The sequence below is a fragment of the Rahnella sp. ATs2 genome (assembly GCF_051851855.1).
GTDB lineage: Bacteria > Pseudomonadota > Gammaproteobacteria > Enterobacterales > Enterobacteriaceae > Rahnella > Rahnella variigena.
The window spans coordinates 1-57,671 of the sequence record NZ_JBLYPL010000003.1; the positions used below are offsets into that span (position 1 = coordinate 1).

Here is a 57,671-nt window from a genome sequence, read left to right on the forward strand (position 1 = left end):
CACTCAGTGCGCATAATCATGATTATGTTAAATTTAATGCATCAATCAATGAGTTCTTCATTTATACCCCATCCCCCACGTCGCATGTTGACTCTTACAGTATTGATTCTGTCATATTGGCTGGCACAATGATCAATTCACAACTACCCTGAAAAATTCGTACCCGGATTGTATAAATCCAGAATAAATAACTGATAACCAAAGGCCTCCCTATGAGCGAAGTAAAAATTGTTGCCACATTAACCCCTTTGCCCGAATTCATCGAAACTGTAAGAGATGCCGCATTGGCAATGGTTTCTCCAACTCATCAAGAAGCAGGATGCCTGCAATATGATCTGCATGAAAGTCATGCTGTTCCTGATGTGCGTAACCTCGAAAATAAAGGTAAAGTTTCATTCGTCTTTATTGAACGCTGGAAGTCTGAAGAAGATTTGAAAAAACACGTGGCAATGCCTTACCACGATGATTTTCTCGATATTCTGAACGGTAAACTGGAGAGCCTGAACGTTCAGCGTCTGACTGAGCTGTAATAAGTCTCGCATCCTTCACATCCCCTGTACAAAAATCCGACGCATTGCCTGAACCAGGCATAAAAAAGGCAGCGCCGGAAATCCCGATGCTGCCCTGATAGTCTTTATCGCATCACATCAAAACGCATAATTCGCGCTGACCGAGACACTGCGCGGTTCGCCGTAAACGGCGTAATCACTGAGCCATGAGTAATAGGTGCGGTCAAACAGGTTGTTGATGTTGGCCTGAACCGACAACTGTTTAGTCACCTGATAACGGGTGAACAGATCGACAATCGCCGTGCTGCCCTGTGATACGCGGTGGGTCTCACCGTCTGGCCCGGTTGCATCCTGGAAGGTGCGGTTTTGCCAGTTTACGCCGCCGCCGACCGTCAGATCCGGCAACATCGGCAACTGGTAACGGCTGAACAGTTTCAGCTGTGTCTGTGGCATGTTACTGTTCAGGCGGCTGCCGGTATCGTCTTTCGCGACATAACGCGTCGCACCGAAGGTCATTTGCAGATTGTCGGTGACAGCGCCACTCAGCTCAAACTCCGCCCCTTTGCTCACTGTGCCATTTGCTGCGACGTACGCCTGCTCGCTGGAACCGTTGACGTAATTGCTGCCATCGGCCTGCGCGACATTATCCTGCTCAATGCGGAACACCGCCAGCGAGGCGTTAAGACGACCGTCCATCCATGCCGATTTCAAGCCAGTTTCGTAGTTTTTACCTGTAGTCGGTGACAGATAATGGCCGTTGATATCGCGGTCTGTCTGCGGCTGGAAGATTGAGGTATAGCTGGCGTAGGCCGACCAGGTGTCGTTGATGTCATACACCAGCCCGCCGTATGGCGTTATGTTGTTCTTCTGCATATTGCCGCTGCTGCCATTGCTGGTCCATTCGGTGTAACGCGCACCGGCGATCAGCGAAAGCGGATCAGCCAGCGAGAAGCGTGTGGCGAAATAGCCCGCTTTCTGACGAACTACATCGTCGGCATTCAGGTACCAGTCGCCCCACTCCGGCTCGCTGACGCTGCCATCCCAGCTGTTGCCAAAGCTGCCAATGGCGTCGCTGTCAATGGATCCATCCGCACTGTAAGTCTGGTTATGCTGGCGGCTGTAGCTGAGACCGGCAACCATCTGATGCTGACGACCAAACAGTTCAAACGGCCCGGTGGCATAGGTATCTACCGAATCCACTTTGCGCGTGCCACGGTCTTTACTGCCAAAACCGCTCAGCCCTTCGCCAGTGGTGTGATCCGGGAAATCCATCAGATACAGCAGTTTATCATTGAAGGTTTGCTCGCCATGCGTGCCGTTAACCCGCCATGTCCAGCCGTTATCAAAATCGTGTTTCACGTTGGCGAACACTTTACGCGACTGAATGGCGTAATTTGTCCAGTCAGCGGAGGTATTAGTGCTGCGGTCGTAATGTGTACGCGAACCGTCCGAATACCAGGTCGGCAGGCCGCCCCAGGTCGGATTGCCGGTGTTGGTTTCCTGATAATCGTACCCCAGAGATACCGTGGTGTTGTCAGTGATATCGGCATCGATCACGCCGTAGAGGAATTTTTTACGCTTGTGATAACGATCCAGCCAGCTGTCCTGATCCTGATAGCCCGCCACGACCCGTCCGCGCACTGAACCTTCCTGATTCAGCGGGCCGGAAGCATCCAGCACATAACGCTGCTTGTTCCAGCTTCCATAACTGGCGCTGATATCGCCGGTAAATTCTTTGCTGTCGGCGTGTTTACGCACCATGTTCACCGACGCTGCCGGATTACCTGCACCGGTCATCAGGCCGGTTGCACCACGCACCACTTCGATACGGTCATAAATCGCCGTGTCTTCAGCTGCATCGCCAAAGTTCCAGGTGTCGCTGACGGAGGAAGGAATATCGTCATAGGTGTAGTTGTTGATGTAAAAGCCACGGGAGAAATAGGATACGCGTTCGCTGTCGATCACTTCCGTGGAGATGCCCGTGGTGTTGTCGAGCACATCGCCGACCGATTGCAGGTTCTGATCCTGCATACGCTGACGGGTGATCACGCTGACCGACTGCGGAATATCGCGCGGGGTCAGGTTCATCTTGGTGCCTGCGGTCGTCGTTTTCACCGCATAATCCTGCGCGTCACTGCCGGCGACGGTCGGTGAGCCTTCGATCACCATATCCTGCGAGTCGCCAGACGTTGCGGCATTTGCCGTGCTGCTGGTTTCAGCCGCCCAGACGGGATTGATCGCCACAACAATAGCCAGCGCCAGTGATGAAACGGTAAAGACTTTTCTTATATCCGGTGCGCAAAACTCCGCGACTTTTCCCCTGCCAGTAAAGGACATAACACATTCTCGTAGAATTTTTTGATGACGCGACGCTGTTTCTATTTTTTATTTTTACAAGAACAGATCGCAATGAGAACGGGAATAGTAATTATTAGCATTGGTATTGTCGCGAGAAGGTTCATTTTTATTGCGTAACAAATTATTAATTTGAGTTTAGGGAGAATGGGAAGTTTTGATGAAGGAATGCAGGCTTCCTGCCCGCATTCCTGAGCAGGATGTTACTGCGCCTTACTTACCCGCCAGACGACGTTGCCCGCATCGTCGGCGATCAGTACGCCGCCCTGTTTATCCATCGCCAGCCCGACAGGAAGACCACGAACCTGTTTCTGATCGTCAGTCAGGAAACCCGTCACCACAGGTTGCGGCAACCCAACCGGCTTACCGTTTTCGAATTTCACCCACATCACCTGATATCCGTTCAGCGGTTTACGGTTCCAGCTACCGTGCTCGCTGACGAACGCGCCGTCACGATATTGCGGCATGTTTTCGCCGGTATAGAACAGCAGTCCGAGGGGCGCGACGTGTGAGCTGATGGCATAATCAGGCTTGATGGCTTTCTCGACCAGATCCGGACGCGGCGGTTTGACCCGTTCATCAACGTGCTGGCCGTAATAGCTGTATGGCCAGCCATAGAAACCGTGTTCCTGTACCGACGTCATGTAATCCGGTACCAGATCAGAGCCAATTTCATCGCGCTCATTCACCACCGCCCAGAGTTTTCCACTCTGCGGTTCCCATTGCAGGCCGGTCGGATTGCGTAATCCGCTGGCAAAAATGCGGCTGGCTCCGGTTGCAGCATCCACTTCCAGTATCGCTGCACGACGGTCTTCTGCCCCGATGCCATTCTCGGTGATATTACTGTTGGAACCGACGCCGACGTACAGTTTGCTGCCATCCGGACTGGCCAGCAGGGATTTCGTCCAGTGATGGTTAATCGGACCGCCCGGCAATTGCGTCACCACTTCACCAGGCGCGGTAATTTCTGTTTCACCTGTCTGATAGGGATATTTTATCAGGCTGTCGGCACTCGCTATCCACAGCGTATTTCCGGTCAGCTGAATGCCGAAAGGTGAGTTTACCTGCGCAATAAACGTATGTTTCTCCCATTTGCCGCCGGTATTACGCAACAACGTAATTCGGTTGCCACCCTCGCCGCCTTTACCTGACGACTTCTGCACCATGCCCATGATCAGCTCTTTCGGGCGGAAGATGAGTTTTTTGGCCGGACCATTCGATTCCGCTACCAGCACATCGTTATTAGGCAGCACATAAACCTGACGGGGATGTTTCAAACCTTCAGCGATTTTCTCGATTTTCAGTCCGTCGGCAACTTTCGGCATTTCGCCGCTTTTCCAGGGAATACCTTCCGGCACTTTCATTGGCGGCATCAGGAAGTTCTGCGCTTTTGGCAGTTCAGGATCTGCCCCGGTTTGTTTTTTCGGATCAATTTGCGAGCTGTTATCACAGCTGCTGAGCATCCCGGCAAGCACACAGGCGGACAATAAACGTTGATAATTTTTCATCGTGTCGCCCCTCCTGCAACCGGAAGGCGTAATGCCAGCTGGACATTGGCCAGAAGCAGAAGCACCACCACCAGCGTCGAAAGAATGACGCCCGCCGGCACAACCGCATAAGCATCACGGCTGTGAATAAAGGCATTGAAGATCGCCAGCACGATTGCCAGCAGGTTCAGCCAAAAGTGCAGTTTACGCGCGCTGTCAGCGATAGATTCAGGACCTGTCCAGACCTGGACCAGATTGATAAGACGAGGAATAACAGCGATGAAAAGCCCCAGTACAATCAACCAGTTCGCCGCATCGGTCCACATGGTGATAAAGGTTTTCATATAGAGAATGTCGAAAATCCAGGCGGCGACAAAAAAACCAAGAGGAATGGGGTTTAACAGTTCGTACAACGCCGTGGCAATGCCACGGCGCGTCGAATTCGAATGCGTTTGCATGTCCTTCTCCTTTGACTAATCCAAAGCTGTCAGCGCCAGAAATGGCGCGACAGCCGACAGGGTTACCTGTAATAGATTAGTAAAGTTGAAGAATGCTGCCGGAATGAATGCCGCTAAGCGGAAGGTTTCATCACGAGAAATTTTCCAGAACAGACAGAAACGTATGCCGGTCGCCGTGGCCTTCGGTTAAGCGCACGCGCCCTTCGATGTCGGCAAGATGGTGGTCCATCAGCTGCTGCGCTTTGGTCAGGTCTTTCTCTTTGATGGCCGCCACAATCATTCGGTGATGATCCGCACCGCAATCGTCCTTATGCTCTTCTTCATACAAAGACATCACCAGCGAGAGCCGCGCGACAATCTTCGCCAGCATTTCGGTCAGCACAGGATTCCCGGCGATTTCCGCCAGCACGATGTGGAATTTGCCGGAAAGCACGGTTTTCGATTTTTCATCGCCATGATGATGAATGTGCTCTTCCTCGTCTGCCAGCTTTTCCAGCGCTTCGAGCTGTTCGCTCGTCGCCCTTTCCACCACCAGCTCCAGCAGAAGGGCTTCGATTTTACGCCGTGCTTCAAACAGGTTTCTGGCCTGCTCAATACCGGGTTCTGCGACAAACGTGCCACGATTTCTTTTGCGTTCGAGCAGATGATCGCTCTCCAGCACGCCCAGCGCCCCACGGACCACCGTGCGGCTGACACCAAAATGTTCGGCAATCGCCTCTTCGAGAATTTTGGTGCCCGGTTTTAACGCTCCTTCACCAATCGCCGCCGCCAGCGTGGCACGGATCCGCTCGGAAACATCGTCGTTATTATCGGCCGTAATGGCCGCGACCGGCGCTGTCCTGGCGCTTTGCGCGCGCGTTTTCTTCATTGTTGTCTCCAGATTTACGCTCAGTCATACCTTATGCCGGACAAAGGCGCTCCGGTCATTGCGGGTTTAAGTATCTCGTTAAGAATGTTTCTGCGCAAATGCTGAATAAGCTTGTGGCAATATTTGCACAGAACCCCTTAATCCCCCCGGTTTCAGGCTAATATTATGCCTTTCTGTTCGCAGATAGCGCGGATATGGCGTGCAGAATCCTGAATAAACCGCGTCGCTGCATCAAAGCCGTAAGACTGATTTTCATAGGTCGGATAACCGTACTGCGCACTTTCAAATCCTTCCCAGTCCGGGATTTCACCTGAAGCAACGCACTTTTCGCCCTCATTAAGCATGGCAAAATAGAGTTCAAGCTCCGTCGTATTCAGATCCGGATGACCGGCACGCCAGACCGGATCATCAATCTGAATACACTGGCGCGGATTAGGCTGGCGGCGTTTGTCGTCGGTTGACTGATTAATTTCCAGCGACAAATTCAGGTCGGGATTGGCCTTAGCGAGTATCGGTAAAATCGCCGCAAAATCCACCACACCCTGACCGCAGGCACGGGGCTGGAAATCCAGACCGCCGGGCGCACGACCGACCCAGGCATCTTTAATGTGCGTCTGCCGTATATAAGGCGCCAGCCGCTGCGCCGCCATCACCGGATGCTCGCCGCGCTGCAACATATTGGCAGTATCCAGCACCGCGCCGACACAGTCTTCGCCCACTCTTTCAATCAGGCGCAGGATTTCAAAAGAGGTGATTTCGTCATGCGTCTCAATATTCATATGTACGCCATGCGCCCGCGCCACCGGCGCCAGCTTTTGCAGCACGTTGCCCATAGCCTGCAACTGTTCGTCCCAGGTAACATCGGTTCGAAAACGATCGACGGCCAGACGTCCGCGATACTCGCCTTTAAAATTACCGGGTGACACCCACATCTCGCGGCAACCTATCTCTGCGCTGGCTTCGATCATTCGTGTGAAACCGGCAATAATGTCGCCATCGCCAATCGCCCGTAATTCCGGGGCTTCTGCGCTGCAATAAGGATTGATTTTGCCCAGACCACTTTCCAGATAAAGACCTAATTCGTCCGCTTTAGCCCGGATTTCCCGCAGCATTCCCGCGTCCAGCGTCGGGCTCATATCCAGTACGGTACTGAAAAATATCCCTTCCAGACCCAGTTCCCTGACATGGTCGAGGCTGCCCAGCGGTCCGCGTTTCTTAACTTCAGGGAGTTTCTGTCCGTCGATGCCTAATTTCATAAATGACTCCGCAGCCTGTGACTGCCAAAAAGAGGAATTAAAGATTCATCGTAAACAGTGCAAATCACATGCCATGACAGAGAAATACGCTGAGAACACCATAAATAAATCTAGTTATCAGTCCGTTATAAATAAAGCGCTATATTCGAAAACATTTTCGAAAGTTATTGCGTATAAAAATAACAACATTCGCACCAAAATGGTTAATACAATGCACCATCATGGCGTAACAGCAGGGTGTTTAAACATACGAATATCATGCTTTATTTTCATAAACATCTGTATGCGCAAGTCTAAATTGCTATTTAACGTCTGTTTTTCAACGGGTTGAATTTTAACCTGCCGGGCATATTCGATTCTGGCACGCCGTTTGCTATTTCTTTTTCAAGCACACGACTCAGATCCGGGAAGCCATATGCCAGACATGCAAAACACCACTGAAAGCAAACGCCTGAACGTTCACGGCCTGACTCACAGTTACGGTGGAAAGAACGCCATCAGTGATGTGTCATTTTCAATAGAAGCAGGCGAGATTGTGGCGTTGCTGGGGCCGAGCGGCTGTGGCAAATCCACCGTACTGCGTGCTATCGCCGGTCTGATCCAGCCGAAGAACGGGAAGATCGTGCTCGGTGATCAGGATCTGGCCGATGTGTCAGCCAGAGGCCGTGGGATCGGCATGGTGTTCCAGAACTATGCGTTATTCCCGCACCTGACTGTTGCCGAGAACATCGCCTATCCGCTGGCCTGTCAGCGGATTTCCCGTGCAGCCCGTAAGCAGCGTGTGGAAGAAATGCTGTCACTGGTCAGGCTGAATGATTTCGGCAACCGGCTGCCGCGCGAACTATCCGGCGGACAGCAACAGCGTGTCGCCGTCGCCCGTGCTATCGCCGGTCGTCCTTCACTTCTGCTGCTCGATGAGCCTTTTGGCGCGCTGGATCGTGCATTGCGTTTCGATCTTCAGGTTGAGCTGTTGCATCTGCAAAAAACACTCGGCATCACCACGTTGATCGTCACTCACGATCAGGAAGAAGCGCAAAGTCTGGCAAACCGTCTGGTGCTGATGAACAAAGGCAACGTCGAACAAATTGATACGCCGATGACCGTGTATGACCGTCCGAAGACGCTGTTCGTGAACACTTTCATCGGGCAGGCCAATTTGCTGCACGGTACGGTGCTGCGTTTTGAACTCGACACCACCGTGATCGGCCTGGCAGATAACCGGCAGCTTCGCCTGCCACGCCGTCTGAATTTCACTCTGGGTTCTCGGGTCACCATCACCTTCCGTCCGGAAGAAGTGCGTTTATCCGCACTGCCGGGCGAAAACACCCAACCCGCACGGATGACCGTCTCGGTGCCGCTCGGACCGTCGCTGGTTCACGACCTGATTCTGGAAGACGGAACCAGCCTGCGCGCATCCGAAGTCAGAGGTCCTTCGACGTTCATCCCTGAACCAGGGTCACAACTTTTCGCAGAAATCGATACCGCAAGGTGTCATGCCTTTCCGGCTGAACCGGAATTCATCAGTGAATAAACAGAGGTGAGCTTTATGAAAGACTTTGAAATCAGTCGTCGCCGGTTCGGTTATCTCATGGCAGGCGTTGCGGCCTCCACAATGCTGCCTTTTCCGTTACGCGCTGCGAGTGCAGCTACCGGCGGCAGTGCGGTTGCGGCCACCTTCCCCGGCAACTGGGAAGATGCCTATCGCAACGTTCTTACACCGGTGCTGAAAAAACAAGGCTTTGACCTGACCATCGCACCTGCCATGGCGCAGGATCAGCTGGCTAAAATCATGGCCAGCCCAGGGAATCCGCCTTATGACACCTTGCTGATGTCGCCGGGGCAAATGACGATTGCGGTTGAGAACGATCTTATCCAGAAAATTGACCCGTCCAGACTGAAAAACTGGAGCCTGCTCGACCCGTCATTCCAGGGCGAATACGGCCCGACCGTGACCGTGGAAGTGAACGGTATCGCCTATAACCCGGATCTGGTGCCGCGACCAAAAGGGTATCGCGATTTGTTTGAAAATCCGGCTTACAAAGGGCTGGTGTCGTGGACCGGTTTTGCCTCGAATACCGCCGTGATGGCGTATACCGAAATCGCCAAAATTTACGGCAAAGGGCCTGCGGATATGGCCGCCGTGTTTAAGCTTTTCAAGGAACATCCTGAGCAACTCAAAGGCGTGGTGGACAGCACCAACCATCAGATGACGCTGTTCCAGCAGGGCGAAATCGCGGTGTTCATGTGCAGCACCAGCAACGTGGCGCGCCTGAAAAGCCTCGGGCTGAATGCAGAATTCGTGCATCCGGAAACTGGCTCTCCGGCCGCGCCGGTCAATATTCATCTGACCAAAGGCAGCAAAAATCTCGACGCCGCCTACGCCTATATGGATGCCGCCATTTCCCAGTCTGCACAGCAGCAACTGGAACAGCCGCCGACCGAGATGTTCCCGACCAACAAAAACGTGGCACTGACCCCGGCAATTTCCGCCTATGTCACCCGCGAACAGCTTAAAACCCTGGTCTATCCGGGCTGGGCAGAAATTAACAAAAACCGTGATGACTGGATCCGCCAGTTCGACACACTGGTTGCAGGCTGAGGTGGAATGATGAAGCAGAGCGGCTTCCCTTACGTCGTACCGATGTTATTGCTTTCCGTGGCATTTTTTGCGACGCCACTCGCCGTGCTGGTCGGTTTCAGCTTTACCGGCAACGGCGGAATGACGCTGGATCATTACGCCCGTTTCTTCGGGGATGCGTTTAATTTCCGCGTACTGGTCAACACTGCGCGGCTCGGTATCGAAACGGTTATCGGCACCACTCTGCTGGGCATTCCGATTGCCCTGCTTTACTGGCATGGCGGACGCAATCTGCGGCAGATCCTGATATTCCTGACCCTCATTCCGATGCTGACCAGCAACGTGGTGCGCACGTTTGCCTGGATTGTGATCCTCGGGCGTCAGGGGCCGATCAGCGAGGCGCTGATGGCGATGGGCATTACCGGGATGCCGGTCAGCCTGATGTTTACCGAACTCGGGCTGGTGATGGCGATGTGTCAGATTGATCTGCCGCTGATCATTTTACCGCTGATTGCCATTCTCTCCCGCACGCCGTATCAGCTTACCGAAGCGGCGCAGGTTTCAGGCGCCGGGCCGTGGCGCATTCTGGTGACCGTGCTGCTGCCGCTGATGTTGCCAGGTCTGCTGGCGGGATGGATCCTGGTTTTTGCCAGCACCAGCAGCTCTTTCGTCACTCAGGCGGTGATCGGCGGCGCGCGAAATGTATACGTCCCGCAGCTGATTTACCGTGAAGTCGGTACGCTGTTCGACTGGCCGCTGGCCTCGGCCATCGCCGTGGTTCTGTTGCTCTCCACGGGCTGCCTGCTGGTGGCGCTCACCATGATTTCACGCCACAGGAGACTGGTCGGTCATGCTTAAAAAACGAGAAAATCCGCTTCCGGCGCTGCTCTACAAACTGTTCGTGTATGGCTTCGGCACGCTGTGCGTCATTTATCTGGTGGCACCGATTGTCATCGCCCTGATGATGTCGTTTACCTCCGGTCAGACGCTGAAATACCCGCCGCAGGGCTTTTCATTGCGCTGGTACGAAGCGTTGCTGGATCCGGTGCGTTCTGCCACAGAGCAGACCGCAGCGTGGAACTCGCTGAAAATCGCCGGTCTGGCCGTGCTTGGTGCCTTGCTGTTCGCGGTTCCCGCCACTATCGGCATGACCCGTATGAAGCGCCGCAGCGTCAGCACTATCGAGCCGCTGCTGCTCGCGCCACTGGTATTGCCGAGTCTGGTTTACGGACTGGCGGCGCTGATTGTGGCTAACTTCATCGGCTTTCAGCCGTCGCTGTGGCTCACGGTGATCGGGCATGTAGTGGTATTTGGCCCGCTGATGTACCGCGCGGCGTCGGTAGTTGCGCAGGGGATCAACCCTTCGCTGGCAGAAGCCTCTACCACCATGGGTGCCAGCTGGTTTATGACGCTGCGCCGCGTCACGTTACCGCTGTTGCTGCCGGGGATCCTGGCCGGCGCGTTCCTGGTGTTTATCCAGTCGCTCGACAACGTGTCGGTTTCACTGTTCCTTGCAGACGCCAAAACCACGGTACTGCCTCTGCGCATGTTCGCGCTGATTGAAGAATCGCTGGATGTCCGCGTGGCGGCTATTTCCGGGATCCTGATTGCGGTGACGTTGCTCGGTCTGCTGGTTGCCCGGCGGGTTCTCGCCCCGCGTCCCATACCTGAAAACTCATAACTCACTGACTCTTTTTTTGACGTAAGGAAGACCCTATGAACACTCATGCGACGATGGCCAACGGCTCCCGCATCGGACAGTTGCTGGCGGATTTCCAGCCAGATTTCGATTTCACCGCCCCGCTTCCTCTGCCGGTGGAAGAGTTCGAAGAACGTCTGCGTAAAATCCGCCGTCAGGCGGTCGAAGCCGGACACGACGCTATCGTGGTTCACGCTGGCAGCGTCGGCTGGTTCCATGCGTCGAATGCGTATCTGCGTTATATCTGCGACTGGATGCGCGAAGGTGTGCTGATCATTCCCACGGATTCGCATCAGCCGCTGGTATTGCTCTCTTTCTTCACGCAATCCGTGCTGCTGCCGCCGGGTGGCGAACCGGTGCTGGTGGATGAAATATGGCAAATCGGGCCCATCGGGCGCGAATACGCCGACCGTCCGGGTGATTCCGTGATTAAAACAGCGGAAAAATGTGCGCAGGTACTTGCCCGTTTCGCACTGACCGCCGCGCAGATTGGCATAATCGGTGACCGTACATCCCTGACCTTCTGGGCGGCACTCGGATCGCTGACGCCAAAATGCAAATACGTGGCCGATAACGCCATTCTGGATCGTCTGCAAAAAGTCCGTTCTCCGCGTGAGATTGCGTTATTCCGTGGCGCAGCGCAGATGATCAGCCTTGGGACACAGGCCGCCTACCATGTCGCCAGACCGGGGGTGACAGATCATGAAATTTACGCGGCGTTTTCTTTTGCTCAGCTGGCAGCCGGAGGCGAAACCGGCGATGGTTATCAGATTGGTATCAACGAATTTGGCACGCATTGCGGCAAACCCTACGGGCATGTGGTCCGTCCGGGCGATCTGATTAATCTGTACATTTCCAACGTGACATGCCGGGGTTATACCGCGCAAACGGCCAGAATGATTGCGGTCGGCGACATCACACCGCATCAGGAAGACGTACTCGCCGCCTGTACCGAAGGTGTGAAACGGGCAGAAAAGCTGATCCGTCCGGGTGCATTAATGCGTGATATCAACAATGCCGCCTTCGTTCCGATGATTGAGCGCGGCATGCTGACCTCACCGGAGGCGCGAACGATGCCGTATAACTGGGCACCGATGCCGGACGGCGACGCGCGGCTGATACCGCATCAGTATGTGCAGGATATCGACTGGGAAGCGCAGGGGCGCAAGCTGATGCATGTTTATCCGGCGACACATGGCCCGCACAATCCCAATCTCGGGCATTCCGTCGGCATGGCCGGTGCGCAGAACAGCTTTAATATTTCGTCGCATAATTACGACACACTGGAAGAAGGTATGGTGTTTGTCCTGCATACTCAGTGGCTTGAGCCGCTGTCCGCAGGTTGTAATATCGGTGATTGTTACGTTGTCACTAAAGACGGTTTTGAAAATCTGAGCCGCCACACGCCACTTGAAACCCATCGCGTTACAGCAGGAAACTGATATGACCCGACCTTCTTCGCACACTCATTTTGATTTTGCACGGCTGACGGAACGTGAGCGGTACAAAATCCTGATCGGCACGGTGATCCCACGTCCTGTCGCGCTGGTCACGACCGTCAGTCAGGACGGCGTGCCGAATGCCGGGCCCTTCAGCTTTTTCAATGTCCTGACGCATGACCCTGCGATTGTGGCGATAGGCGTAGAAAATTATGCCGATATGCGTTTTAAAGATACCGCGCGCAATATCCGTGAAACCGGCGAATTTACGGTTCATATCATCGATGATGCGCTGGTCAGTCAGATGGAAATCTGTGCCATTAAATTCGGACCGGAGGTGGATGAGCTTAAAGAAGCGGGGCTGGATACCACGCCGGGGCTGATGGTCAGAAGTCCCCGTATTCTCGCGGCACCGGCGGCGCTGGAATGCCGTCGTCACACCACACTTCAGGTGGGACCGGCGCGTGAAATTATTCTCGGTGAAGTGCTTGGTGTGTATGTCCGCAGCGATGCGGTTGACCCGTCGAATCTGCACATCGACCAGCAGATAATGGATGCCATCGGAAGAATGGGCGGTCACACTTACACCCGCACACGTGACCAGTTTGATGTCAAAACGCTGACGCCGGAGGAATGGGTCGCACGGGGATTATAACGTCAGATATCGAAATCATTCATTCGTGGTATGCCAGCGGGGAAGTTGTCGTAGATCCCGCTGATATAGGTCCCTTCTCTGAAAATGACAACTTCATCCACCCTGACCGGATGCGAACAGACTGCGCAGATAATAGCATTCACCTGTTCAGCGAAAGGTGTATTTGCGCTGGCGACGAAGCGGTCTGAGCCGCATTGTTCGCAGACAATCCTGATATCTGGCATGTGACGGGTCCGGCAATAAGAATAAATATTTAAGTTAAATATAGCATAATTAGATAATTCTCATTGTCCATAGTAAAACTCAGGGTTTTCAAACGGAAAGTGGCTTTTTTTCGTTAACTGGTCAGAAATCCCACAAAAAAAAAGCCCGCACGACGGCGGGCAATCACAGACAGACACAAGGATTAAATGCAGTGGTTATCTGTAGCGTGGTACAGATGAATCAATCATAGCTTCCTTTACATTGTCCGCGAGGCGACTTTGCTTGCGTGATGAAAAATAGGAATAATCCGCAGATTGCTCCCTTCAAACCACGACGTCACCGGCAGACGCCGGTGACTTTTTCTGTCATCGCAGCGAATGAAAACTACAACGTACCGGTGCCGCCGTCAGAGCACCAGACCTGCCCCGAGGCATAGCTGCTTTCCTGCGAAGCCAGCGTCACATACATACCCGCGATTTCCGCCGGTTGTCCCGGACGCTTCAGCGGAGCCTGTTCACCGAACGATTCGACCTTTTCCTGAGGCTGACCGCCGCAAACCTGCAACGCCGTCCAGTACGGGCCCGGCGCAACTGAATTCACGCGGATGCCTTCCGGTGCCAGTTGTTTAGCCAGACCTTTAGTGAACGCTACGATAGACGCCTTGGTCTGAGAATAATCGAGCAGATTATCGCTTGGTAAAAATGCCTGAACCGAGGAGGTATTGATAATCGAACCGCCGCGAGGGATAAATTCCAGCGCTGCTTTGGTTATCCAGAACATGGCATATACGTTGGTTTTAAAGGTGGCATCAAACGCTTCGGTCGTCAGATCTTTAATAGAATCGCAGAACTGCTGGCGACCGGCATTATTGACCAGCAAATCCAGGCCGCCGAGTTTTTCTGCAGCGTCGTTCACCAGTTGCTGACAGAATTTTTCATCACGGATATCGCCGGGAAGCGTCACCACTTTCAGCCCTTCACCTGCAAGCAATTCAACTACTTCTTTCGCATCAGGTTCTTCGTCAGGCAGATAATTGATCGCCACTTGGGCGCCTTCTCTGGCGAACGCAATCGCCACTGCGCGGCCTATGCCGGAATCACCGCCGGTGATCAGCGCTTTACGCCCTTTCAGCCGCCCGCTGCCTTTATAGGTTTTCTCGCCGTGATCGGGAACCGGCTTCATTTTGCTGGCGAGTCCGGGAAACGGTTGTTTCTGGCGTTCGAACGGCGGTGTCGGGAAAGCGTCCACATGTGGCGCATTGAGTGAGTCGGGAATCGTTTTTTGATTGCTCATCAACATTCCTTATTTGAAAAATGAGTGAACTATAAGGCTAGAAGAAATTTCGACGGGCGTTTGCACTAACGGACAGTTCTGAAATCATTTGCATTTCGACACAAAAAAACGTCCCGTCATCCGGACACTTTCTCGTTATTATCCTGTCCTACAGAAAAAGCACAGGCTTTGGCTTTATGACTCATACAACGGACTGGCAGCATATCACCGAGGCACGCATTAAGTTGATGGTTTTAAACGGGATAATCTATGCGTCATTTTAAAATTGTTATGTTATCTGCTCTGGTTGTTTCTTCAATGTTACCTCTGGCCAATACGGCGTTTGCCGCATCAAACTCGCATGAAATCAAATCGTTCTACGATGATTCCAAACTGTATGCGATCGGTGACCAGGTTCCGGCGCTGTACCGCACCAAGCCTTACGAAATCGTCGGCTGGCAGGAACGTCACTTACCTGCCCCGGATGCAGGCAGCCACTGGACTTATATCGGCGGCAGCTACGCGCTGATCACCGATACCGACGGCAAAATCCTCAAAGCCGAAAACGGTGATATTTACTTCCAGTGATCCGCAAGTAAACGACTCTGCGAATTGCAAAGATAAGGGCCTGAAGAGATTCAGGCCTTTTTTCTTTCCTGCGAAGGCGTCAGGCCAAAGACCTGCTTATAGGATGTGGTGAAATGATTACTGTTGGAGAACCCGCACATAAAAGCGATATCTGTAATGGACGTTTCGGTATTTTTAATTTTCACCCTTGCAGAAACCAACCGTAATCTTTTCAGGTAATTTTCCGGCGTCATGCCCGTGGTTTCCTTAATGCGCCGGAACAGCGTTCGTTGGGTCAGCAAAAATTCATCCGCCACATCTGTCCAGTTAATCTCGGTGAAACAGTGTTCCTGCAGATAACCAAGCATACGGTGCAGTTTGTATTGGGTATGATTGCGATCCCCGGTTTCCTGCTGATTCACCAGATTCATGATCAGTTGAAAAAAAAGGCCCTCCTGTTGTAACGCCTGAGGATCCTGTTCCCGGTTATGGGCAAACATTTGACCGACAAGACCGCGACAATGATTTTTGACGTCAGGCAACAGCCAGCCGTAATGGCTGCCTTCGCTGGCTGAAAAGCGGGACAATAAACTTTCCGTATTGGTCAGATAATTGAACTGAGTTTGCGGGTTGATAAGCACATTAATCAGTTTCAGCGTGCCCAGCTCATCATAGAAATGGTAGTCATTGTCCCTGACAAAAAAAACGTCCCCTTCCTGAATAAAAATAGGTTTGCCATTGATCACGTGCAGGCCGTGCCCGCTATCCACGATCACCAGTTCGTTGAAATCATGACAATGCTCACTGTTATTATCTTCCGGGTCACTGGAATAGACCGAAAGTTTCTCATCAGCAGACGGAAAATAGGCTTCAACTCTGAGCTTCTCCATAGGGCACGTTATCTCTTTTCGTTAACATATCCGGGCAGGCAGCCAACATAAATTATTGCCTTCAGGGCGGCGAATCTGTTTTCGGAATTTGTGATCATTACCTTAACTACCCCACTCTGGCTGCCATCCCTGCCCTCTGGCTGGCAATCTCAGAATAGCTGGCCGCTCCCGCCGGGTGCACACTGATTGCCACCACAATATCGATCAGGAATCAGGCATGTCCCAGGGAATTCAAAAAAACAGCGAAGTGATTTTTCAGCGCAACACCCACTTTCTTTCTACCGCAGCCAGCCTCGTACCTGCGTTGCAACAGCATCGCTGTCCGGCGTTAAGTCTGGTAAATGCTGTCCCCGATGCCTCGCAGATCCACGGCTGGCGCACCGATTCCTGCGGTACGCCGGCCGGACTGGCAAACCGGGAATTCGGTCCGGGGGAAGAAATCGTTGTCGATTTCGGAACGCATTGCGTCGGTTACTTCAGCCTGCGCTGTGAGGCCGCCGGAAGCCCGCCTGACGCCCCGGCCCATCTGCAATTCATTTTTGGTGAAACACCTGCGGAAATCGCCGAACCCTTCAGTGACTATGATGGCTGGCTTAGCAGTAGCTGGTTGCAACAGGAAGATCTCTATCTGGATGTGTTGCCCGCGCATGTCCGTTTGCCCCGCCGCTATTGCTGCCGCTACGTCAAAATTAAAGTGATATCGACCTCTGCTAAATTTTCGCTGCGCCTTAGCGACATTCATCTCATGACGGTGACGTCAGCAGAACCCTCCGCACTTGAAAATCTGAACCATCCGGATGCCCTGCTGGGTCAGATCGATCAGGTCAGCGTACTTACCTTACGTAATTGTATGCAGGAGGTGTTTGAAGACGGCCCAAAACGTGACCGCAGGTTATGGCTGGGTGATTTACGGTTGCAGGCGCTGGTCAATTACCAGACCTACGGCCAGAACGATCTGGTCAGGCGCTGCCTGTATTTGTTCGCAGGAGTGACCCGTGAAGATGGCATGGTTTCATCGAACTTGTTTATGAAACCCGAGATCATCGCAGACGATACTTTTTTACTTGATTACGCCCTCTTTTTTGTCGCAACGCTCGCCGACTACATAGAGGCAACGGACGACCTGACGACCCAGAATGACCTCTGGCCAACCGCAGTACGGCAGATGGAACTCGCTCTTGAACGTGTCGGCAAAAATGGCATTCTGCACGACAGCGAAGACTGGTGGGCATTTATCGACTGGCATGAATCACTGAATAAACAAGCGCCTGCACAGGGCGTGCTGATTTACTGCCTTAAAAAAGGGCGGGAACTGGCGCAGCGATGTGATCACCCCCGTGTCGCCTGGTTGGATCAGCAAATCGGACGTCTGGATGCGGCGGCCAGAAATGAACTGTGGGACGAAGAAAAAGGCTTTTTTGTCAGCGGCACTCAGGCGCAAATCTCCTGTGCCTCTCAGGTCTGGCTGGTGCTGGCTGGTGTGGGGGAAGAGGAATTTCGTGCCCGCATCATGGCGAATCTGCTGACCACACCACCGGAGACCGGCATGAATACCCCCTACATGATGCACCATTTCATTGATGCACTGATAAGCGTAGGGCAGACAAGCCGCGCAGTGCAGGAAATAAAAAAATATTGGGGCGGCATGGTTCAGGCCGGTGCGGATACGTTCTGGGAATTATATGACCCGAAACGCCCTGACTTTTCTCCGTATGGCAGCAAACTGATTAACAGCTACTGTCATGCATGGAGCTGTACCCCCGCTTATTTCATTCGCAAATACGGGTTATAACGTTTTAAAAAATAACAATAACCTCCACCCTGAAGAGAATAAACCATGCAAAACACAACATTTTCCCTGTGGCGGCAACGCCTGGGATATGGGATCGCAGATTTGTCCTGTAACCTCGTCTGGCAAATGATCTCGCTCTATCTGATGTTCTTCTATACCGACATTATGGGATTGCCCGCCTACTACGCCGGACTGATGTTTTTAGTCACGCGGCTGGTGGATGGTGTCGCCGATGTCCTGATGGGACTGGTGATCGACAACACTTATACCCGCTGGGGACGCTGCCGTCCTTATCTGCTGATTGGCGCAGTGCCCTTTGGGTTGTTATGCGTGATGGCATTTTATGTCCCGGATTTCGGTCTGACAGGCAAACTCTGGTATGCATTCCTGACCTATCTGTGCCTCTCATTCCTTTACACGCTGGTGAATATCCCCTTCTGCGCCATGCTGCCTTTTATCACCAATGATTCGAGAGAACGCACCACACTTTCAGCGGTGCGTATTGTCATGGGATCGCTTGGCTCAACCATTGTGGCCGTCGCCACCCTGCCGCTGGTTCATTCGCTCGGCAACGGCAATCAGCAGTCCGGCTTCCTGTATACCGCGATGATCTTCGGCGGGATTGCCATCTTTTTCCTGCTACTGAGCTTTGCCAACGTCAAAGAAAGCATCAACGTGCATAACGAAAGAATGACCCTTAGCCGGGCGTGGACCAGTCTGCGACATAACCGTCCGTGGTTTGTTTTTGCCGTTAATATTTTCCTGATGTGGGGCGCTTTCTTTTTCCAGACTGGCGCGCTGGTCTATTTCTTTAATTATTATGTCGGTGATCCAAATATCACTGCTATTGCTGCAGGTATTTCAACCTTTGTTCCGTTATTAGGCACATTAACCGTGCCCTTTATGGCAGCGAGAATGAAAAAGCGGCACGTTTATTTATTATCCTGCGCGATTAACTTAGCCGGCATGATAGTTATGATATTTTCCGGCAGCGCCATTACAGGCTTACTTGCAGGGGCAACAATATTATCAATTGGTGCGGGGCAACGCACGGCGATCTATTTTTCAATGCAGGCTGATCCTGTCGATTATGGCGAATGGAAAACCGGTATTAACACCGCAGGCATATTGACCTCCATTAATGGATTCCTCGGTAAGGTGGCTATGGCTGGCGCAGGCGCAATCAGCGGCATCCTGCTCTCTGCGGGCGGGTATGTAGCTAACCATGCGCAAAACCCGCAGGCACTTTTGGCCATCAAAGCCTGTTATCTGTATATCCCTGCTACCCTTATTCTCTGCTCAATGTTCTGGATAGGGTGTTATTACCGGCTCGATGATAATTATGAGAAAATTAAATCCGAACTGGATAAAAGAAAAACTGAAAACGACAATAATTCCGGACGAAAGGTAGCACCACAAACAGTTAATAACCTTTAAAATAAAAATAAACAGCCCTTTCAACAATAACCTCAAATAACAATAAAGGTTCGCTATGCGTTTAACGACAATTTACGCAGGAATGTCATGTCTTTTTATCGGCATGGCATCGCCGGCAATCAGTTTCGCAGCCGGAAATACGTTAACGGTAGAACAGCGTCTGGCTTTGCTGGAGCAACGATTAAATCAGGCTGAAAATGATGCCAGACAGGCGAAGTTACGCGCCACAAAGGCTGAACAGCAAACCCGTGATGCCGATGCCCGTGCCAGGATGGCGGAAAACCGGGTGCAACAACTGGAAAACCGCACGTCAGCCGTTGAGGCACAAACTGCGGAAACGGGCAAAAAAATTGACGATACCGCTCTGGTGTCCGCAAAGACCAACCCCGCAGACAATGGATTTGAATTCTCCGGTTACGCGCGGTCTGGCATGTTAATCAACAGTAACGGACGGGGTGCCCGCGGTGGACCGGGCGTGTCTCCGGCCAGCTCTATTGGTGGCGATGCCCATGTCGGGCGTCTGGGTAATGAAAAAGATAATTACGTAGAATTAAGTTTTATCAAACATCTTCAGTTTGATGATGGCTCGAAAGCACGGTTTAAAACCATGTTGGCCGACGGGGCAAACAATCCCGATCCGTGGGTTCAGGATAACGACAGCCATCATCTGAATGTGCGTCAGCTTTATGTCGAAATGGCGGATTTACCCAGTTTTGGCGGGCCGGTTAAAAACGCCACTCTCTGGGCAGGCAAAAGGTTCGACCGGGATAATTTTGATATCCACTTCACCGACAGCGACATCATGTTCCTCGGCGGCACCGGTGGCGGGATTAATGACGTGCAATGGACACCGCACTTCAAAAACGATTTCTCCCTTTATGCCCGCAATTTTGGCGATCTTGGCAGTGACCGCTATAACGACAACGATGTGCAAAACGTCATGCTTACCGCTAACAGTTTCTATGATAACTGGCAACTGATGCTGACCGGCATGGCGGCGCAGGGTAACGATGAGCTGAAAGACAACACCTCCACCACCGGCAGTTACGCGCTGCGCAGTGACAACACCGCGCAACATGGGTATTACGCGATGCTGGCTTATCATGATAAAGAGCGGTTCTATGGTGTATTGCCGGGCAGCTCAGAAAGTGCATTACAGTTCGGTCACGGTCTTGGTGCAGAAGCACGGCAACCGGGCAGCGATGGAGATCTGACCCGTGATGCCATGTCAGTCAGGTTCGCGTCTTACGGTATTCTGCCGGTGTCGAAAAACTGGGAAATCGCGCCGTCAGTAATTGCACAACACAGTGAGGATCGTTACCGCAATGGCGACCGTTATGACTGGGCAACATTCAACCTTCGTGCCTCCCAGGCCATCACGCAGAACTTCGCGCTGCTTTACGAAGCCTCGTGGCAATATATGGATCTCAATCCTAACGGCAGAACCTACAACAATGACGGAGATATTGATGCGTATCAGGCTGTAAAAGGAGATTTCTACAAACTGACCTTTGCTCCGACATTCAAGGTCGGCGACGTGTTCGATATCAAAGCGCGCCCTGAAATTCGTTTCTTTGTCACCTACATGAACTGGGATAAAGAATTGGATCGTTATGCGGTGAACGATGATTTTGGCAGTGCAGGCTTCACCGCAGGCGGAAACTGGAACTTCGGGGTGCAAACTGAGATCTGGTTCTGATGAAGATTCCCCGTGAATCCCACTTTTGAAAGTATTAAATAGCGGAAATATCAGACAAATAGTCATATCATTATGCGTGAACAGGGATGGTTCACGCAGTGTTCAACGCCAGACCGCCGGACGAACAACGCGAACTGTCAAAATCATCAATGAGCATTTGGCTCTTTTTCCGGGGCTCCCATCCCATGAGCGACTCGCAGCAACGCCATCCCGTGCGCAAGCACCCCATGAAACTCAGCACATCGGTCATTCTGATGGTCAGCGCGGTGATTGCTTCCGTGTTACTGGTTGTGCATATGCTGTATTTTGTGCAGGTCAGCGATACCACCCGCGACGGTGTGAAAGATAAAGCGCTGGCCGTGGCCCGCACCATGGCGGATCTGCCGGAAACCAAACGCGCCCTGCTTCTGCCGCCTGACAGCAATATCATTCAGCCGATCGCCAGCTCCGTCCAAAAACGTAACGATCTGTTGTTTATCGTGGTCACCAATATGGACGGCATCCGTTATTCGCATCCGAATGCGGATGTGATCAGTCATCATTTTATCGGCGATGACATCAATCCGGCACTGCTCGGCAAAGAGAACGTCTCGATCAATAAAGGCACGCTCGATGAAGCGCTGCGGGTTTTCACGCCGGTCTACGACAACAATCACAAACAAATCGGCGTGGTCGCCATCGGGATTTCGCTGGTCAAAGTCACCGAGCAAATCAATAAGAGCCGCTGGAGTATTTTGTGGACGGTGCTGTTCGGCATCATTGTCGGCGCACTTGGCACGTATTGTCTGGTGCGAATGCTCAAACGCATCCTGTTCGGGCTGGAACCTTATGAAATTTCGACGCTGTTCGAACAGCGTCAGGCGATGTTGCAGTCGATCAAAGAAGGCGTAATCGCCGTAGACGATCTGGCGCATGTCACGCTGATTAACCAGACTGCCCGGCAAATATTTCAGGAAACCGCTAAAGACGTGACACCGGATGAAAGCACTCTGCCGCTGATCGCCAATCTGCGGGACGTGGTGAATACCGGTGTGCCGCGCCGTGACGAAGAGATCAATTTCAAAGGCCGTTTACTGCTCAGCAACACGGTGCCGGTACGCAATAATGGCGTCATTATTGGCGCTATCTGTACCTTCAGGGATAAAACCGAGGTCAGCCAGTTAATGCAGCGTCTGAGCGGCATGGTAAACTATGCCGATTCGTTGCGTGAAAGATCGCATGAATTTATGAACAAGCTGCACGTGATCCTCGGATTGCTGCATATGAAAAGTTACGCGCAACTTGAGGATTACATCCTCAAAACGGCCAATAATTATCAGGCGGAAATCGGTTCCCTGCTGTTGAAAATTAAATCTCCGGTGATTGCCGGTTTCCTGCTGAGCAAAATTAACCGCGCGTCTGATACCCGGCATTTGCTGACGCTCAGCGATGACAGCCTGTTGCCGGACAACAATAATGAAGATCAGGTGGCTGCGCTGATCACCGTGCTCGGCAATCTGATTGAAAACGCGCTGGATGCGCTCGGCGAGCAGCCTGATGGTGAAGTCAGCGTCTTACTGCACTATCAGAACGGACAGCTGGCGTGCATCGTGAGTGACGATGGTCCGGGCATTCAGCCGGAAAATATTGAAACCATTTTTGAAAAAGGGGTGTCGTCAAAAGGCGATCAACGCGGTATGGGCCTGTTCCTGGCTAAACAGCAGGTCGAAAGACTGGGCGGTTCGATTAATGTCGAATCAGAGCCTGACGTTTACACCCAATTTTTTGTACAACTTCCCTGGGATGCGGAGAGGACAAGTTCTTGATCAATGTGCTGATAGTTGACGACGACGCCATGGTAGCAGAGCTGAACCGCTGTTATGTTGGCCAGATAGAAGGTTTTACGTGCTGCGGTACGGCATCGACGCTGCAACAGGCGAAAGATCTGGTTCTGAATTCAGAGCTTTCTATCGACCTGATTCTGCTCGACGTGTATATGCAGCAGGACAACGGGCTGGAATTACTGCCTGAACTGCGCAACGCCCGCCGGCCAATCGACGTGATTGTGATTTCCTCAGCTGCTGATGCGGAAACCATCAAGAAGTCGCTCAATTATGGCGTGGTGGATTATCTGATCAAACCGTTCCAGTTTTCCCGTTTTGAGGAAGCGCTGACCGGCTGGCAGCAGAAAAAAACGCTGATGGATAATCAGCAGTATTACGAGCAGTCTGACGTTGACCGGCTGATCCACGGCAGTAATCCTGCCGCTGCGGACACCAAAAAGCTGCCGAAAGGCTTAACGCCGCAGACATTGCGCACGTTGTGTCAGTGGATTGATGCCCATCCGACCATGGAATTCTCCACGGATGAACTGGCCAGTTCGGTGAATATTTCGCGGGTATCGTGCCGTAAATACCTGATCTGGCTGGCGCAGATGAACATTCTGTTTACCAGCATTCACTACGGTGTCACCGGTCGCCCGGTTTACCGCTACCGTTTGCAGGCCGATCACTATTCGCTGTTAAAACAGTATTGTCAGTAAGTCGTGATCCGGTAGCTGTCATCCAGCGGCGTGAAGGTAAACTGCCGCTGAGATGACAAAATAATCTGCCCGTCGCGGGTGACAAAAATCGCCTCGATGTGCGGGATCTGCTTCAGATACGCCAGACTTTTCTCCACGCCCATTCCGTACAGCAACGTTGTCCAGATATCCCCGTCTATCGAATCTTCTGAAATAATGGTTACGCTGAGCAATTCGTTATCCAGCGGATAGCCGGTTTTCGGATCAAGAATATGGTGATAACAGTGGCCATCCAGCTCGAAATACCGCTCGTAAATACCGGAAGTCACAACCGATTTACCGATGACGTTAATCACCCCAATCAGCGCATCCGGCGAAGAAAACGGTTTTTTCAGGCCAATTGCCCACGCCCCTTCTGCACCGGCACCTAACGTCTGTACGTTCCCGCCCAGATTGATTAACGCGTTCTCAACCTGCTGTTCACGCAGATAATCACGCACCACATCGGCGATATAACCTTTGGCAATCGCGCCGAGGTCAATCTCCATTCCTGCCTGTTGCAGAAACACCGAGCGGGTTTGTTCATCAAGGATCACATCTTCGGGATTTGTCAGCGCCAGCAGCGTCTGGAGATCCTGAGCCGCCGGGATGCTATGACCGCTAAAGCCGATTTTCCAGCGTTTAACCAGCGGGCCGATAGTGAAATTGAAACTGCTGTCGGGCAGACAACTGATGGCTTTAGCGCGACGGATTAACTCAAACACGGGTGGGCTGACAGTGACAGGGTCACGTCCTGCGGCATGGTTAATCGCCATGATATCGGAGTGCGGACGGTTCACCGTGAAGGTGTTTTCCTGATGTTTGATCAGCCTGAAAACGCCAGACGCCAGACTCTCGTTATGTTCAAACAGCTTGAGAAGAATGGGCGAACCCATCAAAACAGCGGAATAAGCATAAACACGATCGTCTGGCGTCATTGTATTACCTTGCGTGATAAACGGTTACCGCATCGCGAATTTCGCGGCGTTTTGTCCTGCAAGGATACCGAAGATAATGATATCTGCAACGGCGTTACCGCCGATACGGTTACCGCCGTGGATACCACCGACCACTTCACCCGCCGCAAATGCGCCGCCGAGTATCTGTTGCTGCGCATCCAGCACGCAGGTATCGGTGTTGATGGTCACGCCGCCCATGGTGTGATGCACGCCCGGCGCGATACGGATTGCATAGAACGGCCCCTGATTGATTGGGTGGCGCAGCGCGGTGCGACGACCAAACTCCACGTCATCCTGCTTATCAACGGCCACGTTATAGCTTTCCAGCGTCGCCAGGAAGGCGTCTGAGTTCATCTCCAGTTTTGCCGCCAGTTCGCGTGGTGAATTGCCGCTGATCACAAAGCCTTTGGCGATGTATTCGTCAGCCGCTTTGTTGTTCAGACGCACCTGCTCATCAAACACCACGTAAGCAAATTTCTCCGGCAGCGCGATAATGTTCGCGGAGACTTTGTCGCGGGTTTCCATTTCATTGAAGAAGCGTTTGCCCGCCTGGCTGACCAGAATCGCACCGCCGCCACGGATGGCTTCTGAAATCAGATAAGACGTCGTTTGTTCAACGGTCGGGTGGATCTGGATTTCACCCATATCGACCGTGCCAGCGCCGATATCTTGCAAAATGGCGATACCGCTACCGGTCGCGCCTTTGTGGTTGGTGGTCACAAAGCCGTCCAGCTCAGGGCGATATTTCACGACCATGTCGCGGTTAGCGCTGAAACCGCCGGTAGCGACAATGACGCTTTTCGCATTAACCACCAGCACTTCGTTTTCATCATTGAGCAGATTCACGCCCTGCACCGCGCCATCGGCATAACGGATTTCAGTGACAGAAGTGTCGAGCATGACGTCGATGTTGCGTTTGTTGAGATTCTTCACCAGGCCGCTGATCAGGAAGCCGCCAACTGCGCTGCGATCCGCCGGACGGTGCGTACGGTCGATGCTCATCCCGCCGGTAATGGTGATGTCGCTCAGTTCAATATTGTGCTCCGCCAGCCATTCCACCGCCTGCGGCGCACGTTCGATGAACTCTTTCAGCAACACAGTATTGTTCTTGAACTGGCCGCCTTTCAGGGTTTCCTGATAGAACAGCTCTTTGCTGTCTTCGATGCCTTTCAGTTTCTGGTAGCGGGTTTCTGCGGCGTTCATACCAACCGACGCTTTAATGGTGTTACCGCCAATGGTAGACATTTTCTCAACAATCAGGACTTTCGCCCCTTCGTCACACGCCTGAATTGCCGCCGCCAGACCTGCGCCGCCGCTGCCCACCACCACAACGTCGTAGTTTTGTGGCTCATTCAGACTGCCGCCCTCTTCCAGCAACTGCGCTTTGCAGGATTTAGCGATCGCTTTGGATACCGCTTTTTTTACCGCTTCGCTCTGTTCGGTCGCGCCAGTCACCGCATCAACGTGCGGGCTGTTGGCGTCCAGAATACGGGTACGGATAATTTCAAAACTGGTGGTGAATTCCACATCCAGATCCGCACCTGCTTCCAGCGCGATATCCGCAATGCGATCAGTTTCAAGACTCACGCTGATCGCCAGTTCATGTGCAGGGGCCTGCACTTTTTCCTGGAACACACCGGCTTTAAATTTCTTCGACGTCATGCTCATGTCGCGGATCATCGCGTCTACCAGCGAGAAACGCCACAGCGGCTCAGGAATGGTCAGCGCTTCGCGTTGTGTGCTGTCGATGAACAGATCGAGTTTCTGATCGGCGGCGATACGGTCAGTCCAGTCGGGATAAGCGATACACGCTTTACCGATAGCAATCATGTCGTAGCCGTGTTCCAGCGCCATATCCGCATCGGATTTGTTGACGATGCCGCCCACGCCCATCACCGGAATTTTTGCCAGTGTGTCTGAGCGCATTGCGACGTATTTGTCGATCAGCGGTGTCGGGTCCGTGGTATCGACAATGGAAGGACGCAGCGAGTAACCGAGGGAGAAATGCAGATAATCCAGACCGCGCGCCGCCAGTTGTTCCAGCAGGTACATGGTGTCAGCAAAACGGATACCCGGTTCTTCCAGCTCTTCCGGAGAGAAACGGTAACCAATAATGAAAGAGTCGTCGGCGTATTTCTTCGCCATCTCATGCGTAATGTCCAGCACTGCCAGCGGGAAACGTGCGCGATTTTCACGGCTGCCGCCCCATTTGTCGTCACGCTGGTTGGAATTCGGAGAGAAGAATTGCTGGATAAGATAGGTATTGGCACCGTGGATTTCTACGCCGTCGAAACCGGCTTCAATGGCACGACGCACGCCTTCACCAAATTTGGTGATCATGCCGTCGACTTCTTCTGCAGTCAGCGCGACAGGTGTGGCTGCGCCTTCACGCGGTGCTGCTAATGCACTTGGCGCGACAGGCTGCTGGCCGCCGATCAGTTTTGGCTCACTCATGCGGCCGCCGTGATAAATCTGCAGAACGGCTTTTGAACCCTGAGATTTCACTGCGGCAGCGATTTTCGCCAGTCCGTCGATTTTAGCGTCGTTGTCGATACCGATGGCGCCCGGGAATGCCAGACCTTTGTCATCTACAAAACAGCATTCAACAATCACCGTACCGATGCTGCCGGCGCGGGCACGGTAGTATTCGACCAGTTCGCTGGTGACGGTGCCGTCATAAAAGCCGGTGCAGGTGGTCATTGGTGCCATCAGAATGCGATTTTTCAGCACAGTGCCATTCGGTAAAGTAAACGGGCTCAATAGCAGATCGTTGTTGCTCATAATAGTGACTCCAAACTTTAAGGTTTTAAATCTGAATTCGTCACCGGCGCGCTATTTTCGTGAAGCGTGTTGAAATGTTTATTTATTATTCGTTGTATTTTTTCAAAGCCGGAATCATGCTTATTAATATAGTTTTATTTTTACTTTCTAAATCTCTAACATTAGTTAATTAACTATTTATCTATTAACTTAATGCCTGTTATATTAAAAATATGTTAACTGACAAATTAAATAATCACATTCCTGTAAACTACGGGCGTAATTGTATTTAACTGATGAGAATATTATTACATCCTGCCGCCCTTATCCTCCGGCAGATCATGAAGTTCAGCCGCTGACAAGTGGCGCATGAAAGCCTGAAGACAACCTGCGGATGTAGCTCAACACTGTGAATGCCTCTCATTTGCCCTACTCCGTTTTTGCTGATCTACTCCCCGAACACTTCCAGAATACTGCCCGCAAACGATGTCGCCCTCCTGTCTCGCCATAATTAATCAGATAAAGCCTGTTCTTTTGTTTTATTCGATTTAAAAAACAATTCAGCCCCGTATTTTCTTGATCAAGATCAACAGTTAAAAATAGGGAAATCGCATTATATAAACATTTCCTCCCTCTTACGGGGAATAAGAGTTATCAGACAAAAATAACAATAATGAGGCAATGAACATGCCACTATTGAATAACTAAAGAAAATATTAAGTAACTAAAAAAACCAGACTACATCTTACCTATGCATCATCACAATATTCCTAACTACCTAAGATAAATATTATGAGCGAAATAACAAAAACTGCGGTGAAAGAGCCAGCGAAAAAAGCCGAACCCGGCAAAAAAAATCGCTGGATCTTTATGATACTTCCCGTGCTGGTGTCGGTGTTGTTGCTGCTGGTTCCGGTGCCTGCCGGGCTTGAACCTTATGCATGGCATTTCTTCGCCATCTTCGTGGGCGTCATTGTTGGCCTGATCTTCGAACCATTGCCGGGTGCCGTTATCGGCTTAACCGGTGTAGTGGTCATCGCCCTGTTCAGCCAGTGGTTGTTGTTCAGCCCGGCTGAGCTGGCGGATCCGAAATTCAAAACCGCAGCACAGTCCTTCAAATGGGCGGTCAGTGGTTTTGGTAACTCCACGGTCTGGCTAATCTTCGGCGCGTTCATGTTTGCTGCCGGCTACGATAAAACCCAGTTTGGCCGCCGTCTGGCGCTGATCCTGGTGAAATATCTGGGTCGCCGCAGCCTGACGCTCGGTTACGCCATCACCTTCGCTGACTTATTACTGGCACCGTTTACGCCTTCCAACACCGCGCGCAGCGGCGGCACAATCTACCCGATCATTGCCAACCTGCCGCCGTTGTATGGTTCAAAACCGAATGACCCGAGCGCACGTAAAATTGGTTCTTACCTGATGTGGGTGGCGATTACCGCAGCCTGTATCACCAGTTCCATGTTCCTGTCTGCACTGGCACCAAACCTGCTGGCGCTGGGCATCGTGAACAGCGTAACCGGTATCAACATTTCCTGGGGCACCTGGTTCATCGCCTTCCTGCCGGTCGGTCTGTTGCTTCTGCTGACCATGCCGCTGCTGGCGTACTGGTTCTACCCGCCAGAAGTGAAAATCAATGACGAAGTACCTCGCTGGGCGACCGCTGAACTGGCGAAATTGGGCAAAATGTCCCGTCATGAAATCCTGCTGCTGGTATTCGTGTGCTGTGCGCTGGCAATGTGGATTTTCGCAGCCAGCTTCATTGAACCGGCAATGGCCGCACTGCTGGTCGTGGTACTGATGCTGTGGACCGGTGTGCTGAACTGGAACGACATCACCAGCAACAAACCCGCCTGGAACACCTTTGCCTGGTTCGCCACACTGGTGGCACTGGCCGACGGCTTATCCCGCACCGGTTTTATCGCCTGGCTGGGTAAAGAAGGCGCAGCGCTGATGGGCGGTATCTCCCCGGGTGCGGCGACGATTGCCCTGCTGCTGGCGTTTTATTTGCTGCATTACCTGTTCGCCAGCACCACGGCGCACACCACCGCGCTGTTACCGGCTATGCTGACTATTGGTGCCGCCATTCCGGGTATTAATATGCAGGTATTCTGTCTGCTGATGGTGACGTCTCTGGGTGTTATGGGGATCATCACACCTTACGGTACCGGTCCAAGCCCGATTTATTACGGCAGCGGTTATCTGCCAACCAAAGATTACTGGCGTCTCGGGACGATCTTTGGTGCCATCTTCCTGATTGCTTTACTGGTAATCGGTTATCCGTGGATGGTGATGATGTTCTGATTGTGGCGATAAAATCACCCACAAAGCATTAACAGAGCATTTACTGAAAGAAAACATATAAACCCCGTTGCCAGCCTGTGTACTTGGCTGGCAACATACAGAACGAATATAAACGTCGCCCCGAATACCTCTGCTATACCGAGTCAACAGTCCCATCCGTGGCGGCAAAAACGGAAAAAGTGAGAAAACAATGTCGAACAAACCGTTCTATTATCAAAATCCCTTCCCCGTTTCTAAAGATGACACCGAATACTACCTGCTGACCAAAGATCACGTATCTGTCAGCACCTTCGATGGCGAAGAAGTGTTAAAAGTGGAACCGCAGGCGCTGACCCTTTTGGCCCAGCAGGCGTTCCACGATGCCTCTTTCATGCTGCGCCCTGCGCATCAGCAACAAGTGGCCTCTATTCTGCATGACCCGGAATCAAGCGAAAACGACAAATATGTCGCGCTGCAATTCCTGCGTAACTCTGAAATCGCGGCCAAAGGTATCCTGCCAACCTGTCAGGACACCGGTACCGCCATCATCATGGGTAAAAAAGGCCAGCGCGTCTGGACCGGTGGCGGCGACGAAGCCAGCCTGTCTCAGGGCGTGTACAACACGTTCATTGAAGATAACCTGCGCTATTCCCAAAACGCCGCGCTGGATATGTACAAAGAAGTGAACACCGGCACCAATTTGCCTGCGCAAATCGATCTCTACAGTGTCGATGGCGACGAGTACAAATTCCTGTGCATCGCCAAAGGCGGTGGTTCAGCGAACAAGACCTATCTGTATCAGGAAACCAAAGCGCTGATCACGCCAGCTAAGCTGAAAGATTATCTGGTTGAGAAAATGCGCACGCTGGGTACAGCAGCCTGTCCGCCGTACCATATCGCTTTCGTGATTGGCGGAACTTCAGCTGAAGCGACGCTGAAAACGGTGAAACTGGCGTCTACCCATTACTACGACGGTCTGCCAACTGAAGGTAACGAACACGGTCAGGCATTCCGCGACGTAAATCTGGAACAGGAACTGCTGGCTGAAGCCAACAATCTTGGCCTGGGCGCACAGTTCGGCGGCAAATACTTTGCCCACGATATCCGCGTAGTACGTCTGCCACGTCACGGCGCGTCATGTCCGGTCGGTATGGGCGTCTCCTGCTCCGCAGACCGTAACATCAAAGCCAAAATCAACCGCGACGGTATCTGGATCGAGAAACTGGAAGAAAATCCGGGCAAGTACATACCTGAAGCGTTGCGTCAGCAGGGCGAAGCCGGTGTGGTGAAGGTTGACCTGAACCGTCCGATGAAAGAAATCCTCGCGCAGCTTTCTGAATATCCGGTATCAACCCGCCTTTCCCTGAGCGGTACGATTATCGTTGGTCGTGATATTGCGCACGCCAAACTGAAAGAGCGCCTGGATAACGGCGAAGGTTTGCCGCAGTACATTAAAGATCATCCGATTTACTACGCAGGCCCGGCGAAAACCCCTGAAGGTTACGCTTCCGGCTCTCTCGGCCCGACCACCGCTGGCCGCATGGATTCCTACGTGGATCTTCTGCAATCCAACGGCGGCAGCATGATCATGCTGGCAAAAGGTAACCGTAGCCAGCAGGTGACCGACGCGTGCCATAAACACGGCGGTTTCTATCTCGGCAGCATCGGCGGACCGGCAGCAGTTCTGGCTCAGCAAAGTATCAAGAGCCTGGAATGTGTGGAATATCCTGAACTGGGTATGGAAGCCATCTTGAAAATCGAAGTCGAAGACTTCCCGGCGTTCATTCTGGTGGATGACAAAGGCAACGATTTCTTCCAGCAAATCCACGCAAGCACCTGCGCGAAGTGCGTGAAGTAAGCGCCTCCTGAAAGACAAAAGGCCTGCCAGAAATGGCGGGCCTTTTTTGTTGAAATGCCGGTTAAGTCTTGATTAAAGCTCTGCTTTTCCCGGATTATCAAATCCTACGCGCCCGACAAACGGCAAACGCAACGCCGGGTTTTTGACATCGACACCCAGGTTCAGCCCCAGCACGTTAACTTCCAGACCTTCTTCCACGCCCAGCGTAACGCCCAGAAGCCCAAGCAACGATACCTGAACACCACGCCCGGAAGGCGGCAACCCAATCGGATTAGTGATTCCGCGATAATCCTTACCGATGGCGTTAGACGGCATATCCAGTTCAAGTTCCGGCACTTCACGGCCAATATGCGCCATAAACGTGTTGCTGTTTGGTCCCGGCCAGGCGTGATAAGTGTGCGGATACGGGTAACTTTTAATGGCGGCTTCAATTTTTGGGATCATCAATTGCGCCTGCGCGCCACGGTGATCCACCAGCAAACGTGGCTGCGAACCAAACCAGTAGCCATCCGGAATAGCGTAATTACGGCGAACCACATTGGTACTGCCCCAGCTGATGACGTCATAACGGGTAAACTGTGTTTCCCCTTCCCGCTTGAATATGATCCACGGATGCACAGCAACCAGTCCGCGCCAGCCATAGGTCGGTGCAGCATAAATCTGCACAATGGCGGTACTTTTGAGTTTGGCCGGATCGGGCGCAATTCCGGCGGAATCCCGCCGCGCCGTAGACCAGCTCTGCCCTGCGGGTTCTTCACGGGTTTGCGAGGCTTTTGCATAGCTGTATCCAAAAGACAGCAGTAAAACGAGGACAAATACGAGGCTAAACCATTTTATGGCGATCATGCTTTTATTCACCTTTGCCTGTCTGTTGGAAACAACATGAATACTTCATCCGCTCCTATAATAAAGACTTACCGCCTCATTCACTAGCGCTAGCCATAAAACCAAAGTCCATCATCAGGCGCTCTGCCGACAAGGAAAATCAGACTCCAGCCCATTGTTGCCCAAACGTTACAGGCTCATACTGCAATTAATACGAAGCAGATTTACGGATTTAATGAAAACAATAAACTGATGTTAACGCATTGATTACATAAGGATGAATATGACTGACTCTAAGAAAGCATTGATCATCGGCGCATCGCGCGGTATCGGTTTAGGTGTGGTGGACGTACTCACACAGCGCGGCTGGCAGGTGACCGCTACCACGCGTGATGCCGTACCTGATAAAAGCCCCGCGTCGGTTGAATGGGTAAAACTGGACATCAATAAATCCGAAGGGAGGGAGGCGGTAAAAGACGCGCTTTCCGCCAGCCATTTTGATCTGATTTTTGTGAATGCAGGCGTGTTCGGTCCGGATCATCAGGATATTCATCAGGCCAGCGATGACGAAATTCTTCAGCTGTTTTTGACTAACACTATCTCCCCTGTACGCTGCGCCGCCGAATTGTTGCCGCTGCTAAACCACCGCACCGGCGTGCTGGCGCTGATGACGTCTGAGCTTTCCAGTCTCAACGAGAACGAAGTGGCAACCTATCCGCTTTATTCTGCCAGCAAAGCCGCGCTGAATATGCTGACCCGTGGTTTGCAGGAACAGACAGAAAAACAGGAAGTGACGCTGCTTTCCGTGCATCCGGGCTGGGTACAAACTGATATGGGCGGTGAAAATGCCACCCTGACGATTGAAGAAAGTACCACCGGTATTGTCGATCAGTTTGAAGCCTTATCCGGTAAGGGCGGCCATCATTTCGTGGAATATTCTGGTCGTAAGTTACGCTGGTAACTTTTGCTGGCGAACAGCCACAAATAAACACCCGTTTTGCGTCAATTCTGCCAGCTTTAGAAAAATAGCTTGCCGGTTCCTCGACGCAGTGCCACCATTAGGAAATTAACGTTTCCTAATGGTGGCGATTCTTGTGCAACCTTCCCCTTCCAGAGAACGCGGACGCCCGCGTGAGTTCGACACCGGTCTGGCGCTGGATAACGCCATGACGGTATTTCGTGAGAAAGGCTTTCATGCCGCATCAGTCAGCGACCTGAGTCGGGCGATGAACCTGACGGCGGGCAGCATCTACAAGGCTTTCACTGATAAACGAACTCTGTTTCTCAACGTTTTTGAGCGCTATACCTCACTGCGCAATGCTCAGCTGCGCCAGCAGATTGAGAGCGTCACGACCGGGCGCGAACGTATTGCCCAGGTGCTGCGCTTTTATCTCAAATCCTCCCATGAAATTGAAGGCCGCCGCGGTTGTCTGGTTGTCGCCGGCACTGTTGAGTTACTGACCTTCGATGATGAAGTTGCCGGGCTGGTTCGCCAGGCGATTACCCGCAATAAAGCGTTCCTGATTTCGCTGATCGAACTGGGGCAACGTGACGGTTCAGTCTCAACGGCCATTGATGCTCAAGCCGCATCAACCCTGATGCTTTATGTCGTGCTGGGAATGCGTGTTGCCGGCAAGGTTGAAAACAATCCGGACGCTGACTCCACGCTGGAACTGGCTCTAAAAATCCTCGATTAAAAATTTTTTGTCATTTAGGAAATAAACATTTTCTAATAAACTTTAACAGGAAAAATATCATGACTCAGAATATGCCTTCCACTTCCGTTGCCACCGCGCCTTTCGGTACACCCGATCCAACACTGAAAGGATTTCATCACCATTACGCCACAGTGGACGGCGTGCGAATGCATTACGTTTGTGGCGGAAATCCTGACGGCAAGGTTTTACTGCTGCTGGCCGGTTTCCCGCAGAGCTGGTTTGCATGGCGTCACGTTATGCAGGATCTGAAGGATACTTTCTGGCTGGTAGCCCCTGATCTGCCGGGTCAAGGCGATTCCGACCGGCCAGAAACCGGCTACGACACACAGAGTCTGGCGCAGAAAACCCACGGGCTGATGCAGTCTCTTGGACATACACGCTATTTTCTGGTTGCCCACGATGTCGGAGCCTGGGTGGCTTATCCGTATGCCGCGCTCTACCCGAATGAAGTGAAACGGCTGGCGCTGCTCGATGCCGGGATCCCCGGAATTACCTTACCGGATGCGCTGCCGGTCACGCCGGATAAATCATGGAAAACCTGGCACTTTGCGTTTCATACCCTTCCCGATTTACCTGAAGCATTGATTACCGGCAATGAACGGATCTATCTGGACTGGTTTTTACGCAGAAAAACGGCAGCGCCTGATGCCTTTACGGACGAAGATATCAGCGAATATTTGCGCGTTCTCCTCAAAAGCGGCGGGTTGCGCGCCGGGCTGGCGTATTACCGTTCGGTCACGGTTTCTGCTGAGCAGAACCGTGAGCTTAACCGTCAGGGAAAATTGCAGATGCCGCTGCTGGCGGTGAGCGCCGATCAGGGTTCTATCCCGGATATGGCCGTACCGTTGCGAGATTTCGCAGAAAACGTCACCGGAATTATTATCGCCAACAGCGGGCATTTTATTCCCGAGGAGCAACCAGAGGCACTTGCACACGAACTGCACACTTTCTTCACAATGTGATAGGAAGATTTGTTGAATTTTTTATGGTAAAACGGCCGGTAAGATTGTTTGTTAATTATTTGTATCCACAATAATTGCCGGGCTAACTTGTCGCATGCGACCAGCAGACACGGCATCTTTCATTTTTCAGGGATTTGTCATGTCATCTTCTTCCGGTAATCCGGATTCACTGTTACAGCACCGCTCGTTTGTGGCGTTCTGGATAGCCCGTGCGGCCTCCAGTTTTGGTTTCCAGATGCTTTCCATTGTGGTGAGCTGGCAAATCTACTCGATTACCGGAAGGGCGTTTGATCTGGGGCTGATCGGGCTGGTGCAGTTTTTCCCCTCTGTCGCGCTGGCGCTGGTCGCCGGACACGTGGCGGATCAGTTTGACCGCCGCCGCGTGGTCTTGCTCGGACAAATCGCAGAATGGGTGGCGATTGCCGCCCTGGCGTATTTGTCACTGACGCATCACGTCAACGAAGTCATTATCCTCGGCCTGATTTTTATCATTTCGACCGCCAAAGCCATGGAAGCGCCGTCTTTACAGTCGATGCTTCCGGCACTGGTGCCGCCGCATTTACTGGCGCGGGCGATGGCCGCTAACAGTGTTTCAGGTCAGGCGGCGTCTATGGTCGGCCCGGCGCTCGGCGGTTTTATGTATGTCGCCGGAGCCGGCGTCGCTTACTCGGTGTGCGCCTGTCTTTATCTGTTATCGATTGTGATGGTCAGTCGTCTGCGTTACGAGCAGGCGCCACCGCGCCGTGTTCCGGCGACCTTTAAAACCCTGTTCGCCGGTATCAGTTTCATCCGTGCCCGTCCGGATGTTCTGGGTGTGATCTCTCTGGATCTGTTCGCGGTTCTGCTCGGCGGTGCGACCGCCCTGCTGCCAATTTTTGCCCACGACATTCTGCATACCGGCCCATGGGGATTGGGTCTGTTGCGCGGCGCTCCGGCCGTGGGTGGACTGATTGTCGGTTTCTGGCTGAGCCACCGCGCGCTGCAACGTAACGTGGGTATGACCATGTTTGCCGCCGTGGCAGGCTTCGGCGCGGCGACGCTGGTGTTCGCGTTCTCCACCTCGCTGTGGTTATCCATGCTGGCACTGTTTGCGCTCGGCGGATTCGACATGATAAGCATGGTCATTCGCGGCGCACTGGTACAACTGGACACGCCAGACGATATGCGCGGACGCGTCAGCGCGGTTAATTCGATCTTCATCAACACCTCGAACCAGCTCGGTGAATTTGAATCCGGTCTGATGGCCGCCTGGGTGGGCGCAGTCCCGGCGGCAGCCATTGGCGGCATCGGTACATTGATTGTCGTCGGATTGTGGATGACCTGGTTCCCCGGTTTGCGTAAGCGGCAGAAACTGGAAAATGAGGTTGTTGAGGCGTAACGGCGGGTCGGGGAATTTTGAAACTGGAACAATTCAAAATTCCCTAATATAATCAGCTCATTCATTCACCAATTTTATATATAAGGAGGATCCCCATGCTGACCCGTGAATGGTTTTTATATTCACCTGTCTTTGGCGATCGTCGCTGCTCAGGCGTTTCCGGCTCCCTGCCGCGATAACCTGTCTGAGCGAAGCTAACTGACAATCTGAGTTCTTCCCTCCGGCTTACCGGTTATCGTCGGCTTTATTGACGAGAGGCATCCTATGCCCGAAAACCTGAGTAAGCATCATGACTTTACTGTCTGCACAATCTGTATCATTCGATAATTCTTTTGGCCCTTTGCTGGCTGAGATTTCCTTCGGCCTGAAAAAAGGCGACCGCATCGGCCTTATCGGCCACAACGGCTGTGGCAAAAGTACTCTGCTGAAAATCCTCAGCGGTGAACTGGCAGCAACGTCCGGCAGTGTCACGCTGGCGAATCAGTGCCTGATGGCCCGCGTTGAACAACATCTGCCCGAAGAACTGAACCACCATACCCTGCTTGAATCTGTTCTGAACCATCTGCCGCCAGGCCTTCATCAGCCTGAGCTCTGGCAGGCGCAGGTGTTGCTTTCCACGCTGGGTTTCGATGAATCCGCCTGGCAGCTGACGGCAGGAACGCTCAGTGGCGGGCAGCATACCCGCCTGCTGCTGGCCCGCGCGCTGATCCGCCAGCCCGATTTACTGCTGCTCGATGAACCGAGCAACCATCTGGATCTGCCGACGCTGTTATGGCTGGAACAGTTTCTGAAAAACTGGAACGGCAGTTTCGTGCTGGTTTCTCACGACCGCAGCCTGCTTGATAACGTGACCAACAGCACCTGGATCCTGCGCGATAAAACCCTGCAGTTTATTCGTCTCCCTTGTACGCAGGCACGTCTGGCGCTGGAAGAAAAAGACGCCTCCGACGCTGTGCGCAGGGAAACAGAACAAAAGGAGATTGACCGCGTAACTAAAAGTGCCAAACGTCTGGCGCTGTGGGGCAGCGTGTATGACAACGAAAAGCTGGCGCGCAAGGCAAAGCAAATGGAAAAGCAGGTCGACCGGCTGAAGGAGGATCAAACAGAAGTCACCGCCGGTAATCAGTGGAAACTGCAGTTAAAAGGCGAAGCGCTGGCGGCGGACCGGGTTCTGGCGCTGTCCGGTTTGCAGGTTCGTCCTGCGCGCAATGCTCCGGTTTTGTTCACAGTGGATGAAATGCGCATCAAAAGCGGTGACCGTATCGCACTGGTCGGGCGCAACGGTTGCGGCAAGTCCTCGCTGTTGCAGACGTTGTGGCACGCCTTCAGTCAGCAGGAAACAACCCATACGGGTGTGACTTTCCATCCCCGCGTGCGGGTGGGCTATTACGATCAGAATCAGCATCAGTTGCAGGACGATGATTCTCTTGGTGATGCGCTGGCGAACTTCGCCCCGCTGACGGAAGAACAGAGAAAAATGGCGCTGATTGGCGCAGGATTCCCGTTTATCCGTCACCAGCAAAAAGTGAGTACGCTCAGCGGCGGCGAACGTTCGCGGCTGCTGTTTATCGGGCTGACGCTGGCGAATTATTCGCTTTTGCTGCTCGATGAACCGACTAACCATCTGGATCTGGAAGGCAAAGAAGAGCTGGCGGAAACGCTGAAAACCTTCCGTGGTGCGGTGCTTTTGGTGTCACATGACCGGACGCTCATCGAGCAAAGTTGTAACCGGTTCTGGCTGGTGGATGAGCAACGGTTAGAAGAGTGGCATACCCTTGCGCCGGTTTACGCCGTACTGGCGGATTCTCCCCCGCCAGCGGAACCCATTCTTTCAGAAAGCGGGACTGACGTAATCCACACTGAGGAAACAGAAGAAGAGCAACTGCTGGCGAGGCTGGTAGAGGTTGAACACCTTCTGGCAGAAGATCTGGCGCGCAAACCTAAGCACCAGAAACCTGAGCTGCAACGTCAGTGGCAATCACAAATTGAGCAGCTGAGTACGTTGTTGAGTCTTGGCTAACTGCTCATTTTGGATCTAAAGGCCTCAGGGACGGGGCCTTTGTTTCTGACTAAACGGAAAGTTTATTCACGGCGGGTACGCTTTAATGAACATAGTATGTTAAAAAATGGTATCCGATTTTCATCCGAACCCTGCGTTCCTGTCTGCCGCCGGAGAGATTATGTTTAACGTTTTACGTGCTGAACCCAAAACTACCTTTGAATATGGCCCGTTTCGTATCCGTCGTATGCGGCCGGGGCAAATCCAGCCTGAGAAAAATGATGACGCGTTCGGCCCTTTGAGTGTTATCGATCATGCCACTCTCGAACAGGGCACGCTGGTGAAAATGCACGAGCATAATAACGACGAAATCCTCAGTTATATGTGGCGGGGTTCGATGGTGCATGAAGATTCTGCTGGTCACCGCGTTCCCCTTTCACCGAAACAGCTGATGATGATGAACGCCGGTGAAAGTTTCTGGCATGAGGAATCCACACCGCTGGTGTCGGCGGAGATGTTGCAGATATTTATCCGGCCGCGTCAGGCAAATCTGGAAGGCCGCGTGCAGTTTATGACGCGCCCTGACGGTATAAAAAGCAATGAGTGGACGCTGCTGGCTGCGCCGGAAGGCATTGAGTCTCCGCTTGAAATCAGGCAGGCAGTATATGTCTATGACATTCGCATGGATGAAAACACCACCACGGAAGTTCCCTCACATGCGGGATTTGCTCAATGGCTGTATGTGATGGACGGCGAAATCAGCATCGGCGATGTCACTCTGTCAAAAGGCGACGCTATCAGCGATGAGGACAGCGCATTAACTGCTGCGACTGCAGGTAAAGACACCACGCTGGTGTGTTTTCTGGTGTGTCTGGGCGCGCAGGCGATTCTTGAAGGCACTATCAGCGGGAAATAATGAGTAACAGGCTGTACAAATGAAAAAGCCCCAGTCGTTAAACCGGGGCTTTTAAGGTACTATCAAATTAATATTTAACATTCATCAACTTAATTACGTGTACTGCTTAGGTAATGCAACTGCTAAAGATGTACATATTATCACAGGATATATTTTTACTGCCTGGTAACGCTATCCTCCTATAATTTTGTGGAATAACATCAGTATCCTGCGCGTTTCATTTACCCTTCTGATATGTCTCGGGATAAATGAGTACATCACCCTCGCGATATATACTCTTTGATGCGTGGCCTTACTTTCGTCGCGACATTCTCGATTTCATACTTACGTACCCAAATCGCGAACATTACTCTAACTAACAAGGCGTTACATCATCGCGTTTTCGTCCACATCATGCGATTGCACAGCTTTACTGCGTGGCCTTAAAGCATCATCTCACGGACTTTCAAATAACGCCCGGTGTTGAATCACCCATACTAAAATACTTCGTGGCCTTTATCGCATCTCATTACTGACAAGTTTATCAACTTGCTAATTGCACCGCGAAATAAAAATTTCTTTTCACTTCTCTCTGGTGCTGAGTTCTAATTTACTCGCTATATGTTGTGTGTCAACCCTGTATTTTCAAACAGGGTTTTTTATTTTTTTAGATAAGAAATCGTAATGAAATCTGTGATCTGCGCCATGAATACTCCGCCCCTATTAACCGCAAAATTGCACAACGTTAATATTTTGTACACATTTTCGGCGTTATTTCCCTGCTCACCTTACTGATTGCCCTGTTCAGCTTCTGAATGTGCGTTTTTGTATCAGCAAACTAGTTCAGCAGTGTACAAGCCGCTTCATTTCCACTATATTGCCGCGCTTAAGACCAAAATCGCAGCACAAAACAGCGATTTCTGTTCGTTATTTAACTCTTTTCTTTTTCAGCCATTCTTTCAACGAATTCTGATAAAAGCCACGCGAGGATACGCACTATGGCGACGCTTTCTGTGACCGCCCCGCAACGTTCAGTACTGGGCGGTGCAATGATTATTGGTGGAACGATCATCGGCGCAGGGATGTTTTCCCTGCCGGTGGTGATGTCCGGCGCCTGGTTTTTCTGGTCTGTAGCTGCCCTGATTTTTACCTGGTTTTGTATGCTGCATTCCGGACTGATGATCCTTGAAGCAAATCTTAACTATCCGGTGGGATCGAGTTTCAATACGGTGACCGGCGATCTGCTGGGTAAACACTGGAACCGGCTGAACGGCATCACTATCGCGTTCGTTTTGTATATTCTGACCTACGCCTATATTTCCGCCAGCGGCTCGGTGATCCAGCATACGTTGCGTGAGATGTCGGTGAGTTTTTCTCCCCGCCTCGGCGGTCTGCTGACGGCGCTGGTCGTGGCCTTTATCGTCTGGCTGAGTACCCGCGCGGTGAGCCGGATGACGGCCATTGTGCTTGGCGCGAAAATCATTGCCTTCTTCCTGACCTTCGGCAGCCTGCTGTGGCATGTGAAACCGGTGAATTTGCTTAACAGCGTCGAAATTAATCCGAGCTACATGCCTTATGTGCTGGCGACGCTGCCGTTCTGTCTGGCGTCATTTGGCTATCACGGCAATGTGCCGAGCCTGATGAAGTACTACGGCAAAAATCCGCAAATCATCAAGAAGTGTCTGCTGCTGGGTACGCTGATGGCGCTCGGGCTGTACATCATCTGGATGCTGGGAACGATGGGCAACATTCCGCGTCCTGAATTCATCAGCATCGCTGAACGGGGTGGCAATATTGATGTGCTGGTGCAGTCGCTGAGCCAGATACTTAACAGCGCCGGTCTGGACTTGCTGCTGACGATTTTCTCAAACTTTGCCGTCGCCTGTTCATTCTTAGGGGTGACGCTCGGCCTGTTTGATTATCTGGCGGATCTGTTTAAATTCAACGACAGCCGGACTGGTCGCTTCAAAACAGCGCTGGTGACGTTCGTTCCGCCGATTATCGGTGGTGTGATTTATCCCGATGGTTTCATTTATGCGATTGGTTTTGCCGGACTGGCGGCAACGGTCTGGGCGGTGATTGTTCCGGCGCTGATGGCACGCGCATCACGCCAGCGTTTTGGCAGCCCGCGGTACCGCGTATGGGGTGGGAATAAAATGATCGTACTGGTGCTGCTGTTCGGCGTGCTCAATGCGGCAGTACATATTCTTTCAAGCGCGAATCTACTGCCGGTATATCGTTAATTCAAACTGCAATGTCCGGCAGATGTGCATATGGCAAAGACGGAGGAAAGAAGAGGAAATTGGTGGGAAACTGACATCACGCAGCCTGTTCTTTACGTAATACAAACAGGCCGCGATCACAGAGAAGGTTGTTAATATTTAAGCTTTATTTACCGAAACAATTTCTTTGATGAAGGTGAAGCTTGAATCACCATGATCTGTTTTGATCATCGGGTAAATTCTCTCTCCCTTCTTCACAAAGCCAGTTACTTCGTGGGTTGAGCCGTTCTTGACAGTAAAGCTATCGCCAACACTGATGGAACTTGCTACTTCGCTCATAACAATCCTTAACGCTTACTTCATTGAACTTCATTAAACCCTTTTGTTGCCGGCCGATGGTAGGCCTTTATGCGACAGGTAGCCAGCGCCGTCGAGCCGTGGTTAATTAGGCGGAGGCTTTTCCAGTTCGACAGGAGCAAATTGTTGGGTCATCAGAATCTCTTAAAATAAGGAATATATGCACGCCAGCATGCCAAACCTGTGTTACAGACACTAGGCATTCGGTGCTGACTGGCGCGATTTGAACGGTTTACGCAAAAGATGCACAGCTAATGCCAGCAGGAAAAGCATAGCCTGAATCAGCACTATTGCCGGTCCGGTCGCTGCATCGATATAAAAACTGATAAAGGTGCCGGAAATGGCGGCAATTAGTGACACCGTCACAGCCACGATTATCATTTTTGGCAGTGTCTTACACAGCAGGAATGCTGTAATGCCTGGCGTAATCAGCATTGCGACCACCAGTACAACGCCAACGGCCTGCAACGCCGCCACAATGGTCAGCGCCAGCATACACAGCAACGCATAATGATAAAAACGTACCGGCAGACCGATCACTTTCGCCTGCACCGGGTCGAAACAAAATAGCATCAGGTCTTTGAATTTGATGATGATCGCCAGCGTCACCACCAGCGCGATAATCAGCGTTTGCAGCATTTCACTGTCCGTCACGCCCAGCACATTGCCGAACAGAATATGGCTGAGATGCTGCTCCGTATTCACCCGGGAAAACAGCACCAGACCGGCAGCAAACATGCCCGAGAAGACAATGCCCATCACCGAATCTTCTTTGACCCGGCAATGCTCTTTGATAAATCCGGTTGCCACCGCGCAAAACAGACCGGAACCAAACGCGCCAATCACCAGAGGAATACCCGCCAGATAGGCCAGCACCACGCCGGGCAGCACTGCATGTGAAATCGCATCGCCCATCAGCGACCAGCCTTTGAGCACCAGAAAACAAGAGAATATCGCGCAGACAATGCTGGTCGCCATAGCGGTCAGCAGCGCGCGCTGCATAAAGTCGAAGCTCATCGGCTCCATCAGTACATCAAACCAGGACATCATGCGCGGCTCCGGCGTTTGATACGCAAATGACTGGCCAGCCAGCCGTGTTTTGGCGCGAATAAAAACGCCAGCAGGAAGACCGCGGTTTGCAGGCAGACAATGACGCCGCCGGTTGCGCCATCCAGGAAATAGCTCAACCAGGCACCTGCCGCGCTGGTGACTGCGCCGATAATCACCGAAATAATCAACACATGGGAGAAACGATCGGAAAGCAGATAGGCGGTCGCACCGGGCGTGATCACCATGGCAATCACCAAAATTGCGCCGACGGTTTGTAACGCCGCCACGCTGCACGCGCTGAATATAGTGAAGAAAATGATTTTGAGTCGCAGCGGAGAAAGCCCGACCGAAACCGCGTGCGCCTCATCGAAAAATACGGCCAGCAGGTCGCGCCAGATCACGCACAGCACCAGCAGGGAAACGCCGACGATAATCTGCACCTGCAAAATATCAGCGTCATCGATACCTAAAATATTGCCGAACAGGATCGACTGCACGTTAACGGATGTCGGATTAAGGGAAACCAGCAACAGCCCGAGCGCAAAGAAGGTCGAGAAGACGAAGCCGATGATCGCGTCTTCGCGCAGCCTGGTGAAATGGCGCAGCAGCGTCATGGAAAGTGCCGCCAGAATGCCGGTACCGAAGGCTCCGATGGCATACGGAAAGCCCAGTGCATAAGCGCCTGCCACACCCGGCACGACGGAATGCGAGAGCGCATCACCCATCAGCGACCAGCCTTTGAGCATCAGATACGCCGATAAAAATGCGCACACCGCGCCGACACCGGCACTCACCCAGATGGCTTTCACCATGTAGTTGTACTGAAACGGCTCCAGCAGCAGCGCCATCATACCGCCCGCCTCACCGGTTCCTGTGGCACTAAATAACCGATATTCCTCAACGCGCCGCCAAAGGTCTTTTCGAGATTATGAGAGGTAAACGTAGTGTCGAGCGCACCGGCCGCGATGACCGTGCGGTTGATCAGCACTACGCGGTCGCAGAAATCCGGCACACTAGCGATGTTGTGCGTCGAAACCAAAATCAGATGCCCTTCTTCACGCAGCTGGCGCAGGAGTTCGATAATGGCGTTTTCCGTTTTGATATCCACACCGGTAAACGGTTCATCGAGCAACATGACGCGCCCCTGCTGTGCCAGCGCCCGCGCCAGAAAAACGCGTTTTTTTTGCCCGCCAGAAAGCTCACCAATCTGCCGATGCGCCAGATCAGTGAGGCCTACGCGAGCCAGCGCCGACGCCACCTGTTTTTTGTCTTCCGCCGATGGGATCCGCAGAAACGACATTTTGCCGTAGCGCCCCATCATAACCACATCACGCACCAGTACCGGAAAATTCCAGTCCACATCCTCCGACTGGGGCACGTAGGCGATGAGGTTTTGCTTCAGCGCTTTCGCCACGTTCAGGCCGTCCAGCGTCACGCTGCCGTGCGTCGGACGGAGTATTCCCATGATGGTTTTAAACAGCGTGGATTTACCGCTGCCGTTAACGCCGAGCAGCGCGCAAATCGAACCGCCTTGCAGGGTAAACGAGGCGTTTTCAATCGCGGTATGACCGTTGTTATAGGTCACCGAAATGTCATCAACGTTAAGATTCAGCGCGGCTTCTCTCATTGTCCGAACCCTTCTGCAATGGTGCCGACCGTGACTTTCAGCAGATCGATATACGTGGGAACCGGGCCGTCAGTCGCTGACAGCGAATCGACATACAGCACGCCGCCGTATTTCGCGCCGGTTTCCTTGCTGACCTGTTTTGCCGGTTTGTCTGAAATCGTGCTTTCACTGAACACCACCGGGATATTCTGCTGACGCACCAAATCGATGATTTTTTTCACCTGCTGCGGCGTGCCCTGTTCTTCAGCATTGATTGGCCACAGATAGGCCTCTTTCAAATCATAATCTTTCGCCAGATAACTGAACGCACCTTCACTGGTCACTAACCAGCGCTGCCCTGCCGGAATTTTTGCCAGACGTTCACGCAGCGGCGCATCCAGCTGGCTGATTTTTTGCGCATAATCTTTGGCGTTACGATCGTAGGTTGCGGCATTTTCGGGGTCATATTTCACCAGCGCCGCACGGATATTTTCGACATACACCAGCGCATTTTTAGCCGACATCCACGCGTGCGGATTTGGATTGCCCAGATACGGCCCTTCCTGAATCGGCAGCGGTGTTATGCCGTCCGTCACGGTGACCGAAGGCACATGTTTGATGTTGGCAAAGAAGCGCCCGAACCAGCGTTCAAGATTAAACCCGTTCCACAGGATCAGATCGGCGGATTGCGCTTTCACAATATCCCGCGGTGTAGGCTGATAGTCGTGGATCTCAGCGCCCGGTTTGGTGATCGACTCCACGGTGGCGGCATCACCGGCGACGTTCTGCGCGATGTCCTGGATCACCGTGAAAGTGGTCACGACTTTAAACTTTTTTTTGTCCTTGCTGGCCGCCTGGTCTGCCGCCTGCGCGTTGCCGGTGATCAGCGCCACAATCATGCCGACCAGCATCAGCCGCAAACGAAACGGCGAATGGCTGAATAATTTTAAGATGTGTCGTCCATTTTCCATGAAATCTCTCCTGTCATTCTGCGCATCAAACGGCGGTTTATTATTCAGGTATAGCACAGGCTATACTCCATAGCCAATGCAAAGTTTTCATAAATTGGTAGATATGTGGACTTGGTTTACAATGCGTGGGTTGCTGCGGTGAGCGCGGCTGCGGTGAAAAACCGTTAAGCAAGAAAGAGGCAGGCGTAGTGAAAGATAAAAAAATGAATCCATTACTGGATGTGGAAGAACACGCGCAGGGTTTCTTACAGGTGCGCGAGGCGCATCGCCGGGAATTAATGGATGATTACGTTGAGCTGATTTCAGATTTGATTCACGAATTTGGCGAAGCGCGACAGGTAGATCTGGCCGCGCGTCTGGGTGTTTCCCAGCCGACAGTGGCAAAAACCCTGAAGCGCCTGGCCAATGCCGGACTGGTTCACCAGCTGCCCTATCGCGGAACCTTTCTGACGCCGGAAGGTGAGAAACTGGCGGCGGAAAACCGCGAACGTCATAACGTGGTTGAAGCGTTTTTCATCGCGCTCGGCATCAGCGCAGAGACAGCGCGTCTGGATGCTGAAGGGGTGGAGCATCACGTCAGCGATGAAACGCTGGAAGCCTTCAGACGTTTTACAGCAAGTAAGAAATAACACCTTAAATCCGAATTTTTAATTCTCAGCCCGGATTTGCTGTGGCAAAACCGGGTCTGAAATATGAATCTCCCGCCTCCCAAACCCTGAACGTAAACAAACGTTTGCTGCTGAATTTTTTGGTCACAATTGCTGCCACAGCCTTGTCATATTCACCCTAATCCCCCGCCAACCTTTTAGCCGCAACAGGCGTATCGTTATCCTCAGGAGTGGTGGGTTTTATCACTTCGGACATCCGCTCAATGCACTTCGAGGTCGTTATGAAAAGGCTGTTGTTATTGATGCTTACGGCTGGCGCGCTGATGTCGGCCAGTTCTGCGTCGTTCGCCTACGGTTATTACGGTCATGGTTACTACAACCATGGTTACTACGGTCACGGCTATTACGGCCATGGTTATTACCATGGCGGCTATTATCGCGGGGGCTGGTATGGGCCGGACGTGGTGATAGGCATTCCTCCGCCGGTCTATTACGGCCCGCCAGCCGTCGTTTACTCTGCGCCACCGCAGCCGCAAACGTATGTCGAGAAACCCCCGGCATATGTGTATTACTGCCAGAATCCGGCGGGATATTATCCGCAAGTCCCGGCCTGCCCGCGCGGCTGGATGAAAGTGGTCGCAGGACCACATTAACAGGCGATAAAAGTCATGAACAGGTTTACTCCGGTGGCGGTTCTCGCCTTAGCCGCGGCCTTATCCGGCTGCGTTTCTCCTCCAACCCGACCAGATGTGATGGTGCTGCCAGGTACCGGAAAGGATTATCAACAGTTTCAGATGGATGAAATGTCATGCCGTAACGCGGCCTATGGCAGTGTGAATGGCGGCGCAAAAACTGCCAGTAATAATGCAGCCGGTACCGCTGCTGCCGGGACAGTCGTGGGCGCGGCAGCCGGAGCACTGATTGGCGCAGCGTCGCATCAGGCCGGACCGGGCGCGCTGATTGGCGCAGGCAGTGGTTTGCTGATTGGCAGCGCAATGGGCAGCAATAATGCGGGGGCCAGCAGCGGCGATTTACAGGATCAGTATGATACGGTGTACACGCAATGTATGTACGCCAAAGGCAATAAGGTGCCGGTAGACGCCAGCGACGGTTACAGCTCGAATCAACCACCGCAATCGCCGGTTCCGCCGGATTACTACCCTGCAGAGCCCGGTAACAGTGGCGTGCCGCCAGACTACGTGCCTTAATTTTCATAGCACAATCTTCATTACACAATGCTAAAAAGGCTGCCGTTTTACGCGGCAGCCTTTTCGTTTTAATGCACATTGAACGGCTTAGGCGAATGGCGCGCGACCGTTCAGCACGTCATCAATCACTTTCAGCACGCCCTCATCACGGTTAGATGGCGCGACGTATTTCGCGGCGGCTTTTGCCGGTGCAGAGGCATTTTCCATCGCAAAACCGTAACCGGCATAGCTGAGCATTTCCAGATCGTTGCCGCTGTCGCCAAACGCCAGCACTTCGTCATCACGGATGCCGTAAATCTGCTGGATTTTTTGCAGACCGCAGGCTTTGTGATTTCCGCTGATGATCAAATCAACAGAGCCATGTCCGCTGGTCACCGGTGCAACAATCCCGCCAAGGTTAGCGTTAACTTCACTCATCAGCGGACAGACATCGTCTTCCACGTAGCTCAGTGCAAATTTGAAAATCGTATCGTCGATTTCTGTGTATTGATGCACTTTTGTCAGTCGGTGATAGTAACGGCGCATACGGCTGATGAAATCCTCATCGGTGCCGCTGAGCACATAAGCCCCTTTGCGACCGCACACAATGGTGTTAATGCCCGGCGTGCGACTTATCCATTCCAGCACCTGCGTCACCTGTTCCGGTTCGAGTTTGCCGCAGTAAATTTCCTGTTCTTTATCGACCACATACCCGCCGCCTTCCGCAACGTAAGCAATCTGTTTGTCGAGATCATCAAAGAAGGATTTCAGCTGGTAATACTGGTTGCCGCTCGCCACTACAAATTTAATGTCACGTTGCAAAAGTTGCTGATATTGCTCGCGAAAGCGGGCTTTATTGTATTCGTGCTGCGGATTGAGAAAGGTTCCATCCATGTCTACGGCGATAAGTTTTACAGCCATTACTGCTCCTTACAGAGTCGGATTTTAAATCAATCAGGCTAAAAGAGGGCTGGCGGGTTTTACGCGCCAGCTGGCAAATTTGCCACTCAGTTATAAATCATTGGTCTTTGAAAACAATCAATACTTCAGTTTGTATGCGCCAAACGTGATGACCAGAAACGCCGCCGCGACCGCCGAGAATGCGACATACAAGCTGGAAAGATGCGCAATAAAGCCGATCAGCGCCGGACCACCCAGCACACCGAGATAACCGAGCGTTGCCACCATCGCCACCGCCATATTTACCGGCATCACTTTTTCCTGACCGGCCAGCGTAATCAGCACCGGAACAATATTCGCTGCGCCTATCCCGACCAGCGCAAAACCGCACAATGGCAGGATCCAGCCCGGCAACAGCACAACCATCAGATAACCGGCGATACCCAAAATCCCGCCGATAATCAGGATCCGTTTGCGCCCTAGTGCACTGACAATCGCATCACCGGTCAGGCGCATCAGCGACATCGCCACGGCAAATACTGCAAAGCCCCAGCCCGCATGTTCCAGCGCCAGACCGCGATCCTGGGTCAGGAAGACACCGCCCCAGTCCAGCACCGCGCCTTCGGCCATAAAACAAATCATCGCCATAACCGCCATCAGCACCAGACGGAAATTCGGTCTGGCTTTCGGCTGGCCTTCTTCAGGCTCCTCATGTGCGCCAAACGGTAACATTCCGCGATAAGAATACGCCGTCAGCGCGATAACCAGCACGACGGCAAAAAACGTGCTGCCGAGCGGCGTGATACCGGCACTGAGCAGCAACGCACCGCCACCGGCGCCGGCGATCCCGCCCACGCTCCACAGGCAATGAAACCCTGACATCAGCGGTTTATCCGCGGCCTGTTCCACCAGCGTGCCCTGCACATTGACGGCTACATCCGCCAGCCCGATGCCCATGCCGAAAATAAACAGGCTGAGCGCCAGCAGCCAGATGTCACTGAACACCGCCAGCAGTGGCAGCATCAGACAGTACAAAATGACCGCCGCGACGATCACTGCCCGACAGCCAAACTTGCCGATAATCCGTCCCGACCCAAGCATCGACAGCAGCGAACCGGCACCAAGACACAGCAGCAATAACCCGAGATCGCCCGCCTCTGAATGCGTCCGCAATTGGGCATAGGGAACCAGCGCCGCCCACAGCCCCATCGCCATGCCGGTGACAAAAAATATCGCCCGCGTCGCGACACGCCGGACAGGACTTCCGGCATGAATACCGTTGTGCGCAATTTCAGATGACAGTGACATCAGGTTCTCCCGCGAGGCGAAGTTAGTTATTAAAAGTCTTTTAATAAGTCCGCAGTATAAGGGTGCGAACAACAAAGTCAACCGGCGTTATTCACCGAAAGCCATGTGCAGATTGTAGTTGCTGAGCGTCAGTTCCGCGATGCCTTGAAGATAATCCTGACGCATCGACGGGCGGTAAGTCAGCTGCGGCATATGCTGTGCGGGAATGTGCTGCAGGCAAAGCATCTTCAGCTCAGGCAGCAGTGCTTCACTTATTTTCGGGCCGGAAAGCGCGATGGTGGCCGGGTTGATAATGGCGGTCAGCGAGACAATCACCTTCGCCATTTCTTCTGCGACCGGCAGTTTATCCAATCCTTCAAAAGGCAGATTTGACACTTCCCCTGCAAACTGGCTGGCACCCTGTAATACCTGACCGTTAATCACCATGCCACAGCCCAGACAAGGCACTTCAGGCTTGAAGAGGTAGGCTACCGGCGCGGTAATACCTGCGCAACTGCTGCGGTAAAAACCCCACGCGGTGTAGTTCATGTCGTTATCCGCCTGAACATAAATCCCGAACTGTTCACGCAGTTGCTGCTCAACCGCCACACCGGCAAACATGCTGATATCACAGGTCGCGACGGTTCCTTTTACCACCACGCCCGGCAGGCCAATGCCCAGCGCTTTAATATTGGGATAGTCCGCCAGCAGGCTGCCAATTTGCTGATAAAACGTCGCCAGCGTCCGCGGTAAAAAGCGGATTTCACCCTGCGCCAGACTTTCACCGGTGGCTGAATTCACCGACCAGACAATCTGTGCGGCAGCGTCGCTGCCTTGCGCGTACAGGCTAAGTACCGAGAAATAGTTCGGGTTATACGCATAGCGCTGCGCCGGACGGCCACCACGCGAGACGTCGAGTTCCAGCGCCAGCACTTCGTGCCGCTGGCTCAGGTCATTCAGCACTGCGCCGCAGGTGGCGATACTCAGACCGGTGACACCCGCCAGTTCCGCCTTCGTCGCCGAGCCCAGAGATTTCAATGCATTCGTCACCAGCACGACATTGTTTATCTTCATTTCACGGGTGGTACGGTTTGAAGGGATGATCATGTTGCCTCGGGAATGCGGGTAAGAATTGTGGGTAATTTAGCACGGATCCGGCGGCACGACTTTTTAGAGATCACATTCAAAAAACGGCAGAGCGGAAAATAACCCGCTATAACAAGGGGGACTGTTTCAAAAGGAGAGCGATTTTGATTTCCCATATTTGTATTGGCGTTTACGATTTTGAACGGGCTTTCACTTTCTATTCGGCGGTGATGGCGGCACTGGGGCATACCCTCAAGTTTTGCGACAGGGAAAAACCCTGGGCGGCGTGGATGGCACCGGATTCGCCAAGGCCGCTGTTTGTTATCGGCCAGCCGCATGACGGCGAACCTGCCAGTGCGGGTAATGGTCAGATGCTGGCATTACTGGCAGACAGGCGTGCTACCGTGGATCAAATCTATCAGTTTGCGATGGCAAACGGCGCGACAGATGAAGGCGCGCCGGGACTACGCCCGCATTATCATCCGGATTACTACGGTGCTTATTTTCGGGATGCCGACGGTAATAAGCTGTGTATTTGTTGCCATCATCCTGAGGCCTGAAGCTTTGGCCCTTTTACCCGAAATTTTGCACCAGCCTGCCCAGTTCAGTTTCTGCCACGCCTTCGTAATGCCCGTCAGTAAAGCAGGCACCGGTCACAGGTTCGCGGAGATCCGGGAAGTGATAGACCGCGTTCACGCACGAGGGGCCGCCGCCTGAATGACCAGCTGAACGCCCTGCCTCTCCCATTGCACCGCTCATCAGCCCCAGCGCGTAACCGCATTCTGTCCACGGCCGTCCTTCCAGAGCACCGCCAAGCGGGATGGTCACCTGCATTTCAGCCATTGACGCAGCGCTCAGCAGTTTACCGCTGAATAATCCGTGCAGCAGTCTGGCCGCATCCCGCACATTGCCTGCCAGACAACCGTGATAGACCCAGCCCGGAGCATATTTTTCGGCGGCTTCACAGTGCAGTTTTGCGAATTCCTCGCGCGTGGTGACAAGTGCGACACTGGTCAGTCCGAGCGGTGTCGAGATGAGGTCAGTCATCAGTTGCGCGAAACTCAGCCCTGACGCGGCTTCTATGTGTTCGCGGGCCAGCATGTAGCCAATATTGGAATAAGACCAGCCCGCACCCGGCGCAAACAACATGCCTCTGGCTAACGCGGCACTGAGCAATTTGTCGCGCGACCAGGGTTCTCCTCCGGCAGCGACAGCGTCGTGATAATCTTTCAGTGCGCCGTAATCCGGCAATCCGGCGGTGTGGTTGAGCAGCTGCCGCAGGGTGTAAGCTTCGCCATCAACACAGCCATCCAAATTTACAGTCCCGTTTTCACTAAGTTTCAGCGCACAAATCGCGATCGCGGTTTTCGTGAAACTCCAGTAAGGAAAACGAGCTTGCATATCGCCTCCTGCCCTTTCTTCGCCGGAGGCTGAAATACAATAAGAATGGAAGCTCTGCATGGCAAACCTCATCACATTAAAGAAAACGGGCGCTGTTTGAGCGCCCGTCGGATCATAATACTTTACTCAAAAATTCGCGGGTTCGCGGATTTTCCGGTGCGGTAAACAGTTGCGCCGGTGGCCCCTGCTCCTGAATCACACCCTGATCGATAAACACTACGCGGTCAGCGACTTCACGCGCAAAGCCCATTTCATGCGTCACAATCACCATCGTCATGCCTTCGAGCGCCAGCTGTTTCATGACCGCCAGCACTTCACCGACCAGCTCCGGATCCAGCGCTGACGTCGGTTCATCAAAAAGAATGATCGACGGTTCCATTGCCAGCGCACGGGCAATCGCCACGCGCTGTTGCTGACCACCGGACAAACTGGAAGGCCAGGCGTCGATTTTGTCGATCAGTCCGACTTTTTGCAGCAATTTTTCGGCACGCGTTACGGCTTCCGCTTTCGATAATCCCTTCAGCGACATCGGCGCCATAATCAGGTTTTCCAGCACGGTCATGTGCGGGAACAGATTAAAGCGCTGGAACACCATGCCGACGCCGGCACGCAGCGTATTAAGATTGGTTTTCGGATCATGCACCGCAAAACCGTTCACCACCACTTCGCCACCATTAGGCTTTTCCAGCGCATTCAGGCAGCGCAGAAAGGTACTTTTACCTGAACCTGAAGACCCGATGATGCACACCACTTCTTTCTCTGCGATGTCACAGGAAATGCCGCGCAATACGTGGGTTTCGCCAAACTGTTTCTGTAAATCCTTAACGTGAATCACTTTTGCCAAACCTCTTTTCCATGTGTTGAACCAGCAGCGAGAGCAGGAAAGTCAGAACCCAGTAAACCAGTGAAATAGTCAGGTAGGGTTCCCAGTAGGTGGCGTAAGCGCCGGAAACAGTACGCGCGGCATACGCCAGATCGGCCAGGCCAATCGCCGAGGCCAGCGAGGAATCTTTCACAATCGCAATAGCGTTATTGCCCAGTGGCGGCAAAATACGGCGGAACGCCTGCGGCAAGATAACCTTGCGCATCGTTTTGCCCCAGCCCATTCCCAGCGCGCGGGAAGCTTCCATCTGACCGTTGTCGATAGACTGAATACCCGCACGGAAAATTTCGGAGACATACGCTCCGGCGTTGAGGGTAATCGCCACCACGCAGGATAAGAATGCACCGTAATCTGAGCGCAGCGCACGGGCGAAATCCGAAGACATCAGACCGTACGCCACTAAAATGCCGTCGCGGGGATTAATAAACAGTGGCACTAAAGCAAAGTGAACCACCATAATCTGCACAAACAGCGGCGTACCGCGAAAAGCACTGACGTAAATGCGCACCGGCCATTGCACGGCAAAACGCAAAACGTGTTTCCATGGGCCGTCGTCGGCACGGGCCATCCGTCCTAGCCCCAGCAGCAGACCCCAGGTGGTACCCAAAATCACACAAATAATGGTGCATTTGATGGTCATCAGCGCGCCCTGCACAAACAGTGGCGCATATTCTGAGATTATCTCCCAGCGAAATCCGGTCATACCTGTCCTTGTTCAGGAGCGTGTTACCGCCCCTGATTAACGTTGTTCGTGATGAGAATATTATTGAGCGGGAAGCACTGGAACGTTCTTATCAAACCAGGTTTCGTAGATTTTAGCGTACGTGCCATCAGCCACGATTTTCTTCAGACCGGCGTTGATTTTACCCAGCAGTTCGGTGTTGTCTTTGGCGACCGCAATACCGAAATACTGACGTTCGAATTTAGCATCCGGTACCAGTTTCAGCGCTTTCTCAGGATGGGATTTGATGTAGTACTTCACCACGCCCACGTCGCCCACTGCCGCGCCGATACCGTCTTCCGCCAGCTCCTGCAACATCAGCGGAGTGTTATCAAAACGTTTGATGTCGGTGCTGTTTTTGCCCAGTTCATTGGACACCACGATGTCGCCGGTGCTGGAGTTCACCACACCCACTTTCTGACCCTTCAGGGCGGCTACGGAATCCACTTTAGAGTCTTCAGGCACCACGATGGACTGTTCTGCCGGGAAATACGGGGCAGAGAAAGCCACCATCGCTTTACGTTTATCGGTAATGGTGATGCCAGAAATAATGATGTCACGATCACCGGAATTCAGTGTCGCAAAAATTCCTTCCCACGGCGTATTAACCAGTTTGATGTCAAAATCTTCGGCTTTAGCGATCGCCTTGATGATGTCGATATCAAAACCTTCCAGCTGTTTCTTGCTGTTTTCGTATTCAAACGGACGGTATGTACCGCCGGAACCGACCACGTATGTGGTCTGTGCGGCATAAGCAGATGTGATTAATGTAGAAAGCAGGCACCCGGTGAAAATTAATGACTTAAGCATGGTCACTCCTGTGTGATTGTTATTTTATGCAGTTAATTTGCATAAAAATACACAAGTTGACGAAGCGCTTCAACCGAAAGTTACAGCGGGCTGATATGAAGAACACATTTAGAAGTGAATAGCAGACTCCTCCGAGTTCCCTGTAAGAACGTTCATCTCTCCCGTGGGATCAGGTATATTGATACGCAGATCACAAAAATCCCTTAAAGGAAGACGTCGCACTATGAGTTATCGCTTCACCCTTGCTGCCGCAGCAGCCGTTATCGCACTCACAGGATGCGCAAAAACGAAAACCGCCGACCAGGCACCGGCTTTCGATTTTGGCTCGACGCGCCTGACCGTAGCGCACGTCCCGACGAAAACCGACGATGGCACCAAACTGTATGTGACCATTGATGATAAAGAGGCGGGTGCGCTGGGGACTGGCGAGAGCATGGAAGTCCAGCTTCCGGAAGGTAAACACAAAGTCGGCGGCTATGCCCGTTCGCTGATTGGCCGCGTCACCATTGCGCCGGTCGAAGTCGCGACATCGCGTGATGCGGTCAGCCACGTGACTTATTCTGTGGCGAATCTGAAACCGACGTTCCTGGTTCGCGCATCAACGCCAGTGCCGAAACCGAAGTCAGAATCGATTCCGGCAGAACCGGTTCCGTCCCTGCCGAAAGACATCGAAGCACCGGCAGCCGCCGAACAGTCGCAGGCTTCAGCAACGCCAGCTGACGCACCAGCAGCCACTGCGGTAGTGACTCAGCAGACTTCTGCAACGTCTGCGACTTCAACAACTTCAGCATCTGCTACTCCAGCGGCAGTTGCGACTCAGCCGGTGCAAACTGCTACGCCTGCAACCCCGGCGGCGACTCAGCAGACACAAACTGCCGCGCCAGCACCGCAGACACCGGCCGTTACTGACCTGACGCCGACCACTCAGTCGCAAACCTCACAGGCGACGCAGAGTTCGACTACGCCTGAAGTCACTGACCTGACTTCAGCACCGCAAGCGTAATCTGCTTTGCCCGCTGGTTCTCACGATCCGGCGGGCAAATCCTCAGAATTTCACCACTGCACCCAGCTCAATCACCCTGTTCGGGGGAATATGATAATGCTCAGGCGCGCGCAGAGAGTTACGCTGCAAAACCTGAAACAGTTTCCCGCGCGCTTTTAAATACCACGGACGGGGTTCGCCCAGCGTAAATGTGTCCCGCGACATAAAGAAAGACGTCTCGTTCATCGTACACTTCAGCCCTTCCAGCCCGCAGCGGTAGAGAATATCCGTGACATTCGGCGTTTCCCGCCAGCCATAACTGGCAATAACCCGCCAGAATGCCGGTGAAAGCTGTTCAATCGTCACCCTTTTCACGTTGTGAACATAAGGGACGTCTTCCGTCACCACCGTCAGCAGCACCACACGTTCGTGCAAAATTTTGTTGTGCTTTAGATTGTGCAATAGCACCAGCGGCACTTCATATTGCCCGCGTGACATCACCACTGCCGTGCCCGGCACGCGTTTCGGCGGTGCTTTTTCCAGCGAGGCGATCAGTGCCTCAAGCGCTTCCGGATCCTGCCTCAGGCGGCGCAGCAGGCGCGAACGCTCGGTTTTCCAGGTCAGCATAATCAACAGAATGGTCAGCCCGATGGCCACCGGCAGCCAGCCGCCGGAGAACAGTTTGGTCAGGTTGGCGGCAAACAACGGCACATCAATGATCAGCATCGCTGCCATCATCAGACCGCCAGCCCAGGTTTTCCATCCCCAGTTTTTGACCATGACAATGCCAATCAATACCGACGTAATGACCATCGTGCCAGTGACCACAATCCCGTACGCCGACGCCAGATTGCTGGAATGTTTAAAGCTGACGATGGCAATCAGTACCGCGAAATACAGCAGCCAGTTAACGACCGGAATGTAAATCTGACCAGATTCTTCATCTGAGGTATAGATGATGCGCATCGGCGGCAGATAGCCCATACGCACGGCCTGACGCGTCAGGGAGAACACGCCGGAAATCACCGCCTGCGAGGCAATCACCGTCGCCAGCGTAGCCAGTATCAACAGCGGGATTAGTGCCCAGCCAGGAGCGAGGAGGAAAAACGGATTCGCGATAGCGTCGGGTTTGCTGAGCAGCAGCGCGCCCTGCCCGAAATAATTCATCACCAGCGAAGGCCCGACCAGAATAAACCAGGCAATGCGGATCGGTTTTTTACCGAAATGCCCCATGTCGGCATATAACGCTTCTCCACCGGTCACCGACAGCACCACCATGCCGAGCGCAAAGAACGAGACGGTTTTGAATTCCACAAAGAAATGCAGCGCCCAGTAAGGATTCAGCGCCTGTAATACATCGGGATTACGCATAACTCCGCCAATCCCCAGCGCACCGATGGTCACAAACCACAGCACCATCACCGGCGCAAATATTTTACCCACGCTGCCGGTGCCATTTTTCTGAATGAAGAACAGCAGCGTCAGCACGGCAATCGAAAATGGAATGATAAAACGGTCGAGCGACGGCTCAATAATCTCCAGCCCTTCAATTGCCGAAAGTACCGAAATGGCGGGTGTTATCACACCGTCGCCATAGAAGAAGCTGCCACCGACCAGCCCGATAAACATGATCGCAGGGATCCACCGCGGATTAAGGTTGCGGATCGCCAGTGACATCAGCGTCAGAATGCCTCCCTCGCCGTCGTTGTCGGCACGCATCACGAAGCTGATGTATTTTACCGACACCACCAGCATCAGGAGCCAGAAAATAAGCGACAGAAAGCCGAATAATGCACTTTGGGTCACGGCGATGCCCGCTTGTCCGGTCAGGCATTCACGCAGGGTATACAGCGGGCTGGTACCGATATCGCCATAGACGACACCAATACACGCCACGGTCACAGTCAGCAGCGATGATTTATTTTTTGTATGCTTCATGAGTGGCTTCACAGTTTCCCGGGACGACATATGTCGCCCCACAGAAAGAGTATAGATACACTCGACAGCCATCGGGGTTAGATGAACGCTTTATTATTCAATGCTGACTTTTGTCATCAATGGCATGAAGGTCATGCGTAAAGCGAACCGGTTTGAGGGGCCTTACACATGATCCTCATCACAACGAACTGGGTCTCTAACGAGAAATGTCAATAACCGGAACACCAGGATTACATCTTTTCATCCTGTCAACTAACCTGTACAACTTCTCGTTAATCTCCCTGGTCGCCATCTGGTCCGGACGTATCGTCTTAGGTGCTA

General features: G+C 52.7%; 52 protein-coding genes (1 of these 52 running past the window's edge). 27 read left to right on the forward strand and 25 right to left on the reverse strand.

Features of this window, described 5'->3' with window-relative positions; genetic code table 11:
• The first annotated feature begins 212 nt into the window (after positions 1-212).
• On the forward strand, positions 213-530 hold the full coding sequence (locus tag ACJY2G_RS03190) for a putative quinol monooxygenase (protein WP_129640021.1): 318 nt from the start codon (positions 213-215) through the stop codon (positions 528-530).
• Positions 531-647: 117 nt separating this feature from the next.
• Here the strand turns inward: ACJY2G_RS03190 and fhuE are convergent, their stop codons facing one another.
• The 5 genes from fhuE to ACJY2G_RS03215 all read right to left on the reverse strand — a co-directional run bounded on the left by fhuE (position 648) and on the right by ACJY2G_RS03215 (position 6,933).
• Positions 648-2,846, reverse strand: a complete 2,199-nt coding sequence (gene fhuE / locus ACJY2G_RS03195) for a ferric-rhodotorulic acid/ferric-coprogen receptor FhuE (RefSeq protein ID WP_430319644.1) — start codon at positions 2,844-2,846, stop codon at positions 648-650.
• Between the two features lie 221 nt (positions 2,847-3,067).
• Positions 3,068-4,372, reverse strand: coding sequence for a PQQ-dependent sugar dehydrogenase (locus tag ACJY2G_RS03200; RefSeq protein WP_430319643.1), 1,305 nt, complete (start codon positions 4,370-4,372; stop codon positions 3,068-3,070).
• Complete coding sequence (locus ACJY2G_RS03205) at positions 4,369-4,809, reverse strand: DUF2231 domain-containing protein (protein WP_120163667.1); 441 nt, start codon at positions 4,807-4,809, stop codon at positions 4,369-4,371. Before ACJY2G_RS03205 ends, ACJY2G_RS03200 begins: the two co-directional genes overlap by 4 nt.
• A gap of 130 nt (positions 4,810-4,939) precedes the next feature.
• Positions 4,940-5,677 carry a GntR family transcriptional regulator gene (locus tag ACJY2G_RS03210; RefSeq protein ID WP_430319642.1) on the reverse strand — a complete coding sequence of 246 codons (738 nt, stop codon included), beginning with the start codon at positions 5,675-5,677 and terminating at the stop codon, positions 4,940-4,942.
• A 152-nt stretch (positions 5,678-5,829) separates the two neighbouring features.
• Positions 5,830-6,933: a sugar phosphate isomerase/epimerase family protein gene (locus ACJY2G_RS03215; RefSeq protein ID WP_439291207.1), complete on the reverse strand. Its 1,104-nt coding sequence runs from the start codon at positions 6,931-6,933 to the stop codon at positions 5,830-5,832.
• A 415-nt stretch (positions 6,934-7,348) separates the two neighbouring features.
• Between ACJY2G_RS03215 and ACJY2G_RS03220 the strand changes: the two genes are divergently transcribed.
• Genes ACJY2G_RS03220 through ACJY2G_RS03245 form a run of 6 tightly spaced genes read left to right on the forward strand, consistent with a single transcriptional unit; the run spans position 7,349 to position 13,304 of the window.
• A complete protein-coding gene (locus tag ACJY2G_RS03220) occupies positions 7,349-8,464 on the forward strand; it encodes an ABC transporter ATP-binding protein (protein ID WP_112286633.1) in 1,116 nt (371 codons plus the stop codon).
• 15 nt (positions 8,465-8,479) lie between these two features.
• Entirely contained in the window at positions 8,480-9,532 is a 1,053-nt protein-coding gene (locus tag ACJY2G_RS03225; RefSeq protein ID WP_439291210.1) for an extracellular solute-binding protein, read from the forward strand.
• A gap of 6 nt (positions 9,533-9,538) precedes the next feature.
• Entirely contained in the window at positions 9,539-10,369 is an 831-nt protein-coding gene (locus ACJY2G_RS03230) for an ABC transporter permease (protein WP_181955523.1), read from the forward strand.
• Complete coding sequence (locus ACJY2G_RS03235; protein ID WP_120163663.1) at positions 10,362-11,192, forward strand: ABC transporter permease; 831 nt, start codon at positions 10,362-10,364, stop codon at positions 11,190-11,192. The genes ACJY2G_RS03230 and ACJY2G_RS03235 overlap by 8 nt, the downstream gene beginning before the upstream one ends.
• A 35-nt stretch (positions 11,193-11,227) precedes the next feature.
• Entirely contained in the window at positions 11,228-12,652 is a 1,425-nt protein-coding gene (locus ACJY2G_RS03240) for a M24 family metallopeptidase (protein ID WP_430319640.1), read from the forward strand.
• Between the two features lies 1 nt (position 12,653).
• Complete coding sequence (locus tag ACJY2G_RS03245) at positions 12,654-13,304, forward strand: flavin reductase family protein (protein ID WP_430319639.1); 651 nt, start codon at positions 12,654-12,656, stop codon at positions 13,302-13,304.
• Between the two features lie 2 nt (positions 13,305-13,306).
• Here ACJY2G_RS03245 and ACJY2G_RS03250 read toward each other — a convergent pair whose 3' ends face one another.
• Complete coding sequence (locus tag ACJY2G_RS03250; protein WP_112286628.1) at positions 13,307-13,528, reverse strand: hypothetical protein; 222 nt, start codon at positions 13,526-13,528, stop codon at positions 13,307-13,309.
• A gap of 364 nt (positions 13,529-13,892) precedes the next feature.
• A complete protein-coding gene (locus ACJY2G_RS03255) occupies positions 13,893-14,801 on the reverse strand; it encodes an SDR family oxidoreductase (protein WP_113877334.1) in 909 nt (302 codons plus the stop codon).
• Positions 14,802-15,050: 249 nt separating this feature from the next.
• Between ACJY2G_RS03255 and ACJY2G_RS03260 the strand changes: the two genes are divergently transcribed.
• Positions 15,051-15,368 (forward strand): RcnB family protein, encoded by a 318-nt coding sequence (locus ACJY2G_RS03260; RefSeq protein ID WP_120163659.1) that lies wholly within the window; start codon positions 15,051-15,053, stop codon positions 15,366-15,368.
• Between the two features lie 50 nt (positions 15,369-15,418).
• Here ACJY2G_RS03260 and ACJY2G_RS03265 read toward each other — a convergent pair whose 3' ends face one another.
• Positions 15,419-16,237, reverse strand: coding sequence for a helix-turn-helix domain-containing protein (locus ACJY2G_RS03265; RefSeq protein ID WP_112286625.1), 819 nt, complete (start codon positions 16,235-16,237; stop codon positions 15,419-15,421).
• Positions 16,238-16,454: 217 nt separating this feature from the next.
• Between ACJY2G_RS03265 and ACJY2G_RS03270 the strand changes: the two genes are divergently transcribed.
• The 5 genes from ACJY2G_RS03270 to dcuR all read left to right on the forward strand — a co-directional run bounded on the left by ACJY2G_RS03270 (position 16,455) and on the right by dcuR (position 23,686).
• Positions 16,455-18,029 carry an alpha-L-rhamnosidase-related protein gene (locus ACJY2G_RS03270; protein ID WP_430319636.1) on the forward strand — a complete coding sequence of 525 codons (1,575 nt, stop codon included), beginning with the start codon at positions 16,455-16,457 and terminating at the stop codon, positions 18,027-18,029.
• Between the two features lie 45 nt (positions 18,030-18,074).
• Entirely contained in the window at positions 18,075-19,466 is a 1,392-nt protein-coding gene (locus ACJY2G_RS03275; RefSeq protein ID WP_430319635.1) for an MFS transporter, read from the forward strand.
• 55 nt (positions 19,467-19,521) lie between these two features.
• Positions 19,522-21,165 carry a carbohydrate porin gene (locus ACJY2G_RS03280; RefSeq protein WP_112286622.1) on the forward strand — a complete coding sequence of 548 codons (1,644 nt, stop codon included), beginning with the start codon at positions 19,522-19,524 and terminating at the stop codon, positions 21,163-21,165.
• A 185-nt stretch (positions 21,166-21,350) separates the two neighbouring features.
• Complete coding sequence (locus ACJY2G_RS03285; protein WP_430319634.1) at positions 21,351-22,970, forward strand: sensor histidine kinase; 1,620 nt, start codon at positions 21,351-21,353, stop codon at positions 22,968-22,970.
• The gene (dcuR, locus tag ACJY2G_RS03290; RefSeq protein WP_439291217.1) at positions 22,967-23,686 is read left to right on the forward strand and encodes a two-component system response regulator DcuR; all 720 of its coding nucleotides are present in this window, start codon (positions 22,967-22,969) and stop codon (positions 23,684-23,686) included. Before ACJY2G_RS03285 ends, dcuR begins: the two co-directional genes overlap by 4 nt.
• Here dcuR and ACJY2G_RS03295 read toward each other — a convergent pair.
• Together ACJY2G_RS03295 and ACJY2G_RS03300 are read right to left on the reverse strand one after the other, a co-directional pair.
• Positions 23,680-24,642 (reverse strand): FAD:protein FMN transferase, encoded by a 963-nt coding sequence (locus ACJY2G_RS03295; protein ID WP_430319633.1) that lies wholly within the window; start codon positions 24,640-24,642, stop codon positions 23,680-23,682. The two genes, dcuR and ACJY2G_RS03295, sit on opposite strands and share 7 nt — an antisense overlap.
• A gap of 24 nt (positions 24,643-24,666) precedes the next feature.
• Positions 24,667-27,444: a flavocytochrome c gene (locus tag ACJY2G_RS03300; RefSeq protein WP_430319632.1), complete on the reverse strand. Its 2,778-nt coding sequence runs from the start codon at positions 27,442-27,444 to the stop codon at positions 24,667-24,669.
• A gap of 771 nt (positions 27,445-28,215) precedes the next feature.
• On the opposite strand from ACJY2G_RS03300, the gene ACJY2G_RS03305 reads away from it, so the two are divergent.
• Together ACJY2G_RS03305 and fumA are read left to right on the forward strand one after the other, a co-directional pair.
• Positions 28,216-29,727 carry an anion permease gene (locus ACJY2G_RS03305; RefSeq protein ID WP_120163653.1) on the forward strand — a complete coding sequence of 504 codons (1,512 nt, stop codon included), beginning with the start codon at positions 28,216-28,218 and terminating at the stop codon, positions 29,725-29,727.
• Between the two features lie 190 nt (positions 29,728-29,917).
• Positions 29,918-31,564 (forward strand): class I fumarate hydratase FumA, encoded by a 1,647-nt coding sequence (fumA, locus tag ACJY2G_RS03310; protein WP_430319631.1) that lies wholly within the window; start codon positions 29,918-29,920, stop codon positions 31,562-31,564.
• A gap of 72 nt (positions 31,565-31,636) precedes the next feature.
• Here fumA and ACJY2G_RS03315 read toward each other — a convergent pair whose 3' ends face one another.
• Positions 31,637-32,410: a DUF3750 domain-containing protein gene (locus ACJY2G_RS03315; RefSeq protein WP_120163652.1), complete on the reverse strand. Its 774-nt coding sequence runs from the start codon at positions 32,408-32,410 to the stop codon at positions 31,637-31,639.
• A 262-nt stretch (positions 32,411-32,672) separates the two neighbouring features.
• On the opposite strand from ACJY2G_RS03315, the gene ACJY2G_RS03320 reads away from it, so the two are divergent.
• The 7 genes from ACJY2G_RS03320 to mtr all read left to right on the forward strand — a co-directional run bounded on the left by ACJY2G_RS03320 (position 32,673) and on the right by mtr (position 41,584).
• Positions 32,673-33,350: an SDR family oxidoreductase gene (locus tag ACJY2G_RS03320; RefSeq protein ID WP_430319630.1), complete on the forward strand. Its 678-nt coding sequence runs from the start codon at positions 32,673-32,675 to the stop codon at positions 33,348-33,350.
• A 118-nt stretch (positions 33,351-33,468) separates the two neighbouring features.
• The gene (locus tag ACJY2G_RS03325) at positions 33,469-34,086 is read left to right on the forward strand and encodes a TetR/AcrR family transcriptional regulator (RefSeq protein WP_439291221.1); all 618 of its coding nucleotides are present in this window, start codon (positions 33,469-33,471) and stop codon (positions 34,084-34,086) included.
• A 59-nt stretch (positions 34,087-34,145) separates the two neighbouring features.
• Complete coding sequence (locus ACJY2G_RS03330) at positions 34,146-35,069, forward strand: alpha/beta fold hydrolase (RefSeq protein WP_430319628.1); 924 nt, start codon at positions 34,146-34,148, stop codon at positions 35,067-35,069.
• Between the two features lie 139 nt (positions 35,070-35,208).
• On the forward strand, positions 35,209-36,447 hold the full coding sequence (locus ACJY2G_RS03335) for an MFS transporter (RefSeq protein WP_439291224.1): 1,239 nt from the start codon (positions 35,209-35,211) through the stop codon (positions 36,445-36,447).
• 286 nt (positions 36,448-36,733) lie between these two features.
• Complete coding sequence (locus ACJY2G_RS03340; protein ID WP_430319658.1) at positions 36,734-38,467, forward strand: ABC-F family ATP-binding cassette domain-containing protein; 1,734 nt, start codon at positions 36,734-36,736, stop codon at positions 38,465-38,467.
• Between the two features lie 160 nt (positions 38,468-38,627).
• Complete coding sequence (locus tag ACJY2G_RS03345) at positions 38,628-39,362, forward strand: pirin family protein (RefSeq protein WP_120162329.1); 735 nt, start codon at positions 38,628-38,630, stop codon at positions 39,360-39,362.
• Positions 39,363-40,339: 977 nt separating this feature from the next.
• Positions 40,340-41,584 carry a tryptophan permease gene (mtr, locus tag ACJY2G_RS03350; protein WP_430319575.1) on the forward strand — a complete coding sequence of 415 codons (1,245 nt, stop codon included), beginning with the start codon at positions 40,340-40,342 and terminating at the stop codon, positions 41,582-41,584.
• A gap of 138 nt (positions 41,585-41,722) precedes the next feature.
• On the opposite strand, the gene ACJY2G_RS03355 is transcribed toward mtr, so the two are convergent.
• The 5 genes from ACJY2G_RS03355 to ACJY2G_RS03375 all read right to left on the reverse strand — a co-directional run bounded on the left by ACJY2G_RS03355 (position 41,723) and on the right by ACJY2G_RS03375 (position 45,547).
• Positions 41,723-41,902: a hypothetical protein gene (locus tag ACJY2G_RS03355; protein WP_112286608.1), complete on the reverse strand. Its 180-nt coding sequence runs from the start codon at positions 41,900-41,902 to the stop codon at positions 41,723-41,725.
• A 213-nt stretch (positions 41,903-42,115) separates the two neighbouring features.
• Positions 42,116-42,970 (reverse strand): metal ABC transporter permease, encoded by an 855-nt coding sequence (locus ACJY2G_RS03360; RefSeq protein ID WP_112286607.1) that lies wholly within the window; start codon positions 42,968-42,970, stop codon positions 42,116-42,118.
• On the reverse strand, positions 42,967-43,821 hold the full coding sequence (locus tag ACJY2G_RS03365) for a metal ABC transporter permease (RefSeq protein ID WP_120162327.1): 855 nt from the start codon (positions 43,819-43,821) through the stop codon (positions 42,967-42,969). The genes ACJY2G_RS03360 and ACJY2G_RS03365 overlap by 4 nt, the downstream gene beginning before the upstream one ends.
• Positions 43,818-44,597, reverse strand: coding sequence for a metal ABC transporter ATP-binding protein (locus ACJY2G_RS03370; protein WP_120162326.1), 780 nt, complete (start codon positions 44,595-44,597; stop codon positions 43,818-43,820). Before ACJY2G_RS03370 ends, ACJY2G_RS03365 begins: the two co-directional genes overlap by 4 nt.
• Positions 44,594-45,547: a metal ABC transporter solute-binding protein, Zn/Mn family gene (locus tag ACJY2G_RS03375; protein ID WP_430319574.1), complete on the reverse strand. Its 954-nt coding sequence runs from the start codon at positions 45,545-45,547 to the stop codon at positions 44,594-44,596. Before ACJY2G_RS03375 ends, ACJY2G_RS03370 begins: the two co-directional genes overlap by 4 nt.
• Before the next feature lie 188 nt (positions 45,548-45,735).
• Between ACJY2G_RS03375 and mntR the strand changes: the two genes are divergently transcribed.
• The 3 genes from mntR (at position 45,736) to ACJY2G_RS03390 (ending at position 47,363) form a co-directional block, all read left to right on the forward strand.
• Positions 45,736-46,176 (forward strand): manganese-binding transcriptional regulator MntR, encoded by a 441-nt coding sequence (gene mntR / locus ACJY2G_RS03380; RefSeq protein WP_112286701.1) that lies wholly within the window; start codon positions 45,736-45,738, stop codon positions 46,174-46,176.
• Positions 46,177-46,457: 281 nt separating this feature from the next.
• The gene (locus ACJY2G_RS03385) at positions 46,458-46,808 is read left to right on the forward strand and encodes a hypothetical protein (protein ID WP_430319573.1); all 351 of its coding nucleotides are present in this window, start codon (positions 46,458-46,460) and stop codon (positions 46,806-46,808) included.
• A gap of 15 nt (positions 46,809-46,823) precedes the next feature.
• Complete coding sequence (locus ACJY2G_RS03390) at positions 46,824-47,363, forward strand: glycine zipper family protein (protein ID WP_439291229.1); 540 nt, start codon at positions 46,824-46,826, stop codon at positions 47,361-47,363.
• An 87-nt stretch (positions 47,364-47,450) separates the two neighbouring features.
• Here ACJY2G_RS03390 and ACJY2G_RS03395 read toward each other — a convergent pair whose 3' ends face one another.
• From ACJY2G_RS03395 to ACJY2G_RS03405, 3 genes are all read right to left on the reverse strand, one after another.
• Positions 47,451-48,263, reverse strand: coding sequence for a Cof-type HAD-IIB family hydrolase (locus ACJY2G_RS03395; RefSeq protein WP_439291231.1), 813 nt, complete (start codon positions 48,261-48,263; stop codon positions 47,451-47,453).
• Between the two features lie 117 nt (positions 48,264-48,380).
• Positions 48,381-49,550, reverse strand: a complete 1,170-nt coding sequence (locus ACJY2G_RS03400) for an MFS transporter (protein ID WP_439291233.1) — start codon at positions 49,548-49,550, stop codon at positions 48,381-48,383.
• Between the two features lie 87 nt (positions 49,551-49,637).
• Positions 49,638-50,636, reverse strand: a complete 999-nt coding sequence (locus ACJY2G_RS03405; RefSeq protein ID WP_439291235.1) for an ROK family protein — start codon at positions 50,634-50,636, stop codon at positions 49,638-49,640.
• Positions 50,637-50,779: 143 nt separating this feature from the next.
• Between ACJY2G_RS03405 and ACJY2G_RS03410 the strand changes: the two genes are divergently transcribed.
• Positions 50,780-51,175: a VOC family protein gene (locus tag ACJY2G_RS03410; protein WP_120162320.1), complete on the forward strand. Its 396-nt coding sequence runs from the start codon at positions 50,780-50,782 to the stop codon at positions 51,173-51,175.
• 13 nt (positions 51,176-51,188) lie between these two features.
• On the opposite strand, the gene ACJY2G_RS03415 is transcribed toward ACJY2G_RS03410, so the two are convergent.
• The 4 genes from ACJY2G_RS03415 to ACJY2G_RS03430 form a co-directional block, all read right to left on the reverse strand.
• On the reverse strand, positions 51,189-52,016 hold the full coding sequence (locus ACJY2G_RS03415; RefSeq protein ID WP_439291238.1) for a serine hydrolase domain-containing protein: 828 nt from the start codon (positions 52,014-52,016) through the stop codon (positions 51,189-51,191).
• Positions 52,017-52,128: 112 nt separating this feature from the next.
• Entirely contained in the window at positions 52,129-52,851 is a 723-nt protein-coding gene (locus tag ACJY2G_RS03420; RefSeq protein ID WP_439291401.1) for an amino acid ABC transporter ATP-binding protein, read from the reverse strand.
• On the reverse strand, positions 52,838-53,602 hold the full coding sequence (locus ACJY2G_RS03425; protein ID WP_439291240.1) for an amino acid ABC transporter permease: 765 nt from the start codon (positions 53,600-53,602) through the stop codon (positions 52,838-52,840). Before ACJY2G_RS03425 ends, ACJY2G_RS03420 begins: the two co-directional genes overlap by 14 nt.
• Positions 53,603-53,662: 60 nt before the next feature.
• Positions 53,663-54,430, reverse strand: a complete 768-nt coding sequence (locus ACJY2G_RS03430; RefSeq protein ID WP_439291242.1) for a basic amino acid ABC transporter substrate-binding protein — start codon at positions 54,428-54,430, stop codon at positions 53,663-53,665.
• Between the two features lie 223 nt (positions 54,431-54,653).
• On the opposite strand from ACJY2G_RS03430, the gene ACJY2G_RS03435 reads away from it, so the two are divergent.
• Positions 54,654-55,433, forward strand: coding sequence for a hypothetical protein (locus ACJY2G_RS03435; protein WP_439291244.1), 780 nt, complete (start codon positions 54,654-54,656; stop codon positions 55,431-55,433).
• 42 nt (positions 55,434-55,475) lie between these two features.
• Here the strand turns inward: ACJY2G_RS03435 and kup are convergent, their stop codons facing one another.
• Together kup and ACJY2G_RS03445 are read right to left on the reverse strand one after the other, a co-directional pair.
• Positions 55,476-57,350: a low affinity potassium transporter Kup gene (gene kup, locus ACJY2G_RS03440; protein ID WP_439291246.1), complete on the reverse strand. Its 1,875-nt coding sequence runs from the start codon at positions 57,348-57,350 to the stop codon at positions 55,476-55,478.
• Between the two features lie 196 nt (positions 57,351-57,546).
• On the reverse strand, positions 57,547-57,671 hold the end of the coding sequence (locus tag ACJY2G_RS03445) for a hypothetical protein (protein ID WP_439291248.1). The gene runs 589 nt beyond the window's last position; 125 of the gene's 714 nt are visible here — the last part of the coding sequence; the start codon falls outside the window, past its right edge — the gene reads right to left on this strand; it ends in the stop codon at positions 57,547-57,549.

Coding starts and splice junctions, on each gene's coding strand:
- ACJY2G_RS03240 (WP_430319640.1), top strand. CDS start 11,228: ATGAACACTCATGCGACGATGGCCAACGGCTCCCGCATCGGACAGTTG.
- ACJY2G_RS03435 (WP_439291244.1), top strand. CDS start 54,654: ATGAGTTATCGCTTCACCCTTGCTGCCGCAGCAGCCGTTATCGCACTC.
- ACJY2G_RS03245 (WP_430319639.1), top strand. CDS start 12,654: ATGACCCGACCTTCTTCGCACACTCATTTTGATTTTGCACGGCTGACG.
- ACJY2G_RS03235 (WP_120163663.1), top strand. CDS start 10,362: ATGCTTAAAAAACGAGAAAATCCGCTTCCGGCGCTGCTCTACAAACTG.
- fumA (WP_430319631.1), top strand. CDS start 29,918: ATGTCGAACAAACCGTTCTATTATCAAAATCCCTTCCCCGTTTCTAAA.
- ACJY2G_RS03415 (WP_439291238.1), bottom strand. CDS start 52,016: ATGCAAGCTCGTTTTCCTTACTGGAGTTTCACGAAAACCGCGATCGCG.
- ACJY2G_RS03345 (WP_120162329.1), top strand. CDS start 38,628: ATGTTTAACGTTTTACGTGCTGAACCCAAAACTACCTTTGAATATGGC.
- ACJY2G_RS03210 (WP_430319642.1), bottom strand. CDS start 5,677: ATGAAGAAAACGCGCGCGCAAAGCGCCAGGACAGCGCCGGTCGCGGCC.
- ACJY2G_RS03365 (WP_120162327.1), bottom strand. CDS start 43,821: ATGATGGCGCTGCTGCTGGAGCCGTTTCAGTACAACTACATGGTGAAA.
- ACJY2G_RS03300 (WP_430319632.1), bottom strand. CDS start 27,444: ATGAGCAACAACGATCTGCTATTGAGCCCGTTTACTTTACCGAATGGC.
- ACJY2G_RS03360 (WP_112286607.1), bottom strand. CDS start 42,970: ATGATGTCCTGGTTTGATGTACTGATGGAGCCGATGAGCTTCGACTTT.
- ACJY2G_RS03305 (WP_120163653.1), top strand. CDS start 28,216: ATGAGCGAAATAACAAAAACTGCGGTGAAAGAGCCAGCGAAAAAAGCC.
- ACJY2G_RS03320 (WP_430319630.1), top strand. CDS start 32,673: ATGACTGACTCTAAGAAAGCATTGATCATCGGCGCATCGCGCGGTATC.
- ACJY2G_RS03190 (WP_129640021.1), top strand. CDS start 213: ATGAGCGAAGTAAAAATTGTTGCCACATTAACCCCTTTGCCCGAATTC.
- ACJY2G_RS03430 (WP_439291242.1), bottom strand. CDS start 54,430: ATGCTTAAGTCATTAATTTTCACCGGGTGCCTGCTTTCTACATTAATC.
- ACJY2G_RS03385 (WP_430319573.1), top strand. CDS start 46,458: ATGCTTACGGCTGGCGCGCTGATGTCGGCCAGTTCTGCGTCGTTCGCC.
- ACJY2G_RS03295 (WP_430319633.1), bottom strand. CDS start 24,642: ATGACGCCAGACGATCGTGTTTATGCTTATTCCGCTGTTTTGATGGGT.
- ACJY2G_RS03205 (WP_120163667.1), bottom strand. CDS start 4,809: ATGCAAACGCATTCGAATTCGACGCGCCGTGGCATTGCCACGGCGTTG.
- ACJY2G_RS03400 (WP_439291233.1), bottom strand. CDS start 49,550: ATGTCACTGTCATCTGAAATTGCGCACAACGGTATTCATGCCGGAAGT.
- ACJY2G_RS03275 (WP_430319635.1), top strand. CDS start 18,075: ATGCAAAACACAACATTTTCCCTGTGGCGGCAACGCCTGGGATATGGG.
- kup (WP_439291246.1), bottom strand. CDS start 57,350: ATGAAGCATACAAAAAATAAATCATCGCTGCTGACTGTGACCGTGGCG.
- ACJY2G_RS03250 (WP_112286628.1), bottom strand. CDS start 13,528: ATGCCAGATATCAGGATTGTCTGCGAACAATGCGGCTCAGACCGCTTC.
- ACJY2G_RS03315 (WP_120163652.1), bottom strand. CDS start 32,410: ATGATCGCCATAAAATGGTTTAGCCTCGTATTTGTCCTCGTTTTACTG.
- ACJY2G_RS03335 (WP_439291224.1), top strand. CDS start 35,209: ATGTCATCTTCTTCCGGTAATCCGGATTCACTGTTACAGCACCGCTCG.
- ACJY2G_RS03375 (WP_430319574.1), bottom strand. CDS start 45,547: ATGGAAAATGGACGACACATCTTAAAATTATTCAGCCATTCGCCGTTT.
- ACJY2G_RS03270 (WP_430319636.1), top strand. CDS start 16,455: ATGTCCCAGGGAATTCAAAAAAACAGCGAAGTGATTTTTCAGCGCAAC.
- ACJY2G_RS03405 (WP_439291235.1), bottom strand. CDS start 50,636: ATGATCATCCCTTCAAACCGTACCACCCGTGAAATGAAGATAAACAAT.
- ACJY2G_RS03280 (WP_112286622.1), top strand. CDS start 19,522: ATGCGTTTAACGACAATTTACGCAGGAATGTCATGTCTTTTTATCGGC.
- ACJY2G_RS03265 (WP_112286625.1), bottom strand. CDS start 16,237: ATGGAGAAGCTCAGAGTTGAAGCCTATTTTCCGTCTGCTGATGAGAAA.
- ACJY2G_RS03325 (WP_439291221.1), top strand. CDS start 33,469: ATGGTGGCGATTCTTGTGCAACCTTCCCCTTCCAGAGAACGCGGACGC.
- ACJY2G_RS03330 (WP_430319628.1), top strand. CDS start 34,146: ATGACTCAGAATATGCCTTCCACTTCCGTTGCCACCGCGCCTTTCGGT.
- fhuE (WP_430319644.1), bottom strand. CDS start 2,846: ATGTCCTTTACTGGCAGGGGAAAAGTCGCGGAGTTTTGCGCACCGGAT.
- ACJY2G_RS03260 (WP_120163659.1), top strand. CDS start 15,051: ATGCGTCATTTTAAAATTGTTATGTTATCTGCTCTGGTTGTTTCTTCA.
- ACJY2G_RS03390 (WP_439291229.1), top strand. CDS start 46,824: ATGAACAGGTTTACTCCGGTGGCGGTTCTCGCCTTAGCCGCGGCCTTA.
- ACJY2G_RS03220 (WP_112286633.1), top strand. CDS start 7,349: ATGCCAGACATGCAAAACACCACTGAAAGCAAACGCCTGAACGTTCAC.
- ACJY2G_RS03215 (WP_439291207.1), bottom strand. CDS start 6,933: ATGAAATTAGGCATCGACGGACAGAAACTCCCTGAAGTTAAGAAACGC.
- ACJY2G_RS03395 (WP_439291231.1), bottom strand. CDS start 48,263: ATGGCTGTAAAACTTATCGCCGTAGACATGGATGGAACCTTTCTCAAT.
- ACJY2G_RS03285 (WP_430319634.1), top strand. CDS start 21,351: ATGAGCGACTCGCAGCAACGCCATCCCGTGCGCAAGCACCCCATGAAA.
- ACJY2G_RS03200 (WP_430319643.1), bottom strand. CDS start 4,372: ATGAAAAATTATCAACGTTTATTGTCCGCCTGTGTGCTTGCCGGGATG.
- ACJY2G_RS03230 (WP_181955523.1), top strand. CDS start 9,539: ATGATGAAGCAGAGCGGCTTCCCTTACGTCGTACCGATGTTATTGCTT.
- mtr (WP_430319575.1), top strand. CDS start 40,340: ATGGCGACGCTTTCTGTGACCGCCCCGCAACGTTCAGTACTGGGCGGT.
- ACJY2G_RS03355 (WP_112286608.1), bottom strand. CDS start 41,902: ATGAGCGAAGTAGCAAGTTCCATCAGTGTTGGCGATAGCTTTACTGTC.
- ACJY2G_RS03225 (WP_439291210.1), top strand. CDS start 8,480: ATGAAAGACTTTGAAATCAGTCGTCGCCGGTTCGGTTATCTCATGGCA.
- ACJY2G_RS03425 (WP_439291240.1), bottom strand. CDS start 53,602: ATGACCGGATTTCGCTGGGAGATAATCTCAGAATATGCGCCACTGTTT.
- ACJY2G_RS03370 (WP_120162326.1), bottom strand. CDS start 44,597: ATGAGAGAAGCCGCGCTGAATCTTAACGTTGATGACATTTCGGTGACC.
- ACJY2G_RS03255 (WP_113877334.1), bottom strand. CDS start 14,801: ATGAGCAATCAAAAAACGATTCCCGACTCACTCAATGCGCCACATGTG.